The following is a 56,991-nucleotide window of genomic DNA, read 5'->3' as shown; positions in this document are numbered from 1 at the left end:
AGCTCCCGTGGTGACCGGAGTGCCCTTCCTCGCTCCCCCCACCGCCACTGTTCCCCGAGTGGTGCGGCGAGGCGGTCTCCACCGTCCCCCCGAGCCGGCCGCGCAGCGCCGCGACCACCTCCGGGTCACCGACCGCGACCCATCTCCGGCCGACGAGGTAGGAGCCGCCGTAGTCGTTGGCCTCGTTGATCCACTCCCGCTGTCCGCGGTCGGTGGCGAAGGTGGCGAGCACGTAACGCCCGTCACCGGTGGTGCAGTTGGCCTGCCGGAGCTCTTCGGCGTCGGTCTGCAGCCTCGGGTCGCAGTCCGCCTTCGACGCGAGCTGTTCCAGGGTCCCGCTCGCGGTGGGCGGTACGGCGGGCCGGTCGGTCCCGTCCGCTCCCCCGCCGCACGCGGTGAGCGCCCCGCACGCCGTGAGCAGGGCGAGCCCCGCGCGTACGGCCGCCGGTGTCCGGCGGACCCGTCCTCGTCGCCATCCCGACTGCTGCGCCATACGGCCATCGTGCCCCGGTGCTCCCGGCGCGCGCGGGGAAACCGCGCAACCCGCCCCGGAGCGTTCAGGCCGGAGTGACCATCGCACCATTCGCTCGTTCAGCTGAACATGCCCCCTCTGCGAGCAGTACCGCCGTCCGCCGGCCGCCCGTACGCGGAGCAGGCCGCCGGGGAGCGGGCCGAGGCCGTGCCCGCCGAGCACTACGCCAGGCTGGCGCGGATCGCGTATCTCGTGCTGGCGCCCTCGCTCGGCCGCAACCGCCGGGTGGTGTCGGCGCACTGGCTGGCCCAGCGGGCCCTGGCCGCCGGACAGGGCCCGGACCCGGGGCAGGCCTACGCTCACGCGCGTGTTCGGGTGCTGCGACTCGCGCTGGAGGCGGGGCTGCCGTTGTTCCGGTTCGCCCGGCCGCGCCGGGCGCAGTTCCCTCCGCTGGTACCGCAGGTGTGGGGGCTCCGGCTCTTTCCGCATTCCTGCGGAGCGGACGAACTGGCGCTGGAGCAGGCCCTCGCCGAGGTGTCCGCCCCCTGCCGGGCCGCGCATGTGCTGCGGGGGCTCGAAGGGCTCGACGACGCAGAGGTGTGCCGGGTGCTCGACGCGGTGGGCGTCGGGGATCCACGGGCGTCGCTGCTGGAGGCCGACGGGTTCACGGCGCCCCACGCGCTGCTGGCCTCGCCGGAGTTCGATCCGTGTTCCTTGCAGGTCAGGCCGGCCGATCCGGCCCGTCGCCGGCGCCGGGGGCGCACGTTCCTGGCCGGCGCCGGCGCGCTCCTGGTCTGCGGGACTCTGCTGCTGATGCCGGGGGACGGTCTGGGCGGCCCGAGCGCCGCCTCCGCACCGCTCTACGCGCGCCACCGCACCGCTCAGCAGGCCCTGGATCCCGCCGCGTTGCACCGGGTTCCCGACGGCCTCTGGCGGAGCTCCGCACGGCGGGACTTCAGCGTGTGGCCGACCCGCGGCGACCGGACCGGGGACACCGGCCTGCTGCGGCGCGCTCTCGCCGCCTGGGCCCGGCCCGGCCCGGCGGTGGTCTCCTCGGCGACGCCCGGGACCCCCGACGGTCCGCCGATGGGACCGCCCCAGCTGCTGTACGCGGGCGAGGTCGGCCCGGCCGCCGTGGTGCTGTTCCACGACGGCCTGCGGGTCGTGCGTTACGCGGAGCCGCGCAATGCCGATCCGTCCAGGGGGGCCGCACTGGACTTCGCGCGGGTGGACGGCGCCGACGCGGTGGCGGCGGGCGCGCTGGTGGCTCAGCGCCGCGCCGGCCGTATCCGCTATCTGACCGCTCCCTGGGTGCGGGAGGTCGGCGTACGGGATCTGCTCGCGCCCCACGGGGCGGCCCGTCCGCTGCCCCGAGACCGTCACGGGGTGACGGATCCGCTGACGGGGCCGGGTACGGAGTCGGAGGGACGGGCGGACTGCCGTTCCTGGCAGGCCCTGGAGCTGCGGGACGGCTCGGCGGCTCGGCTGATGACGGATCTCGGTGAGCTCACGCCCGCACGTCTGACGTCCGGCGCGCCGTCCGCGCCGCACGACGTGTCGGGGCGGGCCGAGCGGGAGAGCTGGGCGCGTACCGCCTGCCTGCTGCCGGCGGTGCGGTCGAACGGCGTCCGGTCGGTGAACTCCTGGCCGTACGCGAAGCAGCGGCTGCCGGAGGGCGAGGGGGACGCGCTGTGGTTCTGCACCCGGGCGGACACCTGGCGGGGCACGGGCAGCAGGGTCCTGGCGCAGTTCCAGGCGCCGCCCGAGCTGTCGGGCGGCGCCCGGGCCCCGGGGGCGGTGGCGGCACGTTCGGAGGACTCGCCGGACTGCGGGACACGCAGACCGCGGGTGCTGGCGGGCGTGCTGTGGAGGTCGGAGGGCGGGCGGTGGTACGTGCTGGCGGCGGGCTCGGGGCAGTTCGCGTCCCTGACCGCGTCCGGGGGTGTGCGGGGCCGGACGGACGGGCGGCTGCTGACGCTGCCCGCGGCGGAGGGTGACCGTCCCCGGCTCGCGGGGCTGTTGGCGGACGGCAGCCGGGTGGGCTCGCTGCACTGACTCCGGACGGCCGGTGAGCACGCCGTCCGGAGTCGGGGAACCGGCCGGTGGGAGTGCGGATGGGGGCCACCTCCCCTGCCCCGATAGGCTGTTCGGCATGACGACCCGGGTACGGCGCAGGATGGGTGTCGAGGAGCGCAGGGCCCAGTTGATCGGTGTCGCCCTGGAGTTGTTCAGCCACCGCTCGCCCGACGACGTGTCGATCGACGAGATCGCGTCGGCCGCCGGTATCTCGCGTCCGCTCGTCTACCACTACTTCCCGGGGAAGCGCAGTCTGTACGAGGCGGCGCTGAAGCGGGCGGCCGACGAGCTGTCCGGCCGCTTCCTGGAGGCGCACGAAGGGCCCCTGGGTGCAAGGCTGATCCGGGTGATGCACCGGTTCTTCGACTTCGTCGAGGAGCACGGCCCGGGGTTCGCCGCGCTGATGCGGGGCGGTCCGGCCGGCGGTTCGTCGACGGCCGACGCCCTGGTCGACGGGGTGCGCCAGGCGGCGTACGAGCAGATCATCGCGCATCTCGGTGTGGTGTCCCCGCCCGCGCGGCTGGAGTTCGTCGTGCGGTCGTGGGTGTCGCTGGCCGAGTCGACGGCGCTGCTCTGGCTCGACGGGAAGCGCGTTCCGCGTGCCGAGCTGGAGTTGCAGCTGGTGCACGACTTCGCGGCGCTGGGGGCGGTGAGCGCGGCGTACGACCAGGAGATGGCCGGCGTGATGCTGCGGGTCTTCTCGCAGGAGCCTGCGGACGGCCCGTTCGGCGAACTGCTCACCAGACTCTCGGTCCTGGCGCCCGCCGCACCGGCCGTCCCGCCGCAGCGGCTGCCTCAGTCCTTGCGGTAGGACGCGTCCAGGTCCCGGATCTCGGCCGAGGCGTGGACGGTGAGCCCGTCCACGGGCTTCAGGTGTCCGGCCAGCAGCTCCAGCACGGCTTCCGTCAGCTGCGCCTTGATCTCGGGGGTCCTGCCGGGCAGCATCGCGATCGAGACGTTCACGATGGAGTCGCCCGTGGCGGCGTCACCGACGACGGAGTCCTCGGCCCGGCGGAAGCGGGTCTTGCAGGCGGGGATCTTGGTGGACACGGTCTCGGCGACGAGCGGGTGCAGGGCCAGCGCGAAGCCGCGGCGGTCGAAGCTGTCGTCGAGCTCGGCGGAGTAGTCGACGGTGATCTGCGGCATCAGGCGCTCCTGGGTGCGTTTCGGGTGCGTATACGTGTACGGCGTGCATGCACGTGTACGGCTTCAGCTTCGCGTGATCGTGCCGCCCGCACAAGGGAGACCCCCCGCGACACGGGGCCGGCCGGTCTCCGGCTCCGGGCCGGGGGGCTCGGAGCCGGAGACCGGCCGGTGGGATCGGTGTCGTCAGCGCTGGGAGAACACGGCGACCGTGCGTCCCGGCACGGTGAAGCTGCCCGACTTCCTTTCGTACGAGGACTTCCTGACGGTGGTGTCCGCGCCCGACGCCTGGACGGGGTGCAGCGCGTACGTCTTCCCGGCCAGGCCGGTGAGGGCCTGGACCTGGGTGTCCGGGGTGGCGTTCATGACGACGACCAGGTCGCCCAGGCGCATCGTGATCACCCCCGGGGTCTCCTTCGTGCCGGAGAGCGGGAAGGAGAGGGCGTCCTGGACCTGCCCGGTGGTGGCGAGGCCGAAGTCCTTCTCGGTGGTGCGGATCGTGAGCAGGTCCTGGTAGGCGGCGGAGGCTCCGGTGATCTGCGCGCATCCGGGGCTGAGCGCGCCGGAGGTCAGCAGCGGCTTGCCGTAGGACCACTTGTCCTGGTTGTCGGCGGCCGGCGGCAGTCCCCGTCCGAAGCCGTTGCCCTTGCGGCAGTCCCAGTGCAGCGCGTTGAACCAGTCACCGCTGTCGTAGGAGTTGCGGTCCAGGGACTTGGAGCGCAGCAGGTCGGTGCCGGCCTGGGAGAGCGCGGGGCCCTGGGAGAGCGCGGCGGTCGCCATCGCCAGGACCTGCATGCGGGCCCGGTCGGCTGCCGTGGTGTCGGCGGGGAGCTTGAAGGCGAGGGCGTCGTAGAGGGTCTCGTTGTCGTGGGCGTCGGCGTAGGCGAGGGCGTCGCCGGGGGCCGCGGCGTATCCGGCGGGAGCCCCGTTGTAGTCGACGGCCGAGCCCTTGACCGTGCGGCCCTGGGTGTCGGTGAAGGTGTAGTCGGCGAGGTTGCCGGTGAGGCCGACCTTGATCAGGTCCTGGTAGTGGAGCAGCCGGGCCCTCTGTTCGGCCTCGGTGCCGTTGGCGGTGGAGGTGTTGGGGTCGGTGTAGAGGCCGGAGGCGAAGCCCTGGACGCCGGGGTCCTCGTCGAAGGGGCCGCCGCCGCGCACGGCGTCACGGGCCCGGTCGGAGAAGGTGGCGATGCCGGTGCCGGCCATGTTCTTCTGGGTGGCCTGGACGAAGCGGGCGTCGTCGGCGATCTCTCCGAAGTTCCAGCCCTCGCCGTACAGGATGATCTTCTTGCCGTCGACGCCGTCCCTGGCGACGGTGAGCTCGTCGAGGGCCTTGCGGACTGCCAGGATGTTGGCCTTGGGGTGGTGGCCCATGAGGTCGAAGCGGAAGCCGTCGACCTTGTACTCCTTGGCCCAGGTGACGACGGAGTCCACGACGAGCTTGCCCATCATGGTGTTCTCGGTCGCGGTGTTGGCGCAGCAGGTCGAGGTGGCGACGGTGCCGTCCTCCAGGAGCCGCTGGTAGTAGCCGGGCACGATCCTGTCGAGGACGGACTTGTCGTCCTGGCCGGAGGCGACGGTGTGGTTGTAGACGACGTCCATGACGGTCCGCAGCCCGGCGCCGTTGAGTCCCTGGACCATCTGCCGGAACTCGGTGGTGCGCTTCGTGCCGTCGGGGTCGGAGGCGTAGGAGCCTTCGGGGACCGTGTAGTGCAGCGGGTCGTAACCCCAGTTGAAGGCGTCCTTGGCGGCGGCCTTCGTGACACAGGCCTGCTGTTCCTCGGAGTCGGGTGCGAGGACGGACAGGTCGCAGGCCGGCTTCTGCTGGTCGGACTTCTTCTCCGGGATGGTCCCGATGTCGAAGACGGGCAGCAGGTGCACGTAGCTGGTGCCGGAGTCCGCGAGCTCCTCGAGGTGCTTCATGCCGTCGGAGCGGGTGTCGGTGAAGGCGAGGTACTCGCCGGGGTGCTTCGACGTGGAGTCCGTGATCGAGAAGTCACGGACGTGCAGCTCCTGGATCTGGGCGTCGCGGAGCGGGACGGCGGCGGGCTTCTTCAGCGCGGACCAGCCGCGCGGCGCGAGCTTCGGGTCGTCGAGGTCGACGACGAGGCTGCGGGCGGAGTCGGCGGTCAGGGCGGTGGAGTAGGGGTCGGTGACCTTGTTCGTGACCAGTTTCTGGACGGTGGGGGCCCAGACCTGGACGGCGTAGCGGTAGGGCTTGCCAGTCCAGGACTTCTTGCCGGTGACCGACCAGACGCCGGTGCGGTCGTCGCGGCGCATCGGGACGGTCTTCCCGTCGAGTTCGAGCGAGACCGTGCGGGCGGTGGGTGCCCAGACGGAGAGGGTCGGGCTGTCCTTGCGGAAGACGGGACCGAGCGCGACGCCGCTCGCCGCCTTGCCGTACAGCTCGTCCAGCACACCGGCGGTCTGTACGCCGGTGGCGGCGAGCAGGGCCCCGTTGGCGGCGCGCTGAGTGGCGATCAGCTGGCCGCGCAGGGACTCACGGACGCGGTCCCGGTCCCGGGTGTCGACGGTGAACGCCGGATAGTCCTTGAGGTGCGGGTACTTCGCCTTCTGCGCGGCGGTGAGTTCGGTGGCGCCGAGCCGCAGCCACTGTCCCTCGTCGGACAGGGCGCCGTCGACGACGGAGATGCCGCCGTTCTTCGCGTACACGAGCTGCTGGCTGGTGGCGTCGGTGGCCTTCACCTTCCAGACGACGGTGTCCGCGTCGATCCACTGGGCCTCGGCCTTGGTGAGGTCGGGCGTGGGCACCCCGCCGGCCTGGGGCAGCAGGTAGCCGGGCTTGCCGCCGAGCATCCAGACCTCGTGCCCGTACGAGGCGATGTCGAGGGACTGGTCGCTCGGGAGGTCCTTCTCGTCGCCCTTGTGGAGGATGTAGCTGAGGGAGGTGGCGCCGTCGGTGAGCGGGACCTCGAAGGTGACTCCGTAGGCGTCGCTCCTCACGGGCTGGAGCGGCTTGGCCCAGTCCGTGGGGGCAGCGGCACCGGTCCAGGTGTGCAGGCCCCAGCCGTCGTAGTCGCCGTCGGCTCGGTGGTAGTGCAGGACGGCCTTGCCGGTGTCCTGCGGCGGGGCCTCCGGCGCCTCGGTGCTCTGGCCCTCCTTGCCCTGCTCGATCCAGACCTGGCCGGTCCTGGCGAGGTCGACGGTCCGCTCGGGGCCGTCGGCCGTGCCGCCCTTCTCGACGGTGTACGGCACCGAGGAGGCACCCTCGTCGAGATCGATCCAGGCGAAGGCGCCGTAGGCGTCCCGGCCGATGAAGTCGGCGGTCCGGTCACCGGACTTGAGCTGCCAGCCCTCGTAGTCGCCGTCCGCGCGCTTGTAGTGGACGACCGCCTGGTCACGGTCGACGGCGACGGGCTTCGGGGCGGGCGGTGCCTGGCCGGCGGTCGTGGAGGCGAGGGCGCTCGTGGTGCGCCCGGCGCGGTCGACGACCACGGCCTTGTAGCGCAGCGCGGTCCCGGCCTTCACCGACTCGTCGAGGTGCTGGGTGACCTTGTACGGGGCGTGGTCGGCGGAGCCGAGGGTGGTCCACTTCCCGTCGCCGGTCTGCGCGGCGAACACGACGCGGTTCAGGTCGCCGCCGTCGACGTCGGCGCTGATCTCCACGGTGCCGGTGGCTCCGACGGCCGGGGCCTTCAGGGTGACCGTGGGCTTGGCGGCGGGGGTGCCGAGCTGCTTGTCGGCGCGGAGCACGATGCTGGACAGCGCGGGCACGGTGACCTCGACGGTCTTGTCGGCGGCGCTGCGCACCGCACCGGAACCGCCGTACAGCGTACGGAAGTTCATGCCGGCGGACTCGGTGGGGAGCTTCACCGTCCTCGCCTCGGCGCTGTTGTTGGAGGCGACGAGGTATTCGTACGGGCGCTTGGTGTCCGTACGCGAGAAGGCGTGGACGGAGTCCTTGGCGTAGCGCTCGGTCTGGGTGCCGTCGCGCAGGGCCGGGTGCTCCCGGGTGAGCTTCGACAGGGCCGCGATCGAGCGGTAGAGCGGGTGGCCGGTGTCGTACGCGTCGGAGGCGTGGGTACGGTCGGTGCCCAGCTGGTCGTCGTCGAGGTAGTCGGCGGTCTTCGAGGCGAACATCGTCTGCCGGGCGTCCTTGTCGCCGCCGGCTCCGGTGTAGCCCTGCTCGTCGCCGTAGTAGATCACCGGGTTGCCGCGGCCGAGGAACATCAGCTCGTTGGCGAGGCGGGCGCGGTTCAGGAGTTCGGCGTCGCCGGCCTCCGGGTTGTCCTGCTTCAGGAAGGTCCCGATGCGGCCCATGTCGTGGTTGCCGAGGAAGGTGACCTGCTCGTAGGCGTTGGCCTTGTCCGTGGTGTAGCGGTAGTCGTCCGCGTAGACGGCGGCGAGCTTCGAGGCCGGGGCGCCCTGGGACGCGTACTGCCGGGCGGCTTCCTGGAAGGGGAAGTCGAGCGTCGCGTCGAGCCTGCCCCGTGTCACGTACGGCGAGGTGATCGCGGTGTCGGCGGAGTAGACCTCGCCGAACATGAAGAAGTCGTCCCGGCCGTGCTTGGCCGCGTATCCGTCCAGGGCGGTGGCCCACTGGGTCCAGAAGTCCATGTCGACGTGCTTGACGGTGTCGATGCGGAAGCCGTCGATGTCGAAGTCGCGGACCCACTTCTCGTAGATCTTCTCCATGCCGGAGACGACCTCGGGACGCTCGGTCCACAGGTCGTCGAGGCCGGAGAAGTCGCCGTACTCGGTGGACTCGCCGGCATAGGTCGAGTCGCCCCTGTTGTGGTACATCGTGGCGTCGTCGAGCCAGGCGGGGACCTTCCTGCCCGTGTTCACCGGGGTGTACGGGAAGGAGTCGGCGTCCACGTCCGCCATGCCCTGTGCGTCGTCGAAGGGCCGGCCGTCCTCGTCGAGGTACGGGAAGGCGCCCTTGGGCTTGTAGCCGTACTTCTTCTCTGCGTAGTCGACGGTGTCGGCGGTGTGGTTGGTGATGACGTCGAAGAAGACCTTCATGCCCTTGCCGTGGGCCTTGTCGATCAGCTTCGTGAGGTCGGCGTTCGTCCCGAAGTGCGGGTCGACCTGGGTGAAGTCGGTGATCCAGTAGCCGTGGTAGCCGGCGGACGCGTTGTCTCCGGTGCCCTGCACGGGACGGTTCTTGAAGATCGGCGCGAGCCAGATCGCGGTGGTGCCGAGCCCCTTGATGTAGTCGAGCCGCTGGGTGAGGCCCTTGAGGTCACCGCCCTGGTAGAAGCCCTTGTCCGTCGGGTCGTAGCCGGTCTCCAGACGCGAGCCGGTGAGTCCGCCTCGGTTGTTGGAGGTGTCCCCGTCGGCGAACCGGTCGGGCAGCACGAAGTAGAACTGCTCGCGGGTCAGGTCGTGCCTGGCCGCCTCCTTCGCGAGTTTCGCGTCGGAGGGCGGGGCGGGGGGTCTGGGCGCGGCGGACGCGGTGGCCGCCGGTACGACGGGCAGCAGCGCCGCGCACAGTGCGGCGACGGCTCCCCGACGGAGGGTGGTTCGGGACACGGGCTGGTACTCCTCGGCGTTCGGGGATCGGGCTGTGCGGTGGAGCGCGGCGGGGCCGGGGACGCTCACCCTCGCGTCCCCGGCCCGCGACGAGCGGGGTCAGCTGCGCCAGACGTCGGCGGTCAGCGCGACCTTTCCGGAGGACGGCACGGTGGCGGTGCGGTTGGCGCCGCTCTCCCAGGTGACGTTGCCGCTCGCGTCCTTGCGGAGGTACTTGTACTCGAAGGACGTCCCGGCGGGCAGTGCGACGTCGAGCTTCCAGACGGGGTAGGCGGCCGGGTCGAGCTTCAGGGCGCTGCCGGGCGCCCAGTTGCCGAGGGCGGCCTGGTTGCCGGTGACGTAGATGTTCTGGCCGGTCTGGGTGGTGGCGTTGACGCCGAAGGAGGCCCCGGACTGACCGGTGCCGGGGTCCGGGGTCGTGCCACCGCCCGTGCAGGTCCGGGCGTTCACGTGCAGGGCCACGGCTGTGTTGGAGCCGAGGGTGGCGGTGAACTGTCCGGAGCTGTTGACGGTGACGCCCTTGCCGGACTGGACGTCGCAGTAGTCACCGGCGGGCAGCGACGTCTGGAACGTGCGGCTCAGCGACGAGCCCTCGTGGTTGATGGCGACGTACGCCTTGGAGCCCCGGCCGAACGCGATCTGGTCGGCGCCGTTGTCCCACCAGTTGGAGACGGCCTGACCGCGGGCGGCGTTGCGGAAGCCGACCATGGAGGAGATCTCGCGCCAGGCGTGCTGGCACTTCCAGCCGTCGCTGTAGCAGGCGTTCACCTGGCCGCCGTTGGGCGGACCGGCGTCCTTGTCGGACCACTCGTAGCCGGAGTGGACGTCCGGGGAGCCGTAGGGGTAGGCCAGCATGAAGACGCTCGCCAGCGTGTAGTTGGCGCCGTCCTTGTAGTTCAGGGTGTCGCCGCCGCGCTCGGTGTCGTGGTTGTCGACGAAGACGGCGGACCTGCCCGACTCCATGAAGCCCCAGCCCTCGCCGAAGTTCTTCAGGTAGGCGAGGTTCTCGTTGTTGAAGACCTGCTTGAGACCGCGTCCGTAACGGAACTCCTGGACGTCACCGCTGCCGAGGTACTCGGAGGGCGACACGGCCTCGCCCGCCCCGTAGATCGCCTCGTGCTTCCAGTACACACCCGGGTTGCTCAGCCGGGACTTGATGTTCGCGAGGTCGGCGGCCGGCATGTGCTTGGCCGCGTCGATGCGGAAGCCGTCGACGCCGAGGGAGAGCAGGTCGTTGAGGTACCCGGCTATCTTGCCGCGGACGTACTCCTCACCGGTGTCCAGGTCGGCGAGACCGACCAGTTCGCAGTTCTGGACGTTGGCGCGGTCGCCGTAGTTGCTGATCTGCGACTGGCAGTCGTTCATGTCGTTGGCCGAGTAGAGACCCGGGTAGTTGTACTTGGTGTACGAGGAGCCGCCCGTGCCGGTCCCTGATCCGGCCGACATGTGGTTGATGACCGAGTCGGCGATGACCTTCACACCCGCGGAGTGGCAGGTGTTCACCATGTTCGCGAAGGCGGTGCGGTCGCCGAGGCGTCCGGCGATCCTGTAGCTGACGGGCTGGTACGAGGTCCACCACTGGGCGCCCTGGATGTGCTCCTGAGGTGGCGAGACCTGGACGTATCCGTAGCCGGCGGGGCCGAGGCTGTCCGTGCACGCCTGCGCCACGGAGCTGAACTTCCACTCGAACATCACCGCGGTGACGTCCTTCTCCCCGGGCGGCGCGGCCTGCGCCGTACCGGCGGCGCCGAGACCTGCGGGGACGGCGAGCACGGCGGCGCCCATGGTGAGGGCGAGCGCGCCGGACAAGGGCCTGCGTGCCATGACGTTCCTCCTGCGGTGGGGGAAGTGCGGGGATGGCGGAGCAGCCTCCATGGCAACGCGCCGTGCCCTCAAGGCTCATGAAGGTTCTTGCAGCAAGATGCAGAACCCTGTGTGCCGCAGACCGTACGAGCCTGACCTGCCCTGGTCAACCCCCTGGACACGACCCGATCACACGCCGCTCACATCCGCGAAATCCTGGAGATTTCTTCCTGCAAGGTCTTACGCAAGATATTGCGCGACTGTTAAGTTCGTCCCGACTCCGGCCCGGTCGGCCGGGGGGCCGGTCCGCCGGACCCCACGCGCCCGGCCGACCGGTCCGGTCACGCCACGGAGGGGCCCGGACGTCGCTTCCCCGCCGGCCCACCCTGGGCCGACGTCCGGCCCCCTCCTGCGCGTGACACCCATGACGACGGATACCTCTGCCGTGCGCTGCCCCAACTCGCGGCGTACAGGCGGGATTCCGCCGGTGCCGTACAGCTTCGGGGCCCTGCCCTCAGGAAACGCGCCGCGGGTGCGGGCACGGCCGCGCACTAGACTCACCACCCATGTGGCCAGGACAGCAGTCGCCTTCCGGACAGCCGAACCCGCAGGACGGCTACCCCCGTCCGGATTCCCCGCAGCCTGAACCGGGCCTGCACTACGCGCCCACGATCGGCATGGGCGCGCCCGAGCCGCCCCGTCGCCGCTGGAACCGGACCACCGTCGTCGCCGTGGCCGCCGCCACTGCGGTCGTGGTGGCATGCGGGGTGACCGGCTTCCTGGTGCTCCGCGGCAACGGAACCGACAGGGACGACGCGAAGCCCGGGGCCACGGACTCGGCGAGTACCGGGGGCACGGACCGGAGTTCGACCGAAGGCGGTTCCGGCCCTCTCGTCCCCGGCTGGAACACGGTGGTCAACGCCAAGCGCGGCATCACCTTCGACGTGCCGGCCACCTGGGCGCGGCAGTCCGCGGACTGGGTCAGCTATGTCGCGGAGGACAGCGACCCCGAGGAGAAGCCGCTGGTCGCGATGATGGCCCCGGCGGTCTTCAAGGAGAAGTGGTGCACGTCCGACGACGACAAGGACGGCTCCGAGGACGACAACCCGCTCGCGTCGACGGGCACCACCGGGGAGAAGGGCGCGAGGAGCGCCGCCGAGGCTGCTGAGGACACGGCGAAGAAGTGGGTGTACGGCGGCTACACGCAGCCCGACAGCACGCACCTGGAGATCGGTGAGGCCGAGTCGTACCGGACGAAGTCGGGCGTCGAGGGCAGCCTCGTGACCGTCACGTCCTCGGGGGCACCGTCGAAGGGCAAGTGCGACACCGACGGCAAGGCCGTCACATTCGCCTTCAAGAACGCGGAGGGCAAGTTCGTGTCGTGGACCTACGTCGGCGCACACGGGGTGTCCGACGAGGTGCCCGACGCCACGATCCGCGAGATCCTCAGCACGGTCAGGCTGTTCGAGGAAGGCGACGGGCAGGGCTGAGGGGAGAACCCGCCCGGCCCATCGGTCCTGTCGGGGCAGGTGGCCAGGCCTGCCCCGTCGCCCGCGTCAGCTCAGTAGGTGTGCCCGGGCCAGTGCGGATCCTCCCAGCGGGCGGGCCCGGAGACCCCGAGCAGCCGTACGCAGTGGCGTAGCTCCTCGGAGGCGCCCTGGGAGTCCAGACGTGCGGGGGCGTGGACGGCCAGCCAGGCGCTCAGCTCGCCGATCAGTTTCTCGTCGTGGACCCAGGCGTGCCAGGGGAGTTCGCCTCCCAGCAGGTCGCACTCCCAATGGTCCACGGCTTCCACCAGCCTCCGGTCGGCAGTGGGGTCGACCGCCCTCTCCCATTCGGCGAGCCAGGGAGCCACCGCGCCCGAGGCCTCGACGCAGAGTGCGAAGACTTCGTACGCCGGGACCGTGGGGTCGGGCGTCATGAGACTGTCGGCCCACCAGGCGTGCAGGAACTCCCGCACGGAAGCGGCCTGCGGGGCGGGCCACTGCTGCCATCCGCCACGTGCGAAGGACTGGCCCACGTCCCCCATGTCGAAGAGCGGCTCCACCCGGCCGTCGACGAGAGCCGCGGCGAACTGCGGCAGTATGCGGCGCAGTACGGCCCCGTGATCGCGCCAGTCGACCGCCTGCCAGGTGCGCCGCAGCAGGTCGGGGTCGAGCCCGGCGTCCGGTGTCTTGAGCTGGGCGAGTTCCTCCGCGCTGCCCCAGTGACACTCGCAGTTGTTCTCGTCCGGGACGGCCGTCATCCCACCGAAGGTGGTGGCGAGGTCGGCGAGCGCGGCGTCGAGACGGAGGCGGGATGGTGTCCGGCCGGTCTGGGTCATGGGCTGTCGCCTTTGTGACTCCGGACGGTCGCGCCGGCCGAAGAGCGCCACGTTACAGGCTTCCGAGCCGGCTCACTGCTCGGACGGCGCGTCCTCACCGAAGATCTCTTCGGCGGTGGCGATCACGGCGGAACGGAGCAGCCACCGGCGCAGGAGTTCCGGGTCGCGGCAGGCGGTGATCTTCTCCCGGGTGGCATGGGCGACGTCGACGCGACGCGCACCGAGAACGATCAGGATGCTCTTGGCACGGCCCTCAGCCCGGCCCTCTTCCCGGATCTCCTCGGAGAGGGGTGAGACGTAGAAGGAGAGATCAGCCATGCGTTTTCTCCGCTCCTGTGTGGGCGAGAGACCTGTGCCGGTGTACAGGGCCACCGGCACCGGCACCGAGGTCGGCACTACCGGTCGACGGGGGCTTCCTCGTCGAAGATCTCGTCGGAGGTGGTGACGAACGCCGCACGAACCAGCCACCGGCGGAGCACGTCCGAGTCACCGCAGGCGGTCACCTTCACGCGAGTGGCGTGGGTGATGTCGACACCACGCGCATCAAGGACGAGCAGCACATCCTCGGCGCCCCTCTCGACGTGGCCCTCAGCACGGCCTTCGACGCGACCTTCGACACGGCCCTCGTCCCGGATCTCTTCGGACAGCGGCGAGGTGTAGAAGGAAAGATCCACGGCCACCAGATTCCTCCACTGTTGTGCGGCCGGGCGGTTGCCCAGGCCTTGTGCGATGAATTCGACGAAGGGTCCCGCGATCACATCCGGTGCGTCGCGCAGAGCGGCGGACATCGTCTTCAGTATCGCATCGACGTCCGGATTGTCAGCGTGTGTGATCGCCGAGAGCGTGGCGAGCGCGAGGTCTTTTCGCGCCTCTGCCACGTTCGTGATGACGGGCATGTTGTGGGGTCCCGCCACGAGGGGGCGGGTCGTGACTGTCGGCCATTGGGGCAGGCCGATGGTGAGGGGACGGGCCGCCCATGCTGCGGTGGCGTGATCCTGGCAGATCACGAGGAGCAGCACCGGGATCCGGTACTTGTTGTTGAGGTACGTGACGTAGTAGGGCCAACTGGCCGTCTTGCCGGGGTCCTTCTTGCCCTGGGCTTCGACGATGAGGAGGAAGGGCCCGCCGTTCTGCGTCTCGATGCGCAGGAGGGTGTCGACGCGCCGTTCGAGCGGTTCGGTCTCGGTGAGGTCGACGGTCAGAGGCTTACCCGCCCCGAGGGGCGGCAGGTCGAGCCCAAGGACGTCGGAGAGCCGGGAGAAGAGGCCCGGGTCTTCCTGGAAGATGCGGTGCATCGCTTCGTGGGGTGCGCTGACCATGGAGTTCCGTTCGGGATCAGGCGGTGTGGACAGGTCGGTCTGCTGGGTACCCATCGAGAAGCCTCTGCTTCCTCGTCGGTCCAGGCCCTCGATCGGGGCACCGATGGGGGCGAGCATATGCCCGGTAATACGTACTAAATCCAGCTCAGTTGCGTCATGTCACCCGCCTGAGTGACGGGCGGGTCGAGCCGGGCACCTCGGGGCTCCGCGCCCCAGTGGCGGTGATCACCGGACGAGGTCGAGTTCGGCCCAGACCGTCTTGCGCAGGGCAGGTTGGGCGTCAATGCCCCAGCGGTCCGCGAGCGCCCCGACGATCAGCAGACCGCGACCCGACTCCGCTTCCCGGTCGGCCTCCACAACAGCTCCGGGCGCGGGAGGCAGCCGTTCGCCCCGGGCGTCGGTCACCTCGATGCGGAGGACCGCGTCGCGGTGAACGGTGAGGCGCAGCCGGAAGTCCCGGCCCTCCACGCGGCCGTGCAGCACGGCGTTCGTGGCCAGCTCCGCCACGATGTGCGCGGCCGGCCCGGTTGGCAGCCCCCAGTCCCCCAGGTGTGCCGTGGAGAGCAGACGGGCGAGCCTGGCGCCCCGACGAGTGGGAGAGAGCAGCACGGTGAACTGCCGGGCGGGAGCGGAATGTTCGGTTCGGGTGATTTCTTGGGTCACACCACTCAGCGTGGCGGCCCCTGCCTACCGTGAGAACCGGAAAGGCGGTTACGTACGGTGATTGTCCCGTCGCTGTCCAGTCTTGTCCCGGCTGTCCGGGGTGACTCGCGGGGGACGACCGAGGTTGGTGCAGGAACGGCAGGCGCATCGGAAGTGGGGTACGGATGAGCGTGGACGAGACCGTAACGGAGCGCGGCAACGACGGGGCGGACGAGCCCGGCTGGGACGTGGATCCCGACGACGAGTCGGGAGCTGCCATGGCGGCGACGGTGGGTCGTCAGATCAAGGCCTGGCGGGAAGCGGCAGGCATGCGGGCCGGCGAGTTCGGAGCCGCGATCGGATACGGGGAGGACCTGGTCTACAAGGTCGAGGGCGGCCGTCGCATCCCCCGCCCCGAGTTCCTGGACCGGGCCGACAAGGTGCTGGGGGCGGGAGGAAAACTCGCGCTGATGAAACGGGAGCTGGCGGAGGTCCGGTACCCGAAGAAGGTGCGGGACCTGGCGAGGCTGGAAGCCCGTGCTGTCGAACTCATGGCGTACGGGGACCACAACCTGCACGGCCTGTTGCAGACCGCCGAGTACGCGCGGGCACTCTTCGAGATGCGGCTTCCCGCGTACGAGCCGGATGCGGTCGAGCAGGCAGTCGCCGGGCGCGTGGCCAGGCAGGCGATCTTCGAACGGACCCCGGCTCCAGCTCTCAGTTTCGTACAGGAGGAAGTAACCCTGAGGCGCCCACTCGGGGGCACAATGGTTCTACGCCGCCAGCTCGAACACCTGCTTTCCATCGGCCAGTTGCGTCAGGTCTCCATCCAGGTCATGCCGATCGCCCGCGAGGAACACGCAGGAATGCAGGGAGAGACACAGGTGCTGAAGTTCAAGGACGGAACGGCTCTGGCACGCTCCGAGGGGGCGTTCAACGGCCGGGCGGTATCCGATCCGAAACAGCTTCGAATCCTTGAGCTGCGGTATGGCATGATCCGGGCCCAAGCTCTCCCCCCTCGGGAGTCGCTGGCCTTCATCGAGCAACTTCTGGGAGAGACATGATCAGCCTGCTGCCCGCCGAGGGCGTTGACGAACTGCACTGGTCCAAGAGCAGCTACAGCAGCAACAGCAGCGAGGCCGACTGCGTCGAGGTGGCGACCGCACCCGGCACGGTGCACGTCCGTGACTCGAAGGACGTTCGCGGCCCCCGCCTCGGCTTCGCCCCGACCACCTGGGAAGCCTTCGTCACGTACGCCTCAGAAGAACTGACGCCAGGGGTGCCCGACAACGGGAGCGCGGCGGTCGCGTACGTACGGTTCCAGTCGCCGCACCGCAACCCGCGAGGGCACTTCACCGGTGTTTTCGGGCTCGTCAACAACCTGGCGCGTGAGGGACGGCTCTCGGACGAGCAGGAGTCCTTCCGCCGAAGGAACAACAGTTGGTACGACGCGGCGTACACCGATCCCTCGACCGTTGACCCCGCGGTCTACGACGACGGGATCAACCCCGGCGCGGCGGCGTGGTTCAAGCCGTCGGCCGCGCATCTCCTCACGCGGGTCCCCGGCTATCTGGAGATCCTGGCCGCTCACGGCGTCGACTGCCTGACGCTGCGTTCCGGGGACCCGGGACGGGTCGTCTATGAGGACGACGTACAGGTCGTGGTCGTGCCGTACGCCTGAGCAGGGCTCCACCGGGAGCTACTTCCACGTGACGGCCACGACTGCCGCGGCCGCTGTGAACGACCCCACGGCGTAGAAGGCCCATGGGCGCTTGTTGCGCATGCCGACCAGGGCGGTCACCGCCACCAGGACGTCGAGGGCCAGTTTCACCCCCATCTTGGTGTCGTCCACCGGCAGGTCCTGGGATATCCGGGTCCAGACGAGTCCCGCACCGGTGACCAGCTGGACGACCGCGCTGCTCACCATGTAGCCGCCGGTCACCGGGTCCTTCCCCCTCAGCTGGTAGAAGACGCCGCCCAGGAGCGCGGCGAAACCGAACAGGTGGAAGACGAGGAACACATACCGAAGGATCTCCATGCCAAGGCACTCTCTCTGAAGTCGGACGAGCCGGTGATTCATTGCGCGGGGACCAGGCCGACTGCTGCGGCCGATACTCAAGTCACCCATGGGACACAGGCGGTTCATCGCAAGGCGAGCGGTGTCTCGGACGCGATGCGGGACAGCTTCTCGGGATTGCGGACGACGTAGAGACCGGTGATCCGGCCGGCTTCCACGTGGACGGCGACGATGCTGTCCAGCTCACCGTCCAGGTGGAGCGCGAGCGCCGGGCTGCCGTTGACCATGGTGGGGCCGAAGGTGATCGGGATCGTGTTCCTGCCGAGGCCGCCGGCCAGCAGGCGGGCCACCTTGCCGGCGCCGGCGATCGGCCGTAGCGCGGCGTGCTTCACGCCGCCGCCGTCACCCATGTAGACGACGTCAGGCGCGAGCACGTCGAGCAGCTCCTGAAGGTCCCCGCCCTTCAGTGCCCGCACGAACGAGTCCACGGCCTCCCGTGTCTGCCGCTGGGACACCACGGTGCGTGGACGCCGGGCGTCCACGTGACGGCGTGCGCGGTGCGCGATCTGGCGGACCGCTGCCGGGGTCCTGTCGACCGCCGCCGCGATCTCGTCGTAGCCGACGTCGAAGACCTCGCGCAGCACGAAGACGGCCCGTTCGGTCGGCGACAACGTCTCCAGGACCAGCATCACAGCCATCGACACGCTCTCGGCGAGTTCGACGTCCTGGGCCACGTCCGGCGTGGTCAGCAGCGGCTCCGGCAGCCACGGGCCCACGTACGACTCCTTGCGCCGGGACATCGTGCGCAGCCGGTTGAGTGCCTGCCGGGTCGTGATCCGGACCAGGTAGGCGCGCTGGTCGCGCACCTGGTCGAGGTCGACCTCGACCCACCGCAGCCAGGTCTCCTGGAGGACGTCCTCGGCGTCTACCGCCGAGCCGAGCATCTCGTACGCGACGGTGAAGAGCAGGTTGCGCTGGGCGACGAAGGCCTCGGTCGCCCGGTCGACGACGTGTTCCTCGCTCATGCGGTTCTCCACCATGCTGATGTCTCCCTCGTTCCGAACGGTTCGAGCGTTCGGGCTCAAGACACCACCTGCACGCCCCCTGTGACAGCCTGTGACCCAGATCACCTCACGTGCGCGGGCGGCCGGCCGCCGCGACCGGGGGTCACGCCGAACCACTGCTCGGCGCCGTACTCCACGAACCGTTCGACCTCGGTGAACCCCAGCTTCACCGCGAGACGCATCGAGCGTTCGTTGGCCACCTGGGTGCAGAGCACCACCGGTTCGCCGGGGCGTGCGCCGGCGAACCAGGCGAGTGCCGCCGTGCACGCCTCGGCGGCGTACCCGTGCCCCCATGCCTCGGGCAGGAAGGTGTAACCGAGTTCGGCCTCCCCGGCGTCCGGGCTGACGTGCCCCGGGCGTTCCGCGTCGCGCCGGTCGAGCGCGACCATGCCGATCATCGCTCCGTCGAGCTCGGTCACGAAGAGGCCGGGACGCCGCCCGGGCACCTCGGGCACCGCGCGTTCGAGCTCGTCACGCGGGCGGGGGCCACCGAGGTAGGTACGCACCTCCGGCGAGGCGAACATCTCGATGAACGCCTCACGGTCCCGGGCCTCGGACTCGCGGAGCACGAGCCGTTCGGTCCGTATCGGGGCGGGTGGCCAGGCGACGGCTCCGAGTCCGGTCATGGCGGGGAACCTATCGCACGCCCGCCGCGGCGATGCCGGCTCGGCCATGAGACCGCCCTGAAGGTCAGACAGTCGGCGTGCGGCCGCCGGCGCGAAGGGCCGCCACGACACCGCCGTCGACGAGCAGGTCGTTCCCGGTGATGAAGGTCGCTCCGGGGCCGAGCAGGAAGGCGGCGGCGTCTGCGATGTCGTCGGGGGTGCCCAGGCGGCCCGTGCCCGACGCGGAGACCATGGCACGCATCTGCTGACCGCTGACGCCGTCCAGCTCCTGCTGTCCCATCGGAGTCGCGATGACGCCGGGGCTGATGGAGTTGATCCGGGCTCCCCGCTCGCCCCAGGACACGCTTGCGGCCTGTACGCGCAGCCGGTTGCCGTACTTCGCCAGCCCGTACGCACCCTGCCCGAGGACCTCCGGATCGGTGAACGGCAGGTCCAGGAGTTCGTCGGCGGGCGCGTGGGCGAGGGCGGCCTCCTGCTCCGCGCTCAGGGGAGCTCGCAGCATGTGGCCGGCCATGCTGGCGATCACCAGGCCGGCGCCGCCCGGAGCGACGATCTGTCCGAAGGCCTCCACGACCAGGGCCGTGCCGAGCAGGTCCACCCGGAGGACCGCGGCGGCGGGGGCCTGGACCGGGGAGAGCCCCGCCGTGTGGACGACCTGGGTGACGGGGCCGAGTCGTGCCGCCGTGTCGGCGAGGGCGGCGACCGAGGAGCGGGAGGAGACGTCGACCGCCTGCGTGCTGACGTCGTGCCCCTGCCCGCGCAGCAGTTCCGCGACGGTGGTGAGTGTCTTCTCGTCGAAGTCGGCGAGGAGCACCTTGTTTCCCGCGCCCTGACGTCGGGCGATGGCCTGCCCCATCCCGCCGACGCCGATGACTACGACCACGTTCGCGCCCATGACGCCTCCCATTGACGTAACGGTTCTTTGTCGCAATTGAACACGGGACGGGGCCGGGTCCCCCCTCCGGGCCCGGCCCCGCACATTCCCCTGTTCCCGCACCCGTTCAGGCGCCGCGCGCCGCCGCGGTGGACCCCCGGACCACCAGCTCGGGCTGGAACACGTACTCCGTGCGCTGCACGGGGCTTCCGGCGATCTCCTCCAGCAGCGCCCCCACGGCCGCCGCCGCCATCGCCTGCACCGGCTGGCGCACGGTGGTCAGGGGCGGGTCGGTGAAGGCGATGAGCTGGGAGTCGTCGAAGCCGACGACGGAGACGTCCCGGGGGACGTCGAGTCCCCTCTCCCGCGCCGCCCTGACCACGCCGAGCGCCATCAGGTCGCTGCCGCAGACGATGCCGGTGCAGCCACGGTCGAGCAGCGCGCCCGCCGCGACCTGGCCGCCCTCGACGCTGAACAGCGTCGAGCACACCAGGAGTTCCGCCTCCTCGCGGTCCATGCCGAGCACGGACACGGCGGCGTCGACGAACCCGTCCCGCTTGCGCCGGGACGGCACGTAGCGCTGCGGCCCGATCGCCAGGCCGACCCGCCGGTGACCGAGCTCGGCGAGATGGCTGACGGCCATCCGTACGGCGGCCTGGTCGTCCGGCGAGACGAACGGGGCGCTGATGCGCTCGTTGTAGCCGTTGATGAGGACGAACGGCACACCTCGCTCGGTGAGCGCGGCGTAACGCGCCGGGTCGGCCGAGGTGTCGGCGTGCAGCCCGGACAGGAACACGATGCCGCCCACACCGCGCTCGACGAGCTGTTCGACCAGCTCGTCCTCGGTGGCGCCTCCTGGCAGCTGGGTGCAGAGCACGGGCGTGTAGCCGTGCCCCGCGAGTACCTGCTCCACGGACTGGGCGAACGCCGGGAAGATCGGGTTGACGAGCTCGGGCGTCACCAGCCCGATCAGCCCCGCGCTGCGCTGCCGCAGCCTCACGGGGCGTTCGTAGCCGAGGATGTCGAGCGCCGCGAGCACCCGCTGACGCGTGGTGTCCGCGACGCCCGGCTTCCCGTTCAGGACACGGCTGACGGTGGCCTCGCTGACCGCGGCCTGACCGGCGATGTCGGAGAGCCGCAACGCCGGCCCGGTCCTGGGTGCGGGGACGGTCACACCGTCCACCACACCGTGGTGTCGGCGGGCAGCTCGACGGTGGTGCCGTCCACGGCGACAGGGCCGCTGGCGAGCAGCAGCGTGCCGGGGGCGGCGATGCTCACCGGCGCTCCGGTGGTGTTGACGGTGGCGACGAAGCCGGGGCGGCCCAGGGCGAGCACGCCCTCGGGGGCGTCCAGCCACTCGACGTCCGTACCGGCGCCGAGACCCGGGTGCTCACGCCGTGCGGCGATCGCGGCGCGGTACAGCTCCAGCGTGGAGCCCTCCGTGCCGGACTGCGCCTCGACGGAGAGCTCGCCCCAGCTGTCGGGCTGCGGCAGCCAGCTGCCGCCGCTGCCGAAGCCGTACGAGCTGCCCTCGCGGGTCCACGGGATCGGGACGCGGCAGCCGTCGCGGTAGCCGTCCTGGCCCTCGGCCCGGAAGAAGGACGGGTCCTGGCGGGCCTCGTCGGGCAGGTCGGTGACGTCGGGGAGGCCCAGCTCCTCGCCCTGGTAGATGTACGCGGAGCCGGGCAGCGCCAGCATCAGCAGCGTCGCCGCGCGAGCCCGTCGCAGACCGAGCTCGCGGTCGCCGGGGGTACGGATCTGGGTGCCCAGGCCCGGCGGGTTGCCGAAGCGGGTGGCGTGCCGGGTGACGTCGTGGTTGGAGAGCACCCAGGTGGTGGGCGCGCCCACCGGGCGCATCGCGTCGAGCGAGGAGTCGATGACGGTGCGCAGCTCGGCGGCGTCCCAGGCGGTCGACAGGTACTGGAAGTTGAAGGCCTGGTGCATCTCGTCGGGACGCACGTAGTTGGCGGTCCGCTCGACGGTCGGGGTCCACGCCTCGGCTACGAGGACGCGGTCGCCGGAGTACTCGTCGAGGACGGTGCGCCAGCTGCGGTAGATCTCGTGCACACCGTCCTGGTCGAAGAACGGCATGACGTCGTTGCCCAGCAGTTTCAGCTGGTCGTGCGATCCGAGGTCCGGCAGGCCCTCCGCCTTGACGAGGCCGTGGGCGACGTCGACGCGGAAGCCGTCGGCGCCCATGTCGAGCCAGAAGCGCAGGATGGAGCGGAACTCGTCCGCGACGGCCGGGTGTTCCCAGTTGAAGTCGGGCTGCTCCGGCGCGAAGAGGTGCAGATACCAGTCGCCGGGAGTGCCGTCCGGGTCGGTGGTCCGGGTCCAGGCCGGGCCGCCGAAGATGGACTCCCAGTCGTTGGGCGGGAGTTCGCCGTCGGTGCCCTTGCCGGGGCGGAAGTGGTAGCGCTCGCGCAGGGCCGATCCGGGTCCCTCGGCGAGGGCGCGCTTGAACCACTCGTGCTGGTCGGAGGAGTGGTTGGGAACCAGGTCGACGATGACGCGCAGGCTCAGACCGTGGGCCTCGCGGATCAGGGCGTCGGCGTCCAGCAGGGTGCCGAACATCGGGTCGATGGCCCGGTAGTCGGCGACGTCGTAACCGGCGTCGGCCTGCGGGGAGGCGTAGAAGGGGCTGAGCCAGACGGCGTCGACACCGAGGTCCCGGAGGTACGGGAGCCGCGCGGTGACACCCGCGAGGTCCCCCATGCCGTCGCCGTTTCCGTCGGCGAAGCTGCGTGGGTACACCTGGTAGATCACCGCGTCCTGCCACCAGCCGGTGCGGTGGCCCGGGGCGTCGTCGGACGTGCCGGTGGAGGGGGCAGCGAGGTGCTGGGTCATGTCGTCCCTGGGGTGTCTGGGTGGGGAGCGGCGCCGGTGCCTGGTCGGGGATCCGGCGCCGCCGTGACGTTGCGTGCGGTCGTGCGGGGACTGGGTGCGTCAGCCCTTGACGGCTCCGGCGGACATGCCGGTGACCAGGTGCTTCTGCGCGAACAGGAAGACCAGCGCGGCCGGGATCGCGATGAGCACGGACGCCGCGGTCATCGGGCCCCACTGGGCTCCGTACTGGTTGACGAACTTCTGCAGTCCGCCGGCGAGCGTGAGGTTCTCGTCACCGACCATGAAGGCGGAGGCGTAGGCCACTTCGCCCCAGGCGGTGATGAAGGAGTAGAAGGCGGTGACGGCGAGGCCGGGCTTGGCGAGCGGCAGGATGAGCCGCCAGAACGTCCCGAACGGGGTGAGCCCGTCGACCTGCCCCGACTCGTCGATCTCGCGCGGGATCGTGTCGAAGAAGCCCTTCATCATCCAGGCGCAGAAGGGCACCGAGATGGTGAGGTAGGTGATGACGAGCCCGGCCGGCTGGTTGAGCAGGCCCATCGTCGACATGATGTTGTAGATCGGCACGATGAGGACGGCCACCGGGAACATCTGGGTGACGAGCAGCGTCCACATCAGCCCGCGCTTGCCGGGGAAGCGGAAGCGGCTGACGGCGTAGCCGGTGGTGGCGGAGACGAAGACACCGATGACGGTGGAGAGCCCCGCGACGATCACGGAGTTGCCGAACCAGCTCAGGAACTCGGTGTCCTTGATCAGGTTGGTGTAGTTCTCGAACGTCGTCTCTTTGAAGAAGTCCGTGGTCGACGCGAACTTCGCGGGCTTCAGCGACGTCAGCAGGACCCACAGCACCGGGAAGACCGCGATCACCGAGGTGATGATCAGGGTGAGGTGCAGGGCCAGGGACGCGGCCGGCGAGCGGTCGCCGCGGCGGCGGACCTTGCGGGCGCCGTGCCGGGCGGAGGTCTCGGCGGTTGCGGAGGGTGCGGTGGCGGTGGTCACCAGTTGTCTCCCTGCGTGCGGAGCACTCGCCGGTACACCATGGCGAAGAGCATCAGGAGTACGAGGATCAGCACGCCCCAGGTGGAGGACTGCGCGAAGTCGCGCGGGCTGATCTCGAAGGAGAATTTGTACGCCTGGGTGACCAGGATCTGCGTGGCCTCACCGGGTCCGCCGCGGGTCAGCAGGAAGATCACCGGGAACATGTTGAAGGTCCAGATGGTGGAGAGCAGGACCACCGTGGTGGACACCGGGCGCAGTCCGGGGAGCGTGACGTGGCGGAAGCGCTGCCAGGCGGTGGCGCCGTCCATCTCCGCGGCCTCGTACTGCTCGGCGGGGATCGACTGCAGTCCGCCGAGGAGGGCGACCATCATGAACGGCACGCCGAGCCAGACGTTGACGGCGATGACGGAGAACTTCGCCCAGGTGGGGTCGTTCAGCCACGGTATGCCGTCGATGCCGGCGCCGCCGAGGATCTTGTTGAGCAGCCCGTTGTTCTCGTTGTAGAGGAAGCGCCAGGCGAAGACCGACACGAAGCCGGGGATGGCCCAGGGCAGGATCAGGGCCATGCGGTAGGCGGAGCGGCCGACGATCCTGCGGTTGAGGATGTTGGCGAGGGCCATGCCCAGGCAGAAGGTGATGGTCACACAGGAGACCGTCCACACCAGTGTCCAGCCGAGCGTCCCGAGGAACTGATTGCCGGTCAGGGCGTCCGCGTAGTTGTCCAGACCCACGAACTCGTAGGTCGCGGGCATCTCGTTGACACCGATGGACCGGGCGACGTTGCGCTCGTTGGCGTCGGTCATCGACAGCCAGATACCGCGGACCAGCGGATAGCCGATGATCACGCCGATGACGAGCACGACCGGGGCGACCATGGTCCAGGCGTACCAGTGGACCGACAGGGCGCGCCGGAACCTGCTCGGCGGTGGGGGGTTACCAGTACCGCGGCTCCGGCCGCGGGCGACGTCGTCGCCCGCGGCCTTCGCCACCGACTGGCTGGTGTGGACAGCCATCAGCCGGCCTGCCTTCCTGAGTTACTTCCAGCCCTTGAGGAGCTTGCGGTAGGAGTCGCCGGTCGCCTTCGCGGCCTTCTCCGGCGTGGTCTGGCCGGTGAGGACCTTGGTGTACTCGACGTTCAGCGGGGCGAAGAGGCTGCCGGTCTCCGGGATCCAGGGACGCTCGACCGCGGTCTCGACGACGGGCTTGAAGAACTGCACGATCTCGCTGTCCACGGCCTCCTTCTTGGAGTACGCGGAGGTGCGGGTCGGCAGCAGGTTGAGCTCACCCGCGGTCTGGGCCTGGGCCTCGACCGAGGTCATGTACTCGACGAACGCGTAGGAGGCGTCGAGGTTCTTGGAGCCCGCGTAGACACCGAGGTTGTGGCCGCCCTGCGGAGCGCCCTGGCCCGCGGTGCCGGCCGGCACCGTGGAGATGCCCAGGTTCGCCTTGTCGGTGAACTCCTTGCCGGTCAGGGTGTCGGCCACGGCCCAGGGGCCGTTGATCATCATGGCGACGTCGCCGTTCTTGAACGACTGCATCATGTTCTCCCAGCCGTCCGTGGCGTCGGTCTTCGCCGTCCCGGATTCGACGAGGTCCTTCACGACACCGAACGCCTTGACGCCCGCGGCGTTGTCCACGGTGACGGTCTTCGCGTCGGCGTCGACCAGGTCACCGCCCTCGCCGTAGAGGAAGGAGAGGAAGTAGTACGAGTCGTCGCCGCGCAGGTAGAGACCGGTCTTGCCGGTCTTCTTCTTGATCTTCTCGGCGACGGTCTTCAGGTCGGCGATCTTCGCCGGCGGCTCGACGCCCGCGTCGGCGAACATCTTCTTGTTGTAGAAGATGCCCATGGAGTCGATCACCTGCGGGACCGCGTACGTCTTGCCCTTGTACTTGGTCGAGGCGGCGGCCTGCTTGAGGAAGTCGCCCTCGTCCTTGAGCGCCGCGGTGCCGTCCAGCGGGGCCAGGTAGCCGAGGTCGGCGAACTCGGGGGTCCAGGCGACCTCGGAGCGGATGACGTCGGGGGCGCCGGAACCGGCCTGGGCCGCGTTCTTGAACTTGTTCTGCGCCTCGCCGAAGGGAACGTTGACGTACTTGACGTCGACCTTCGGGTGCTTCTTCTCGAAGCCCTCGGCGATCTTCTTGAAGACCTTGTCCTCGCTGCCGACGTTCGAGGTGTCCCACCAGGTCACCGTGCCGGAGAGCTCGCCCGAGCTCTTGCTGCCGCCGGACTCGTCGTCGCCTCCGCAGGCGGTCGCCGCGAGCGCCAGGGTCGCGACCAGGGCGGTGGCCGTTATGCCACGTCGCATCTGAACTCCTTCAACTGCCGTACCGCTCCGTCGCGGCGCCGGGTCGACGTGAACGTAACAAGGATGAAAGACGACCGAAAGACCTTGCGGAATATTTCTGCAAGCACTGCTGATCGTTACATTGGCGTGTCCGCAAGGTTGCCGTCAAGCCTCTTGACGGAAGCCCTTTCACCCTGCCCACGCCAGGCCAGGCCCGGCAGGGCGGCGGTAGGACCATCCGATCGCAAGGGTCCGGATCCGTCCGCAAGGACTTGCAAGATGTTGCTGCGGGAGGTCCGTCCGACGGCGGCGGCCGGGGCGGTCCGGCCGAATCCCGCGCATGGTGGGCAATCCGACACGCGCCCGGTACAGTCCATTGCCATGACCGCACGGCTTGCCGATATCGCAACTCAGGCGGGGGTCAGCGAAGCGACGGTCAGCCGCGTACTGAACGGCAAGCCCGGTGTTGCCGCGACCACCCGTGAATCCGTCCTGGCGGCGCTCGACGTCCTCGGCTACGAACGCCCCGTCCGGCTGCGCAGGCGCAGCGCCGGCCTCGTCGGCCTGATCACGCCCGAGCTGGAGAACCCGATCTTCCCCGCGCTGGCCCAGGTCATCGGCCAGGCGCTCACCAGGCAGGGCTACACACCGGTGCTGGCGACGCAGACGCCGGGCGGCTCCACCGAGGACGAACTCACCGAGATGCTCGTCGACCGCGGGGTCTCGGGCATCATCTTCGTCTCCGGACTGCACGCGGACACCTCTGCCGACATGCAGCGGTACGAGCAACTGCGCGCCCAGGGTGTCCCCTTCGTCCTGGTCAACGGCTTCTCCCCCAAGGTGCAGGCGCCGTTCATCTCCCCGGACGACCGTGCGGCGATGCGGCTCGCGGTGACGCATCTGGTGGCGCTGGGACATCAGCGCATCGGACTGGCGGTCGGACCGAAGCGCTTCGTGCCGGTGCTCCGCAAGATCGAGGGGTTCCACGCCACGATGCGGGAGCAGCTCGGACTCACCGCCGATGCCGTGGAGGAGCTGATCCAGCACTCCCTGTACACGCTGGAGGGCGGGCAGGCGGCGGCCTCGGCCCTGATGGAGCGCGGGTGCACCGCGGTGGTGTGCGCGAGCGACATGATGGCGCTGGGCGCCATCCGCGCGGCCCGCAGGCTGTCGATGGAGGTCCCGCGCGACCTCTCGGTGGTCGGGTACGACGACTCGCCCCTCATAGCCTTCACCGATCCGCCGCTCACCACGATCCGGCAGCCGGTGACGGCGATGGGCCAGGCCGCGGTGCGCACCCTGCTGGAGGAGATCGGTGGCACTCCGGCTCCGCACAGCGAGTTCGTCTTCATGCCCGAGCTGGTCGTACGCGGTTCAACCGCATCGGGTCCGGCCCCTGCCTCCCCGGGGCACACCCGCCGGTGAAGTGCTGGATGTGCGACCGGAACCCGACCGGAGGATCATCGGGCGGAGGGGGATGTATCTGGCAGACTCTGCGCCTATGGGTGAATCGCACGTGACCACACAGGAAGACCGCACGGCGGCCACCCCGTCACCCGTCGCGGACGGAGCGACGGCGTCCGGTTCATCCGGTTCCTCGGGTTCCACGAGAGCGGTCGTTCCGCCCCGCATGCGCATCCGCGTCTCCCTCAGCTCCCTGCGCTCCCCGCGCCGCCCGCGTCTCTGGTTCGAGATCCTGCTGATCGCGGTCAGTTACTGGCTCTACTCGCTGGTGCGCAACGCCGTTCCCGAGCAGAAGGCCGCGGCCCTGCGGAACGCCGACTGGATCTGGTCCCTGGAACACAGCATGGGGCTCGCCTTCGAGCAGACGGTCAACCACGCCGTCAACTCGGTGACATGGCTGATCGTGTCGATGAACTACTACTACGCGACGCTCCATTTCGTCGTGACCATCGGTGTGCTGGTCTGGTTGTTCCGCCGGCATCCGGGCCGCTACGCGGCAGCCCGTCTGGCCCTCTTCGCCACCACCGCGGTGGCCCTGCTCGGCTACTACGTCTTCCCGCTGGCGCCGCCCAGGCTGATGAGCGGCGGCGGCTTCTTCGACACGGTGATGCTGCACCAGACCTGGGGCTCGATGGCCTCGGGCAACTTCAAGCACATGTCGAACCAGTACGCGGCGATGCCGTCCATGCACATCGGCTGGTCCCTGTGGTGCGGTCTGACCATCTGCGCCCTGGCCTCCGCCCCGTGGGCCCGGATCCTGGGCGCCCTGTACCCCGTGGCCACGCTCGTGGTGATCGTGGCGACCGCGAACCACTTCTGGCTGGACGCGGTGGGCGGTATGGCCTGCCTGACGTTCGGCGTGGCGATGTCCTACGCCTGGTACGGGGCTCTGCCGCACCGACTGCCGAAGCGGGTCCAGCGGCCGGGCCGGAGCCGCCTGCGCGCCCTGCGCCGGCCACCCCTGCGCGCGCCCGAGCTGACTCCCAGGGCCGATTCGGGTTCCACCGGCGACTGAGCCCGGAGGCCGGGACCGGCTACCGAGGGGGCGACGCCGCCCGGTCACCGGCAGCGGACGCTCCCGGGACTCAGGGCGTGCTCCGCCTCAGCCCGAGGCTCCGTAGAACCGTTCGTCCACCACCGCCCGTGCACGCCGGGTGATCCGCCGGTAGTCGTCCAGCATGTCCCCCACGTGCCCCGGCTCGTAGCCGAGGTAGCGGCCCACCGCCGTCAGCTCACGCGGGTTGGAGGGGAACGTGTCGCCCGGCCGCCCCCGCACCAGCATCACCGCGTTGCGCACGCGGGACGCCAGCACCCAGGCCTCGTCCAGGGTCCGGGCCTCCTCCGCCGGGATCAGGTCCGCCGCGCACGCGGCCGCCAGCGCCTCGCGCGTACGCGTGGTCCGCAGGCCGGGTTCCGCCCAGCCGTGCTGCATCTGGATGAGCTGCACCGTCCACTCGACGTCGCTCAGCCCGCCGCGCCCGAGCTTGGTGTGGAGCGTCGGATCGGCGCCGCGCGGCATGCGCTCGGACTCCATCCGCGCCTTGAGCCGCCGGATCTCCCGGACGGCCTCGTCACCCAGTCCCTCGACCGGGTAGCGCAGCGGGTCGACGAGCTCGACGAACGCGCGCCCCAGCTCCCCGTCGCCGGCCATGGGCTCGGCGCGCAGGAGCGCCTGGCTCTCCCACACCAGCGACCAGCGCCGGTAGTAGGCCCCGTACGACTTCAGGGTGCGGGCGAGGGGACCGGTCTTGCCCTCCGGCCTCAGGTCGGCGTCGATGAGCAGAGGCGGATCGGCGGTCGGCAGCTCCAGCAGTCTGCGCATCTCCGCGACGACGGCGTTCGCCGCCCGGGCGGCCTCCTCGTCGCTGACCCCCTCCCGGGGCTGGTGGACGAACAGGACGTCCGCGTCCGAGCCGTAGCTCAGCTCGTGCCCGCCGAAGCGGCCCATGCCGATGACGGCGAACCGGGTCGGCAGGGTGGAGCCCCACCGCTCGCGGACGGCGGCGCGCAGCGCCCCGGAGAGCGTGGCGGCGTTCAGGTCGGTGACGGCGGATCCGACCCGGTCGACCAGGGCCCCCGGGTCGGTCTCGGCCGGGTTGTCCTCGGTGCCGTACGAGCCGATGATGTCGGCCGCCGTCGTACGGAACAGCTCACGCCGGCGAACGCCGCGGGCCACCGCGACGGCCGCCTCCGCACCGGGGGCACGGCCGACCGCGGCCAGCACCTCCTGCTCCAGGTGGTCCCGGCTGCGCGGCCTCAGTCCCTCGGGGTCGCCGAGGATGGCGACGGCCTCCGGGGCGCGCATCAGCAGGTCCGGGGCGAGCCGGCCGGCGGACAGGACCCGGGCGAGGTTCTCGGCGGCGGCGCCCTCGTCGCGCAGGAGGCGTAGGTACCACGGGGTCTTGCCGAGCGCGTCGGACACCTGCCGGAAGCCGAGGAGCCCGGCGTCCGGATCGGCGGAGTCCGCGAACCAGCCGAGCAGCACCGGCAGCAGCGTCCGCTGGATCGCGGCCTTGCGGGAGACCCCCGACGACAGGGCTTCCAGGTGCCGCAGCGCTGCGGCGGGATCGGCGTAGCCGAGGGCCTCCAGCCGGACACCGGCGGCCTTGGCGCTGAGCCGGCTCTCGCCGGGGGCGAGCTGGGCCACGGCGTCCAGGAGCGGCCGGTAGAAGAGCTTCTCGTGCAGCCGCCGCACGACGGAGGCGTGCCGCCGCCACGCCCGGTTCAGTTCGGCGACCGGGTCCGTACGCAGCCCGAGGGACCGCCCGAGCCGACGCAGGTCGGCCTCGTCCTCGGGGACCATGTGGGTGCGGCGGAGCCGGTAGAGCTGGATGCGGTGCTCCATGGCCCTCAGGAAGCGGTAGGCCTCGTCCATCTGCGCGGCGTCCGCCCGGCCGACGTATCCGCCGTCGGCGAGTGCCCCCAGCGCCTCCAGCGTGGAGCCGACGCGCAGGGTGCTGTCGCTGCGCCCGTGGACCAGCTGGAGCAGCTGGACGGCGAACTCGACGTCCCGGAGCCCGCCGGGGCCCAGCTTGAGCTCGCGGTCGACACGGTCGACGGGGATGTTGTCGACGACGCGCCGGCGCATCTTCTGTACGTCGCCGACGAAGTTCTCCCGGTCGGCGGCCTGCCACACCAGCGGGGACACGGCTTCGAGGTACTCCGCCCCGAGCTCCGGGTCGCCCGCGACGGGCCGGGCCTTCAGGAGCGCCTGGAACTCCCAGGTCTTGGCCCAGCGCTGGTAGTAGGCGAGGTGCGAGGAGACGGTCCGCACCAGCGGTCCGTTGCGGCCCTCGGGGCGGAGGTTGGCGTCGACGGGCCAGATGGTGCCCTCGACGGTGGTGTCGGAGCAGATCCGCATCATGTGGGCGACGAGCCGGGTGGCGGCCTGAAGGGCGCCGCTCTCCTCCGCGCCGTCGATCGGTTCGCCTACGAAGATCACGTCGACGTCGGAGACGTAGTTCAGCTCGTGTCCGCCGCACTTGCCCATCGCGATGACGGCGATACGGCACTGCGCGGCGTCCGAGGGCGCGTCGGCGCGGGCGATGGCGAGCGCCGCACGCAGGGTGGCCGTCGCGAGATCGGCGAGCTCCGCGGCGACCTCGGCGACGTCCGTCGTCCCGCAGACGTCACGGGCCGCTATCGAGAGCAGGGACCTGCGGTAGGCGACCCTCAGCGAGTCCGGGTCGACGACGTCGCTGAGCATGTGCTCGAACTCGGGGACCCCGGGGTGCAGATCGGTGGCCTCGTAGGTGACCAGCGCCTGCCAGTCGCGCGGATGCCGTGCCAGATGGTCCCCGAGCGCCTCGGAGGCACCGAGGGCGCCGAGGAGCCGGTCCCGCAGCGGCTTGGCCGTGACGAGGGTGTCCAGCAGGATCTGCCGCTCGTCGGCCTCCTCGGCCTCGACGAGCCGCACGAGGCCGTGCAGGGCCAGATCGGGGTCGGCCGTCGCACCGAGCGCGTCGAAGAGGACTGGATCGGCGCGTACGGAGGAGAGCTCGGGCAGGTCGAGCAGGCGTTCGGCGGCCGACGGATCGGTGAAGCCGTGCCGCAGCAGGCGGGTGAACGTACTGCTCCTGCGTCCCGGCACCGTCGTCATCCCGTGTCTCCTGCCCGCCGATCGCACATATCCGCCCTACGAGCCTAGCCCCGTGCAGATGAATCCGGAGCGGCGGCGTGGCCCGTTCACCGGGGCCACGACCGGTGCAAAGGCCACGCACACCGCCGTACCGCCCAGGGGGTTCCCCGGGCCCGTTCCCCGGTCTACCGGGGCCTGGTGCCGATGACGACGGTGGCGTACAGCTCCTCGGAGACGACGACACGCGCGGCCAGTCCGCCGCTCCGCACCGTCTCCTCGGCCACCGGCGCCTGCCGCTCGCTCGTCTCGACCAGCAGGCTGCCGCCGGGGGCCAGCCAGTCCGCCGCCTCGCCGACGACGTGCCGCATCACGTCGAGGCCGTCGCCCCCTCCGTCGAGCGCGACGAGCGGCTCGTGGATGCGGGCCTCGGCGGGCAGCAGCCCGACGTCCTCGGTGGGCACGTACGGCACGTTGGCGAGCAGGACGTCGACCCGTCCGCGCAGGGCGCGGGGCAGCGGAGCGAAGAGGTCGCCCTCGTGGACGGTCCCGAGCGTGCCCACGTTGCGCCGGGCGCAGCGCACGGCTGCGGGTTCCACGTCGGCGGCGTGCAGTTCGATGTCCCGCAACGTCGACGCGAGCGCACGGCCGAGCGCCCCGGTGCCGCAGCAGAGGTCGACCACGACCGCCCGGTCGGGCGCGAGTGCGGCGGCCTGCCGCACGAGGAACTCCGTACGCCGCCGGGGCACGAAGACCCCCGGGTCCACGGCGATGCGCAGCCCGCAGAACTCGGCCCAGCCGAGGACGTGTTCGAGCGGGTGTCCGGCCACTCGGCGCTCCAGCATGGCCGCGAGTGCGGCGGGGTCGGCCGCTGTCGACAGAAGGAGTTCCGCCTCGTCCTCGGCGAAGACACAGCCGGCGGCGCGAAGGGCGGTGACGAGGGTGGCGAAGGTGAGCTGTGGGGCGAATTCCTGCACGGTGCGGAGCCTTTCGGAAGTACCGATGGGCGCTCCGCGATCGCTCAGGCCCGTTCGGACCTGCGACGGCGAGGAGTGAGCACCCAGCCTGCTGAAGCGGTAATGGGTCTCACCTCCTGGGTCGGTCCCGGTCTCGGGAGGGGTCACACTACCCGAGACCGTTCGCCCCGACACCGGCCGGCGACGTCGCGCCCCGGCCGCGCTCCAGCGAGCGTGCGTCCTGCGTCCGTTCTCCGTCTCGCGGTACGCACTTCCACAGCCCGGCCCATGAGTGTACGTTCGTACATGCTGAGCCCGGGGTGACGTCCGCCCCGTCGCATTCTCGTGAAAGACGTGCCTGATGGACCTGTCCACCCGTCGCCGCCGGACGGCGTTGTTCCTCTTCTTCCTCATACCCGGCCTGTCGATCTCCTCGTGGGTGACGCGAACCCCCGACATCAGGGATCAACTGGGCGCTTCCACGGCCGAGATGGGGCTCGTCCTGTTCGGTCTGTCCGTCGGGTCGATGCTCGGCATCCTGATCTCAGGAGCGCTGGTGGCACGGTTCGGCACCCGGCCGGTCATGGCTGTGGGGGTGGCTCTGGTCATCGTCAGCATGGTGGTCGTCGGCTTCGGGGCGCTGCTCGGGTCCGCACCCACCGTCACGGCGGGGCTGTTCCTCTTCGGCGCCGGGATGGGCGGTGGCGAGGTCGCGGTCAACATCGACGGCGCCGAGGTCGAACAGCTCATCGGCGGGACCGTACTGCCCACCCTGCACGGCTTCTTCAGCCTCGGCACGGTGGTGGGGGCCGCCGTCGGCATCCTGCTCACCGCGACCGAGTTCCCGGTGCAGTGGCACCTGACCGCGACAGCCGTGGTCACCGCCGGGATGTTCGCGTACGCCATCCGCTCCATCCCTCCCGCGGTCGGCAGGACCAAGGGGCTCCGGTCGGCCGACGGCGGACCCGCGCCGGCCCGGAGCGCCGTGTGGAAGGACAGGCAGCTGCTGCTGATCGGCGGCATCATCCTCGCCATGGCCCTTGCGGAGGGCGCCGCCAACGACTGGCTCCCCCTGCTCATGGTCGACGGCCACGGCGTGGACCCCGCCCTCGGGTCGGCCGTCTACGCGGGCTTCGCCGCCGCCATGACGATCGGCCGCTTCAGCGGCGCGTTCTTCATCGACCGCTTCGGCCGCGCGCCCGTCGTGCGGGCCAGCGCCCTGTCCGCCGCCCTCGGGCTCACGCTCGTCATCTTCGCCGACTCCCCCGTGTTCGCGGGCGCCGCGGTGCTGTTCTGGGGGCTGGGGGCGTCGCTGGGCTTCCCCGTGGCCCTGTCGGCGGCCGGCGACTCGGGCCCCGACTCGGCCGCGCGCGTCAGCCTGGTGGCGATGATCGGTTACATCGCGTTCCTCGTCGGGCCCCCCGGACTCGGCTTCCTGGGCGACCACTACGGGCTGCGCTCCGCCATGATCGTCGTCCTCGCCTTCGTCGCCGTGGCGGTCTTCCTGGCCCCGGCCATCGGCACCCGCCGCACCGCGCAGCCGGAGGTTCACCCGGCGCCGTCGGCCGCACCCGACGCCGCCCCGGACGTCACCCGGGCGGCCGGGGGCGAGTGACGGGCCGCGGGGCGCCCGGACGGCCGCCCGGTCAGCCGATCAGGTCCAGGATCGCGCGGTCGGACCACCGGCCGGCGGCCCCCGCGCGGAGGCGAGGTAGGCGGCGACGGTGGCCGCGTCCCACGCGCCCGCCGCCGTCAGGCCGGAGGCGACGAGACGCAGGTAGGCGCCCGACGGGGGCACCGGCGTCACGTCGCCGGCGCTCCACGGGGCGGTGAAGGTCAGTACGGGGTGCCCGTCCATGCGCCCCGCGCACACCAGCGTCTCGTAACGTCCGCTCCCCAGCGTGGCGACGCCGGCGGTGAGCACCTCGCTGAGGTCCAGGTCCTCGCCCGGCTCCCGGTACATCTCCTGGGCGGCGATGTCCGCGAACTGCGAGGCCGGGACGAGGTGGGCGCGGGCGTACACCCGCCCCTCGCCGCCCGGGTCGTAGAAGGCCCGTCCGCCGCCCCAGACCGGCGACTCGGTGGCGAAGTAGAGGTCGCCCGGGAGCTCCACGGGCACGGACCTGCAGGGCGGGCGCCGGTCCCGGCACCCCGGGTACACCGTGCCGGCCCCGGGCGGCCGGCCGCCCTCGATGTAGCAGGCGAGCCTGCCCAGGTGCGTGTTGGAGCCGTACGCCGTGTACCAGACGTACCGCGGCTCCAGCTCCCCCGCGACCAGCGGCTCGATCCGGCGTACGTGGACCATCCGGTGCCTCCCCTGCCGAGCTCGGCGATGCGGTGATCATCGCCCGCGGGACGGAGCGTGACCGCGAGGCCGCGCCCAACCGTCCGGCCGACGGCCCGGAGGCGGCCCGGAGACGACCCGGAGTCGGCCCGGAGTCGGCCCGGACGGCAGGTGGGCCCGCAGCCGGTGGCTGCGGGCCCACTCGCGGGACGTGCGCCTACAGCACCGGCAACAGGTTCTTCAGCTCGAAGGCGGAGACCTCGCTGCGGTACTCCTCCCACTCCTGCTTCTTGTTGCGCAGGAAGAAGTCGAAGACGTGCTCGCCCAGCGTCTCGGCGACCAGTTCGCTCTTCTCCATCAGCGAGATCGCCTCGCCCAGGTTCTGCGGCAGCGGCTCGATGCCCATCGCGCGGCGCTCCGAGTCGGAGAGGGCCCAGACGTCGTCGTCGGCTCCGGCCGGGAGTTCGTAGCCCTCCTCGATGCCCTTGAGGCCCGCGGCCAGCAGCACCGCGTACGTCAGGTAGGGGTTGGCGCCGGAGTCGATGGAGCGGACCTCGACGCGGGCCGAGCCGGTCTTGCCGGGCTTGTACATCGGGACGCGGATCAGGGCCGAGCGGTTGTTGTGGCCCCAGCAGATGTACGAGGGGGCCTCGCCGCCGGCGCCCGCGGAGCGGCTGGAGCCGCCCCAGATTCGCTTGTAGGAGTTGACCCACTGGTTGGTCACGGCGGAGATCTCCGCGGCGTGCTTGAGCAGGCCCGCGATGAAGGACCGGCCGACCTTGGAGAGCTGGTACTCGGCGCCCGACTCGTAGAAGGCGTTGCGGTCGCCCTCGAACAGGGAGAGGTGGGTGTGCATGCCCGAGCCCGGGTACTCCGAGAACGGCTTCGGCATGAAGGTGGCCTGCACACCCTGCTCCAGCGCGACCTGCTTCATGACGAGTCGGAACGTCATGATGTTGTCGGCGGTGGAGAGCGCGTCCGCGTAGCGCAGGTCGATCTCCTGCTGGCCGGGGGCGCCCTCGTGGTGGCTGAACTCGACCGAGATGCCCATCGATTCGAGCATGGTGATCGCCTGGCGGCGGAAGTCCATGCCGACGTTCTGCGGGGTGTGGTCGAAGTAGCCGGAGCTGTCGGCGGGGGTGGGGCGGCTGCCGTCGACCGGCTTGTTCTTCAGCAGGAAGAACTCGATCTCGGGGTGGGTGTAGAAGGTGAAGCCGAGGTCGGAGGTCTTCGCGAGGATGCGCTTGAGGACGAACCGCGGGTCCGCGAAGGAGGGCGAACCGTCCGGCATCAGGATGTCGCAGAACATCCGTGCCGTCCCCGGAGCCTCCGCGCGCCACGGAAGGATCTGGAAGGTGCCGGGGTCCGGCTTCGCGATCATGTCCGATTCGTATACACGGGCGAAGCCCTCGATCGCGGAGCCGTCGAAGCCGATGCCCTCGTCGAACGCCTGCTCCAGCTCGGCCGGGGCCACGGCGACGGACTTGAGGTAACCGAGAACGTCGGTGAACCACAGCCGTACGAAGCGGATGTCGCGCTCCTCAAGCGTCCTGAGGACGAATTCCTGCTGCTTGTCCATAGCCACATCCTTGCAGTTCAGACGGTCCGTGCACCACCGCCCGGGGTAGGGGGGACACCTCAGTATCACGACCCGGGATTTCACCCAGATTACGCACACGGTGTGAGAGAGAGCACGCGGCCACCCACTACGATCGGCGCCCGTGGTGTGCACGGGCCGCAGCCGCTGTGCCACGGCCCGCCGCGACCGTGTTCTCCACGCTCCGCTCCCGTCCCTCCCGACCCCCTGGCAGAAGGACCCGACGTCATGAGCTTCGACCGCAGGACCCGCATGGAGCAGATGCGCAGCGCCGACCGTGCGCGCGACCGCCGCAACAAGGTCCTCGCCATAGGCGTGAGCGCCGTCGTGGTCGCCGGCCTGCTCGGTTTCGGCTCGTACATGCTCCTGGAGAAGTCCGAGGCGAAGGAGAGGACCGAGGGGAGCCAGGCGCAGGACGCCAAGCAGACCGAGCAGACCGAGCAGCAGAAGAAGAAGCTCGCCGCGGAGCCGATCGCGGACGAGAAGTCGTGGGACGCGGAGAAGCTGACCCGTGACCACGTCACCACGGAGGTGACGTACCCCATGGAGCCGCCGGTCGGCGGGAACCACAATCCGGCCTGGCTGAACTGTGACGGCGTCGTATACGAGAAGGCCGTCCCGAACGTCAACGCCGTGCACGCCCTGGAACACGGTGCGGTCTGGGTGACGCACAACGGGAAGGCATCCCCGGAGGACGTCGACGCGCTCGCGTCGCGCGTCAGCAGCACCCCGTACTCCCTGATGTCCCCGTACGAGGGACAGGCCGGGGCGATCATGCTCAGCGCCTGGGGCAAGCAGGTCACGGTGGACGGCGCGGACGATCCGCGGGTCGCCCGGTTCTTCGCCAAGTACGTCCAGGGCGCGCAGACGCCCGAGCCCGGCGCGCCCTGCACCGGCGGGGTCGACGGGTGAGCGCCGCGCTCACCCGTCGCACGCGGTGGGCCGTGGGGTCCGCCGTGGCCGTGGCCCTGCTGTTCGCCGGGGCGGCGACGGTCGCCTCCGCGCGCGGGGACGGGGCGGCGTCCGCTCCCCTCACGCCCGCCGCGGACTCGGCCGACGCGGGGTTCGCGCGGGACATGGCCGTCCATCACCAGCAGGCCGTGGAGATGTCCTTCCTCGTGCGGGACACGACCGACGACGAGGACGTGCGCCGTCTCGCGTACGACATCGCCAACACGCAGGCCAACCAGCGCGGGATGCTGCTCGGCTGGCTCGACCTGTGGGAGCTCCCGAAGACGGCGCCCGAAGGGCAGGGCCCGATGGCCTGGATGGCGGACGCCCACGGCGGCCACAGCGGCCACAGCGGCCACGACATGCAGGACATGAAGGGGATGGAGGGCATGGACCACGACGGGGCCCTGATGCCCGGCATGGCCACCAGGACCGAGCTGGAACGGCTCCGCAAGGCCCGCGGCAAGCAGGCGGAGATCCTCTTCCTGCAGCTGATGACCGACCACCACAAGGGCGGCGTCGCGATGGCCCGGGGCTGCGCCGAGCAGTGCGCCGTGGCCGTGGAGGGGCGGCTGGCCCGGGGCATGGTCGAGGCCCAGCAGTCCGAGCTCGACCTGATGGCGGACATGCTCACGGCGCGCGGGGCCGCACCCCGTCCCTGAACACGGAACCGGCTCGGCGTACGCCCGAACGAGTGACAGCACTCGCGTGCGCCGGGCCGTCCCGGCACGATGGAAGGACTCGGGGAACGTCGAGCAGTGCCCATCGGCACGCAGGAGGCAACCCCATGACCACGGCCAAGGACATCATGCACACCGGGGCCCACTGGATCCCCGCCCACGAGACGCTCGACCGCGCCGCACAGATGATGCGGGACCACAAGGTGGGAGCCCTTCCCGTCTCCGCCAGCGGTGAGCAGGACCGGATGGTCGGGATCATCACCGACCGGGACATCGTGATCAGGTGCGTGGCGTCGGGGCACGATCCGTCGACGGTGACGGCGGGCGAGCTCTGCGACGGCACTCCGCGCTGGATCGAGTCGACGGCGGACGTCGACGCGGTGCTGGAGACGATGCAGAGCCATCGGATCCGCCGGCTCCCGGTGATCGAGGAGAAGAAACTGATCGGGATGATCAGCGAGGCCGACCTGGCGCTCCACCTCTCGGACGAGCAGGTCGCCGGATGGGCGGAGAGGGTCTACTCCCGCGCCTGACCGCCCTTCCCCCGCTCCGGCGCCCTCCATGGCCGGCCCGGGCCCCGGGCGTGCTCCGGGCACCCCGGACCGTGCCGTCGGGTGTCGGGTGCCGTACCCCTTTACCCGACAGGGGTACGGTGCGCAATATGTCTGAAATGCACACTCGCCGCGCCGTGCTCGGCGCCGGTGCCGCCCTGGCCGGAGCAGCGGGACTCGCCTCACAGGCCGTCGCCTCCCACGCCCACGCCGCTCCCCGCCGCCGCACATCCGCCCCCTCCTCCGTGCGAGCCGCGGACGAGTACGTAGCGCCCGACGGGCCGGAGGTCGTGGACGCCGAGGCCCGACGGGGCGCCGGGCCGGTCCGGAAGGTCTCGCTGACCGCCACCGCCTCCCGTCTGGAGCTGGGCGGCGGTCTCACCGTCCCCACCTGGGCGTACGGCGACCGTCTGCCGGGTGAGGCGATCAGGGTCACGGCGGGCGACACCCTCGAACTCGCCCTGGCCAACCACCTGCCGCAGGCCACGACGATGCACTGGCACGGTCTCGCCCTGCGCAACGACATGGACGGCGTGCCGGCACTGACGCAGCAGGCGGTGAAGGCGGGCGCCGACTTCACCTACCGGTTCACGGTCAGCCGCCCCGGGACCTACTGGATCCACCCGCACTCGGGTGTCCAGCTCGACCGGGGGCTGTACGCGCCGCTGATCGTGGAGGACCCGAAGGAACCGCTGGCGTACGACAAGGAGTGGGTCGTCGTCCTCGACGACTGGCTCGACGGGGTGGACGGTTCCACCCCCGACGCGGTCCTCGACGAACTCACCGGGGGCCGGGGTTCGGCCCATGACGCCGCCGGCCACAAGGCGGCCCGTCGCGCTGCCGACGGCGACGCCCCCTCGCGGCTCCTGGCCGGCGCGAGCAGCGATCTGCTCGGCGGCCACGCCGGCGACGTCGCCTACCCGCACTACCTGGTCAACGGGCGCAGGGCGAGCGACCCTTCGGTCTTCGAGGCCGCTCCCGGCGACCGCATCCGGCTTCGCGTCGTCAACGCCGGCGGCGACACCGCGTTCCGGCTGGCGCTCGGGGGGCACCGGATGACGGTGACGCACACGGACGGCTTCCCCGTGCGGCACACCGGGACCGACACGCTGCTGCTGGCGATGGGTGAGCGGTACGACGTGCTGGTGACCGCGGGGGACGGCGTGTTCCCGCTTACCGCGCTCGCGGAGGGCAAGGAATCATCGGCACTGGCCGTGCTGAAGACCGGGTCGGGCGAGATCCCGCCGGCCACGGTGCGGCCCTCCGAGCTCGACGGCGAGCTGGTCACGGCCGACCGGCTGGCCCCGGACGAGTCGGTGGCCCTCACGGAGCGCGCACCCGACCGGACCGTACGCATGACGCTCACGGGTTCCATGGACGCGTACGACTGGGCCTTCGACGGCAAGCCCTACGACCCGGCGGCACGGCATCCCGTCAAGGCCGGGGAGCGCGTGCGGCTGGTCTTCACCAACCGCACCTCGATGTGGCATCCGATCCATCTGCACGGCCACACGTTCGCCATGGCCGGCACCGCTCCCGGCGCCCGCAAGGACACCGCCGCGGTCCTGCCGGGACGCTCGCTGACGGTCGACTTCGACGCGGACAACCCCGGCCTGTGGATGCTCCACTGCCACAACGTCTACCACGCCGAAGCGGGGATGATGACGGTCCTCGGCTACCTGCGCTGACCCTGCGGCGCACCCCGCCCGGAGGCGGCCCACAGCTTCCGGACGGAGGTGCGCCGGGACATAGCGTCAGTCAGACGATTACACTGGCCACGTGCCTCAACTACGTCTCGCACTCAATCAGATCGACGCGACGGTCGGAGACCTCGCCGGCAACTCCGAGTCGATCCTCCACTGGACCCGGCACGCCGCCGAGCAGGGCGCCCACCTGGTGGCGTTCCCCGAGATGGTGCTGACCGGGTATCCCGTCGAGGACCTGGCCCTGCGGTCGTCCTTCGTCGAGGCCTCGCGGAAGGCGCTGCGCGCGCTCGCCGTCCGTCTCGCCGACGAGGGCTTCGGGGAACTGCCGGTCGTCGTCGGCTATCTCGACCGCTCGGAGCACACCGCGGTCCGCTACGGCCAGCCCGCCGGGTCCCCACGCAACGCCGCCGCCGTGCTGCACCGCGGGCGGATCGCGCTGAACTTCGCCAAGCACCACCTGCCGAACTACGGCGTCTTCGACGAGTTCCGTTACTTCGTGCCGGGCGACTCCATGCCGGTCGTGCGGGTGCACGGCATCGACGTGGCACTCGCGATCTGCGAGGACCTGTGGCAGGACGGCGGCCGTGTCCCGGCCGCGCGCGCCGCCGGAGCGGGGCTGCTGCTGTCGATCAACGCCTCTCCGTACGAGCGCGACAAGGACGACACCCGGCTGGAGCTGGTCCGCAGGAGGGCCCAGGAGGCCGGCTGCACCACGGCCTACCTGGCGATGATCGGCGGCCAGGACGAGCTGGTCTTCGACGGGGACTCCATCGTCGTCGGCAAGGACGGCGAGGTCATCGCCCGCGCGCCGCAGTTCTCCGAGGGCACCGTGATCCTCGACCTCGACCTGCCCGCCGCCGCGGCCGGGGCACCGTCCGGTGTCGTCGCCGACGGGCTGCGGATCGACCACGTGGTCCTGAGCGAGGAACCGCTGCCGGCCTACGAGCCCGAGCTGGCCGGCGGATACGCCGAGCGGCTGGACGACGACGAGGAGCTGTACTCGGCACTGGTCGTGGGTCTGCGCGCGTACGCCGCGAAGAACGGTTTCAGCAGCGTGCTGATCGGCCTCTCGGGCGGTATCGACTCGGCGCTGGTCGCGGCGATCGCCTGCGACGCGCTGGGCGCCGGGAACGTGTACGGCATCTCGATGCCGTCGAAGTACTCCTCGGACCACTCCAAGGGCGACGCGGCGGAACTGGCCCGGCGTACGGGACTGAACTTCCGCACCGTCCCGATCGAGCCGATGTTCGACGCGTACATGGGTTCGCTGGGGCTCACCGGGCTGGCGGAGGAGAACCTCCAGTCGCGGCTGCGCGGCACGATGCTGATGGCCGTCTCCAACCAGGAGGGCCAGATCGTGCTCGCGCCGGGCAACAAGTCCGAGCTGGCGGTGGGCTATTCCACGCTGTACGGGGACTCCGTCGGGGCGTACGGGCCGATCAAGGACGTGTACAAGACGTCGGTCTTCCGCCTCGCGAAGTGGCGCAACCGCGCCGCCGAGGAGCGCGGGCAGACACCGCCCGTCCCGGAGGCGTCGATCACCAAGCCGCCGAGCGCCGAACTGCGCCCGGACCAGGTGGACACGGACTCGCTGCCGGACTACGACGTGCTGGACCGCATCCTGGAGATGTACGTCGACCGGGACCAGGGCAGGGACGCGATCGTGGCGGCCGGCTTCGACGACGCGCTGGTGACGAGGACGCTCCGGATGGTGGACACGGCGGAGTACAAGCGCCGGCAGTACCCGCCGGGCACGAAGATCTCGCCGAAGGGCTTCGGCAAGGACCGCCGTCTGCCGATCACGAACCGCTGGCGGGAGTCGAGCGAGGACTGACCGCGCGGAGAGGACTGCGCCCGGGACGCCTCGGTGTCCCGGGCGCAGTCGCGTGCGGTCCCGCCGTGTGGCGCAGGTCACCGGAACCCCTCGGGCCGGCCGGAGAGGTAAGCGGTGTGAGCTGTGATGAACGGGAAGACCGGGAGCGGATGCGTGCAGGGATCAGGGCGGGCGACCGCGAGGCGTTCGCCGCGCTCTACGAGGAGTACGCGCGGGCGGTCTACAACCACGCCTACCGTCTGACGGGCGACTGGTCGACGGCCGAGGAAGTCATGTCCGACACCTTCCTGGCGGCCTGGCGCACCCGCCGTTCCGTCGAGCCGGAGGGTGACTCGCTGCGGCCGTGGCTGCTGGGGATCGCCACGAACAAGGCGCGCAACGCCAGGCGCGGCACCGGGCGGCGCCTGGCCTTCCTGGCCCGCCGACCCGCCCCCGAACCGGTGGCGGACATCGCGGACGCCACGGCAGGGCGTGTCGACGACGAACGGCGGCTCGCCGCGGTCCGGCGGGCGCTGGACGGGCTCCGCCGCCAGGAACGTGAGGTGCTGGTCCTCTGCGTCTGGTCCGGGCTGGACTACGCCGAGGCGGCCGAGGCCCTGGACGTCCCGGTGGGCACCGTACGGTCGCGGCTGTCCCGTGCCCGTACCCGGCTCCGGCGGCTGACCGACGAGGAGCTCGGCCGGGAGCCTGACAGCTCCGTGCGCGAAGTAAGCCCCGGAGAAGCGGTCCGCACCGGGAGGGAACCCCGCCCCGGCCGCGGAGAGGTAGGGAGCAGGGCCGCGTTCGTGGCCCTGCCCATCCAGGAGGAAGCCCGATGAACGACCGCCCCTCCGGCCCCGAGCGGGCCGAACACGAGGAGATGGCCCGGCTGTTGCCGGCCCCGGCCGAACGGGACCTGCCCCCGGGCCGTCATCTCCACCACAAGGACACCCTGATGCGTCTGATCGACCAGGACGGCGACCGTGCCACCGAACGCACCCGCTCCCGCCTCCTGCGGCCCGCCGTCCTGCTGCCCGCCGCCGGACTGGCCCTGGGCGGGGTGCTGCTGACCACGCTCGCCGTGACCGGCCAGGACAGCGCTCCGGCACCGTCCGCCGCGGGCACCGGTTCCCGGACCACGGCCGCGCACGGCGCGGCGGTCCTGCTCGACCGGATCGCCCTGGCCGCCGGGAGGAGCGGCGGACGGACGGTCACCGGCGACCAGTTCGTGTACGTCAGGACGCTGGGGACCGGCAACGAAGGTGAGTTCGGTGGCCCGGTGAAGCTGACCGAGCCCGGCGAGCGCGAGGTCTGGATGTCGCAGAAGGCGGGACCGGTGGTCGATGTCGGCCTGATCCACGAGGACGACGCGTACGTCCCGATCGTCGTCGGCGTCCCGGACGGCGAGACCCCCGTCGGCTACCCGGCGGGCCTCAACCGCCCGACGTACGCCTGGCTGGCCTCGCTGCCCACCGACCCCGACGTCCTGCTCCGGCGCCTCACCACCGAGATCACCCGGGACCAGGACTCGCGTGACACCCCGGCCGAGGACCGGGACGAGGCGCAGGACGCCTTCGACGCCATCGGCGAGCTTCTGCGGGAGACGGTGATGCCGCCGAAGACCGCTGCCGCCCTCTACAGGGCCGCGTCGAGGATCCCCGGCGTGACCGTGGACCCCGACGCGGTGGACGCGGCCGGCCGGCACGGGATCGGCGTGGCCCGCGACGACGTCCGGGCAGGCTGGCGCACCGCCTGGATCTTCGACTCGGCCACCCTGGAGTACCTGGGTGAACGGACCTGTCTCAGCAGGGACACCTCCATGGGCAGGAAGGGCACCCTGATCGGTGCGTCGGCCGTCCTGGAGCGTGCGGTGGTCGACGCCCTGCGCGAGAGGCCGTCGACGACGACCTGATCCTGCGGGCCGGCCCCGTCCGCGCCGCGCCACCGGCACCGGTGGCGGCCCGACCCCTGCGGGTCGGCGGGCCCAGGGCATCCGCCCGATGCCGCCGGCCCGCCTCAGTCATCAGCATGGCCACGTGGACGTCCCCGGCCGGGGACGCCGGCGGGGAGGCCGGGATGACGGTGGGAGCGTTGGTGCGGGACCGCACGGCCCGGCTGTGCCTCACGGGATTGCTCGTGTCCGGCTTCGGTACGTCGGCGATGTGGCTGACCTCCGGGATCTGGGTCAAGACGGTCACCGGGTCGGACGGTCTGGCCGCCCTGACCGTCTGCGCGATGTGGGCACCGGTGCTCGCGGGCCCCTCCCTCGGTGCGGTGGCCGACCTGGTCCCCCGCCGGCTCCTGCTGGTCACGGTGAACCTGGTGATGGCGGGCCTGATGGCCTCGCTGCTCCTCGTCGGCCCCGAGCACCGGATCGGTGCGCTCTTCGCCGTCCTCGTCGTCCACGGAGCGAGCGGTGTGCTCCTGGACGCGGCCGAGGCGGCACTGATCGCCGCGGCCGTCGAGGCACGGCTGGTGGGTGACTTCAACGGACTGCGCACGACGGCGAACGAGGGCATGAAGCTGCTCGCACCGCTCGTCGGCGCGGGGCTGTTCGCCCGCTACGGGGCGGGCCCGGTGGTGGTGCTGGACGCGGTGACGTTCGCGCTGGCCGCCCTGGTCCTCGGGCGGCTGCGGGTCGAGGAACCCGCCGGGGCGCGGGCACAGGCCCGGGAGGCGCGGCGGGGCGGTACGGCCGCCGGACTGCGGCTGCTGCGCGGGTCCGCGGAGCTGCGGCCCCTGGTGTACGCGGGTGCGCTGACGATGCTGCTCGCGGGGCTCAACGGCGCGGCGGTGTACGCCGTCGTGGACGACGCCCTGGGGCGTTCACCGGCGTACGCCGGGGTGCTGTACGCCTTCCAGGGTGCGGGTTCCGTGGCCGTCGGGCTGCTGGCCGGCCCCCTGCTGCGGCGGTTCCCTGAGCGGTCGTTCGCCGCGGCGGGGATCGCGGTGTTCGCGGTGGCCGTGGGAGCCCGGGCGCTGGGTGGTGGGGCGGTGGCCCTGGCGGCGAGCCTGGCGATCGGCGCGGGGCTGCCCTGCGTGCTGATCGCCGCGATGACGGCGGTGCAGCGGGAGACGCCGGACGTGGTGCTGGGGCGGACCGCCGCGGCGGCCGGATCGCTGATGACGGCGCCGAACGCGGTGGCCCTGGCGGGTGGGGCGGGGCTGGTCGCGGTGGTCGACGTCCGGCTGTTGCTGCCGGCGGTGGCCGTGGCGGGCCTGCTGACGGCCGCCCGGCTGAGGACGGGCCGGTGGGGGCGCGCGTCGCGCGCCCCCACCGGCCCGTCGTCGTGATCCGCGGCCCGTCGGGCCTTACGGCTCAGGCGTCCGAGGAGGAGCGGGCCTCCGCGTACTCCCGTGTCTCCGCCCGGGCACCGGACGCCACGACACGCGAGGCGGCCGGGGTCCGGTCCAGGACGCCCGCCGTGACCGCCACGGCGAGTCCGGCCACGGCCAGCACCGCGCCGACCAGGGCCGGGGACGTCCAGCCCCAGCCTGCCGCGATGGCGACCCCGCCGAGCCAGGCGCCGCCCGCGTTGGCGAGGTTGAAGGCGGAGTGGTTGGAGGCGGACGCCAGCGTGGGGGCGTCCTTGGCCGCGTTCATCACGAGCATCTGGAGCGGTGTGGTCGTCATGAAGCCGATGCCGCCGAGCAGCACCACCATGACCAGGGCCGCCCAGTGGACGTGGACCGTGAAGGGGAAGACCACCAGGACGACGGCCAGGGCCCCCAGCGACCCGTAGAGGGTGGGGCGCAGCGCCCGGTCGGTCAGCGGTCCCGCCGCCAGCGCGCCGAGTGTCATCCCGATGCCGAAGAGCGCCAGGACGAGCGTCACCGAGGACTCGCCGAAGCCCATCGCCTCGGTCGTCATGGAGGAGAGGTAGGAGTAGACGGCGAAGACACCCGCGAAGCCGAGAACGGCGGTGAGCAGGCCGAGGATGACCTGCCGGTTGCCGAGCGCGCTCAGTTCACGGCGTACGTTCTGGTGCGCCTCGACGGGGATCTGCGGTACGAGCCGGGCCAGGGCTGCCATCGCGCCCAGCCCGATCACCGCGACGACCATGAACGTGGCGCGCCAGCCGAGGTGCTGTCCCAGCAGGGTGGCCGCCGGTACGCCGACGATGTTGGCCACGGTCAGGCCGAGGAACATCGTGGCGACGGCGCGGGCCTGGCGGCCGTCCGGCACGAGGCGTGCGGCGACGACGGCGCCGACACCGAAGAACGCACCGTGCGGAAGTCCGGCCAGGAAGCGGCCGGCCAGCAGCCAGCCGAAGTCGGGGGCGAAGGCGGAGGCGAGGTTGCCGACGGTGAAGACGGCCATCAGCAGCAGGAGCATCCGCTTGCGCGGGATCCTGGAGCCGAGGCCGGTGAGCAGCGGGGCACCGACGACGACGCCGATCGCGTACGCCGAGACGAGGTAACCGGCGGTGGGCACGGACGTTCCCAGATCGTCCGCGACGTTGGGCAGCAGGCCCATCATCACGAACTCGGTGGTGCCGATGCCGAAGGCGCTCACAGCGAGGGCGAGCAGGGCCAGGGGCATGGAAAGAACCTTTCGGGCAGGGGCCGCCCGGACCGTACGGGGGCCGGGTGGCGGTGGTGTGAGTGCGGGAGCGTCGGCTTCATTGCCGGAACGGGTTATGTATCCCGTCGGAACAAAGTCTCTCAGACGTTTTATGCCCGGACGTGAACATGCCGTTGCGCTCGGGTGTGATCTGGGCGTCACTCGATGGGTACACCCGCCCCGGAGCGGGCCGTCACGACGCGCGACGACAGCGCCGGCACTCCGGCGCCCACGAGCGCCGCGCACATGAGCAGGGCGCTCACCCAGACCGGGGCGCGGAAGCCGAGGCCGGCGCCGAGGGCCAGTCCGCCCAGCCAAGGTCCGGTCGCGGCGCCCACGTTGAAGGCGGCCGTCGCGAAGGGCCCTGCCATGGTCGGCGCGTCCGGGGCCAGTTGGAAGACCCGGGTGATCAACGTGGTTCCCGTACCGAAGGCGAGCGCCCCCTGGAGCAGGACGAGGACGAGCGCCGCCACCGGGTCGGCGGCGGTCAGTGCCAGTGCCGCCCAGCCGGCGGCCAGCGCGGTCATGCCGATACCGATGACCGCTGCCGGGCGCGCGTCGGCCAGGCGTCCGGCCAGCGTGACGCCCACGAACGAGCCGACGCCGAACAGCGCCAGCACCACGGGCACCCAGCCGGCGCCGAAGCCGGTGACCCGGGTGAACAGCGGTTCCAAATACGAGAACGTGCAGAAGGTCGCGCCCTGCACGAGCGCCATGACCAGCAGCGTCAGCAGCAGCCGCGGCCGGGCGAGGGCGCGCAGTTCACTCCTGGCACTCACCGTCGGCGCGTCGCCGGGCCGGCCGCCCGGCACGGCCACCAGCAAGGCGACCGCGGCCGGTACGGACACGAGCGCCACCGCCCAGAACGCCGAGCGCCAGCCCCACAGTTCGCCGAGCGCGGCCCCCGCCGGAACGCCCACGACGCACGCGAGGGTGACCCCGCCGACGACCACGGCGGTGGCCCGCGCCCGCTGGTGCGGGCCCACCATCGCCAGAGCGGTGACCAACGCCACGGCCCAGAAGCCCGCGTTGGCCAGCGCCCCGACGACCCGGGTGGCGAGCAGCACGCCGTAGCTGGACGTCAGCGCGCCGACGACGTGGACGGCGACGAAGACGCCGAGGAAGGACAGCAGGGCCCCGCGCCGGGGCCAGGTGCGGCCGGCCAGAGCGGTGAGCGGCGCGCCGATCACCATCCCGACCGCGAAGGCCGAGGTCAGCAGCCCGGCGGCGCCGAGTGAGACGTGCAGGTCACCGGCGATGCCCGAGAGCAGGCCGGCCAGCATGAACTCCGAAGTGCCCTGGGCGAAGACGGCCAGCCCGAGCACGTGGACAGCGAATGGCATGAGAAGGGAACCCCTTGTACGGAACCGTCGGAGGAACGAGCGGTGTGCAGGGGATGCGGGCCGCGCCCGTCCTCACGCGTGGGAGCGCGAGGACGGCGACGCGGTGGAATGCCCGGTGTTCGTCACGGACATGGAAGTCGGCCCGCACCGCCGTGAGGATCCGGCGGTGGCCGACGGCGCGACGGGGAGAGCCCGGTGACCGCCGGGGTCAGAGGCTTTCGGCGTCGATGACCGGCCACCGGCGAACCGGCGGCCCGATTCTGTCGGACTCGGGGCTGGACATGGCTGCGAGCGTACCGCCTGCCGGAGGGGCAGCGCTCACCTTCGCGAGGCACTCACCACTGCACGCGGGCCGCGATCGGGAGGTGGTCGCTGTCCGTGGCGGGGAGGGTCCAGGATGCGCGGGGTTCGACGCCCCGCACCATGATCTGGTCGATCCGCGCCATCGGGAAGGACGCGGGCCAGCTGAAGCCGAAGCCGTCGCCCGCGGCGCCCTGGGTGGAGCGCATCTGGGCGGTGACCGCGTTCAGCGAGCGGTCGTTCATCGTGCCGTTCAGGTCGCCGAGCAGGACGACCCGCTCAACGGGGTCGTCGGCGATCGCCTCGCCCAGGGCGTCGGCGCTGTCGTCCCGCTGGTTGGCGGTGAAGCCGGCGTTCAGCTTGACCCGCACCGAGGGGAGGTGGGCGACGTACACCTTGATCGGGCCCTCGGGGGTGGTGACGGTGGCGCTCATCGCGCGGGTCCAGCCCAGCTTGATGTCCACAGGGCTGGAGTCCGTGACGGGGTACTTGCTCCACAGGCCCACGGTGCCCTGCACGGAGTGGTGCGGATAACGGTCGGCGAGGGCGTCCTCGTACGCCTCCACCTTGCCGCTCGGCAGTTCCTGCAGGGCCAGGATGTCCGCGCCGGAGCCGGCGACCTGCTGGGCGGTGCCCGCGGGGTCGGGGTTGCCCGCGTTGACGTTGTGCGTGGCGACGGTGAGGTTGCCGCCGGCCCCCGACTTGTCGGCGAACAGCAGGCCGCCGAAGAGGTTCAGCCAGACGGCGGCCGGCAGCACGAGGGCGATCACCGCCGTCGCCGAGCGCCTTACCAGTCCGAGGATCAGCAGCACCGGCACGAAGAGGCCGAACCAGGGCAGGAACGTCTCGATGAGGCTGCCCGTGTTGCCGATGGTGTTCGGGATGTCCGAGTGGAGGACCAGCACGACGGTCAGGAGGACCGAGCAGAGCGCCAGGAGAATGCCCCGCCGCCAGATACCCGGGTCCGAGACCAGTTTCCGGCGCATGGCCCGGAAACGGGAGACCGGCTGCGGACCCGCACCGGCGTTCTCGGTGTCCGCCCTGTACGCCTGCACCATTGCGCTCGTCCTCACTGCCTTGCCGTACACATCACCGCGCCTCCCGACCCTAGGCGATGGGTGACGCCGTTCTCGCCGTCGACGACGGCCGTTCTGCCATCAGGACGACCGGCGCGGCGTCGCAGGTTCCGGCCCGGAAGGCCCTTGTGGGGCTTGTGACAGAACAGTCACGCGGAGGCGGTCGTCGGTTCCACGGCTGTGACCTGCTGTTTCTGCGCGCGCGGCGCGAGGCCCTGGAGGAGGGTCGCGATGATGCGGTCGGCGAGGTCCTCCGGCAGGGGCGCCTCGGGACGGTGGACCGTGCGGACGAGCATGGGTCCCAGGAAAAGGTCGTCCATGAGCTCCACGTCGAGGTCGTCGCGCAACTCCCCCGCGTCCACCGCCCGCTGCACGGCGGCCACCATCGCGACGCGGCGGGGCGCGATGACGGTGTTCTGGTACTCCGTCCAGAGCCGGGGGTGCTTCTTCATCTGCACGAACACGTTGTGCAGGAGGGCGGAGGACCGCTGTGCGAGACCGCGCGTGCGCATCGACTCCAGCAGTACCCGCAGGTCGTCCAGGCCGGCGGTTCCGGAGAGTGCGGGATCGGGGGGCTCGATGTCGCGCAGGACGTCGACGAAGAGCTCCTCCTTGCCGCTCCAGCGGCGGTAGATGGTGGCCTTGCCGACGCCCGCCGTCCGGGCGATCCGCTCGATGGACAGCCCGTCCAGGGTCTCCCCCGCCTCCAGCAGCTGGACGACGGCGTCGAGGATCGCCCGCTCCACGGCCGCGCTGCGGGGACGGCCACGACGCGGCTCCTGGCCCTGGCAGGGCGGGCCCGCAGGGCCTGCGGCCGGGTCCTGCGCCGGGTTCTGTGCCGCCTGCCGCACCTGGTCCGCCTCTCGCCGCGCCGTCCGCCGCTCGCTGTGTCGCCGTACCTCTCGATTCTCGCCGACCGGCCGGGGGCGGAGCGACTTCCTCCCCGGCCGCAGGGGCGGATCAGGACTGGCGCACCGGTTCCCCGGTGTCCAGCGGGTCCGGGACCCGTTCGCCCCGCACCACCGGCCTGCCCGGCAGGAACAGGGCCACCACGGCAGCGCCGATCAGCGCGACCGCGGCGGAGCCGAGCGCGGTCACGTGCATCGCACCGATGAACGCGTCGTTCGCCGCGGCGACCAGCGGCTTCCCCGCCGGGCCCAGCTTCTCGGCGACACCGAGGGTCGCCTCGATGGACTCGCCCGCGACGTCCCGCGCGGCGGCCGGGACGCCGTCGAGGTGGCCCTCGATGTCACCCCGGTAGACGGTGGAGAGCACCGAGCCGAGCACGGCTATGCCGAGCGCACCGCCGACCTGGCGGAACGTGTTGTTGATCGCGGAGCCCGAGCCCGCCCGCTCGCGGGGCAGCGCCTGCATGACGGCGACGGTGACCGGCGGCATGATGTGCGCCATGCCGGTGCCCTGGACGAAGAAGACCAGGCACAGCACCCACAGCGGGGTGTCCGCGTCGAACAGGGCGAAGGCGGCGAGGCCCGCGGCGACGAGCAGCATGCCGACGGTGCAGACCGCCCGGGCCCCGAACCGGTCGACGACCAGCCGGGCGCGCGGCGCGAAGATCATCTGTGCGGCGGCGAGCGGCAGGATCAGCAGCCCGGACTCCAGCGCGGTGTAGCCGCGCACGCTCTGGAGGTAGAAGGCGGAGAAGAAGGTGACGCCCATCAGCGCGAAGAAGACCAGCGCGATGGCCGCGACGGCGGCGGAGAAGGCGGGCTCGCGGAAGTAGGCGATGTCGATGGACGGGTGGCTGCTGCGCTTCTCGTGCCACACGAAACCCGTCAGGACCAGCAGGCCGCCGATCAGCGGTGCGAGGACGGTGACGTCGGTGAAGGAGGCCAGCTCACCGCCCCGGATGATGCCGTAGACCAGCAGGACCAGGCCGATGACTGAAAGGACGACCCCGAGCGGGTCGACACGGCCGGGGGCAGGGTCCTTGGAGTCCGGCACGAGTACGGCCATGGCGATGAGCGCGAGGACCACCACGGGCACGTTGACCAGGAAGATCGAGCCCCACCAGAAGTGCTCCAGGAGCAGACCGCCGGTGATCGGGCCGATCGCGATGCCGAGGCCGACGCTGCCGGCCCAGATACCGATGGCCTTGGGCTGTTCGTCGCGCTCGAAGACGTTCATCAGGACGGCGAGTGTGGCGGGCATCACGAACGCCGCGCCGAAGCCCATCAGAGCGCGCCAGGTGATGAGTTCACCGGGGGACGAGGAGAGCGCGGCCAGGGCCGAGCCGATGCCGAAGACGAGGATTCCGGCCAGCAGGACCTTCTTGCGGCCGATGCGGTCGCCCAGCAGGCCGGCCGTGAACAGCAGGCCGGCGAAGACGAGCGTGTAGGAGTTGATCGCCCACTCCAGCTCGCTCTGGGTGGCGCCGATACCGGTCGGCGCGGGGCTGGCGATCGTCTTGACCGCGACGTTCAGGATCGAGTTGTCCAGAACGACGATGAGCAGGCTGAACATGAGGACGCCGAGGATGGCCCAGCGGCGGCGGTGGACCGCCTCCGGGACACGGGGCGCGGCGACGGGAGCGCCGGACGGTATGGACATGGCGACGACACTAGGCGAATTCCAATACGAGACCGTCTCGTATTGGAAAGACTTTACCCGGTTGCCGCGCAGGGTTCACCGGGCGCGGCGGGCCCACTTCCCGGGAACCGTTCCGGGATGCCACCATGGAAGGGATCCGGGGACGCCGTCAGGGCGCCTCGAGATGACGAAGGAGCCGTTGGCCATGTCGCTTCAGGCTGCGCAGAACCAGTCCGCCACACCCCCCGCGGGTCCGACCCCCGGCGCCGGCAAGGCGCTGTACGGGGGCAGCAGCACCCGCCGCATCAGCGTCCACGACATCGCCGCCGCCACTGAGCGCGGCGAGAAGTGGCCCATGCTCACCGCCTACGACGCGATGACCGCGTCCGTCTTCGACGAGGCCGGCATCCCGGTCATGCTCGTCGGTGACTCCATGGGCAACTGCCACCTCGGCTACGAGACCACCGTGCCCGTCACGATGGACGAGATGGCCATCCTCGCGGCCGCCGTCGTACGCGGCACCAAGCGCGCCCTCATCGTGGCCGACCTGCCGTTCGGGGCGTACCAGGAAGGCCCGGTCCAGGCTCTCCGCAACGCCACCAGGCTGATCAAGGACGCCGGTGTCGGCGCGGTCAAGCTGGAGGGCGGCGAGCGCTCCCACGAGCAGATCCGGCTCCTGGTCGAGGCGGGGATCCCGGTCATGGGGCACATCGGCCTGACCCCGCAGTCCGTCAACGCGATGGGCTACCGGGTCCAGGGCCGCGGCGAGGAGGCAGCCCAGCAGCTGCTGCGCGACGCGAAGGCGGTACAGGACGCGGGCGCGTTCGCCGTCGTCCTGGAGCTCGTGCCGGCCGAGCTCGCGGCCGAGGTCACCCGCACCCTGCACATCCCGACCGTCGGCATCGGCGCCGGGCCCGACACGGACGCGCAGGTGCTGGTCTACACCGACATGGTCGGACTGACCGGCGGCAAGGTCCCGCGCTTCACCAAGCAGTACGCGAATCTGCGTCAGGTGATGACCGACGCCGCCAGGGAGTTCGCCGAAGAGGTCGTCGGCGGCACCTTCCCGGCGGCGGAGCACACCTTCCACTGACGCCCACACGACCACTGCCGCACCACCGACAGCCCGCCGACTTCCCCCATCGGCGGGCTGTCGCCTTCTGTCGGTCCCCTGCCGATCCGCTGTCGGCGACATGTCGGTGAGTTGTCGGTGACGGCTGGTCTGATGATGTCCATGACGCGAAACGACAAGAACCTCAAGGGCGGCACGAACGCCGTCGAGGTACGGGGGCTGGTCAAGCACTACGGCGAGACCAAGGCGCTGGACGGGGTGGACCTCGACGTGCGCGAGGGCACCGTCCTCGGCGTGCTGGGACCCAACGGAGCCGGAAAGACCACCCTCGTACGCTGCCTGTCCACCCTGATCGTGCCCGACGCCGGTCACGCGGTCGTGGCCGGCTACGACGTGGTGAAGCAGCCCCGGCAGCTGCGCCGCACCATAGGCCTCACCGGGCAGTACGCCTCGGTCGACGAGAAGCTCTCCGGCTGGGAGAACCTCTACATGATCGGGCGGCTGCTCGACCTGCCGCGCAAGAAGGCCCGGTCCCGCGCCGACGAGCTGCTGGAGCGCTTCTCGCTCACCCCCGCGGCGAAGAAGGCCGCCATGGACTACTCCGGCGGTATGCGCAGGCGCCTGGACCTGGCCGCCTCCATGATCGGCAGCCCGGCCGTCCTCTATCTGGACGAGCCGACGACGGGGCTCGACCCGCGGACCCGCAACGAGGTCTGGGACGAGGTGCAGCGGATGGTCGCGGAGGGGGCGACCGTGCTGCTCACCACCCAGTACATGGAGGAGGCCGAGCAGCTGGCCAGCGAGCTCACCGTCATCGACCAGGGCAGGATCATCGCCCGGGGCGGGGTCGACGAGCTCAAGGCGAAGGTCGGCGGCCGCACCCTGCAGATCCGGCCCTCCGACCCGGCCGAACTGGCCGCGATGGCGCAGGCGCTGCGGGAGGCCGGTCTCGACGGCGTCGCCGGCGCCCAGGCGGTCCCGGACGAGGGACTGCTCCTGGTCCCGATCCTCAGCGACCAGCAGCTGACCGCCGTGATCGGGCTGCTCGGCACCCGGGGCTTCTCCCTGGCCCATGTGGCCACCGCGCTGCCCAGCCTGGACGAGGTCTTCCTGGCCATCACGGGCGACAAGGCCACCCACACCGACACGATCCCCCAGGAGGTCGCGGCATGAGCACGACGACTCTGACGCCCACCCCCACCGGCGCGGGCACGTCCGCACCGGCCGCGAAGCTCCACGACGAGGGCCGGATCGGTGTGCGCGGCAACCTGCGCCACATCGGGGCACTCGTGCGGCGCAACCTGCTCCAGATCAAGAAGGATCCGGAGTCGATGTTCGACGCGCTCCTGATGCCGATCATCTTCACGCTGCTGTTCGTGTACGTCTTCGGCGGCTCGGTCGGCGGCAGCATGGGCGGGGACCGGCAGGACTACCTCAACTACCTGATCCCCGGCCTGATGGCGATGATGGGCATGAACATCGCCATGGCGGTCGGTTCCGGTGTCAACGACGACTTCCGCAAGGGGGTCATGGACCGGTTCCGCACGATGCCGATCGCCCGCTCGTCGGTGCTCATCGCGAAGATCGTGGTCGAGCTCGGCCGGATGATGGTCGCCACGCTGATCCTGCTGGGCATGGGCTTCGCGCTCGGCATGGAACTCCAGGAGTCGGTGCTGGGGCTCATCGGGGCCGTCGCCCTGTCGGCCGCGTTCGGCGCCGCCGTCATGTGGATCTTCATCCTGCTCGGACTGACCATGAAGACGGCTCAGGCCGTCCAGGGGATGGGGATGCTCGTACTGATGCCGCTCCAGTTCGGGTCGTCCATCTTCGCCCCGACGCAGACCATGCCCGGCTGGCTCCAGACGTTCACCGACTACAACCCGCTGTCCAACCTGGCGGACGCGGCCCGCGCCCTGATGATGGGCGGCCCGCTCGCCCACTCGGTCTGGGTGACGCTCGGCTGGACCGTGGTCATCACCGCGGTGATGGCCCCGCTCGCGGTGTCGAGGTTCCGCAAGAAGTCCTGACGCTCACTCCCGGTGCGCTTCGACGAGGGCGGTGACCTCCTCCTGGGAGAGGCCGGCGCCCTCGGCGTACGCCGTCCTGTAGGCGGCGTCACCGAGGATGCCGCGGGCGAGTTCCTCGGCCGCGGCGTAGTCGTCCCGCTCCATCGGCGTCGGCACGTGCCCGTCCGGCAGCAGCGCCTGTCCGGCGGCCAGCAGCCGCGCCGCCAGGGTGGCCCGGTGCTCCCCGCCGAGTCCGCCGAGCGCCCGTGCCACGGTCACCAGGTGGAGCAGGTGCATCTGCGGCGCCACCATCTGCGACAACCGGTCGTCGGCCTGCGCCAGCGCCTCGCGGCCCCGGGCCAGGGCGTCCGCGTACAGCCCCTCCTGGTTGTCCAGCCATGCCATCCCGCCCAGCACGAACGCTTCGAAGACACCGATGGAGGCGGCCCTGAAGTCGTCGTACAGCACGGCGAGCTGCTCGCGCGCCTCGACGGTACGGCCGGACCTGCCCAGCCACATGGCCAGGAAGAACCGGGCGAACGCCGTGCCCTCGTGCCCGACGTGCCGTCCCTCGACGAGCACCTCCCGAAGGATCACCTCGCCCTCCGCGCCACGGCCGATCTCGATCAGTGCCGAGGCGTACCGGGTGCGCAGGACCAGCACCTGTGCCCGGGCGCCGAGCCTCTCCGCGTGCCCGATCGCCGCCAGGTAGTCCTCGGCCGCCCGGCTGTGGTCGCCCCTCTTCTCGTGGGCCTCGCCGCGTGAGGAGAGTGCCTCCGCCGCACCCCAGTCGTCGCCGAGACGCCGGACGATCTCCAGGCTCTCGTCGGAGTCCGCGAGAGCCGCGACCGCCCAGTCGGGCCGGTTGGCCAGCACGTTGGCGCGTGTCTGGAGCGCGGCGGCCAGATCCCAGTCGTGTCCGAGCTCCCGTGCGGCGCGGACCGACTCGTCCAGCAGTCCCCGCAGGTCCGAGGTCTCCCCGGTGAGCACGACGGCGAAGAGCCAGAGCGAGCCCGGGCTGCGGCAGGTCTGCGGCTGACCCGGCCGGTAGGTGGCGGCGATGGTCCGCAGCCGCGCCATGCCGGTCTCGTTCGCCCAGATGTCCATCGCGTGGTCCAGGCTGGCCATCCGGACCAGCGCCACCTGGCGCCTCGCCTCCTGGAGCATTTCCGGGCCAAGCGGCGGCGGCACGTCGGTGCAGCGTTCGGTGAGGGAGGGCGCCGGAGTCACGGGCACGGTGAAGGGGTCGGGGCCGAGCGCGGCGGCGGCTTCGGACCACTGCAGGGCGTCGCTGCGCAGATCGCGCATCTGCCAGTACCAGGCGAGCGAGAGCACCATGCTGAGTGACTCCTGCTCGTCGCGGGCGGCGACGGCGTGCCGGAGGGCGGTGCGCAGGTTCTCGTACTCCCGCTGGAACAGGTCGAGCGCGACGAGCTGTCCGGCGCCCCGGAGTTCGGGGTCGGTGGTGCGGGCCAGCTCCCGGTAGAACGTGAGGTGCCGCCGCTCGACGACCGCCCGCTCCCCCGCCTCGTCGAGCCGTTCGGCGGCGTACTCGCCGACCGTCTCCAGGAGGCGGTAGCGCATCGCCGAGTCGGCCGCGGGGGCAGCGACGACGAGGGACTTGTCGACGAGCGAACCGAGGGCGGCGGCGACGCCGTACGCGCCGCTCGGCAGGTCCGCGCAGATCGCCTCGGCGGCGGCGAGGGTGCAGCCGCCGGAGAAGACCGACAGCCTGCGCAGAGCGGTGCGTTCGTCCTCGTCCAGGAGGTCCCAGGACCAGTCGACGACCGCCCGCAGGGTCTGCTGGCGCGGCAGTACGGTGCGGCTGCCACTGGTCAGGAGGCGGAAGCGGTCGTCGAGACGGTCGGCGATCTGACGGGGGGTGAGCATGCGCAGCCGGGCCGCGGCGAGCTCGATCGCGAGCGGGAGCCCGTCGAGACGGTGGCAGATCTCGGCGCAGGCCGCGGCCGTCCCCTCGTCCGCGTCGACCCGGAAGCCGGGCAGCGCCGCGGCCCCCCGGTCGGCG

General features: G+C 71.3%; 46 protein-coding genes and 1 pseudogene (2 of these 47 only partly in view). 20 read left to right on the top strand and 27 right to left on the bottom strand.

The window, feature by feature from the left end:
* Window positions 1-493, bottom strand: the 5' portion of a protein-coding gene (locus tag P8A20_RS26705; protein WP_147963104.1) for a hypothetical protein. Its footprint begins 2 nt before the window's first position; 493 of the gene's 495 nt are visible here — the first part of the coding sequence; the start codon lies at window positions 491-493; the stop codon is cut by the window's left edge — 1 of its three bases falls inside, at window position 1.
* A gap of 108 nt (window positions 494-601) precedes the next feature.
* Here P8A20_RS26705 and P8A20_RS26700 point away from each other — a divergent pair, with 108 nt between their 5' ends.
* Both P8A20_RS26700 and P8A20_RS26695 read left to right on the top strand, forming a co-directional pair.
* The gene (locus P8A20_RS26700; protein WP_147963105.1) at window positions 602-2,527 is read left to right on the top strand and encodes a hypothetical protein; all 1,926 of its coding nucleotides are present in this window, start codon (window positions 602-604) and stop codon (window positions 2,525-2,527) included.
* A 97-nt stretch (window positions 2,528-2,624) separates the two neighbouring features.
* Window positions 2,625-3,359: a TetR/AcrR family transcriptional regulator gene (locus P8A20_RS26695; RefSeq protein ID WP_147963106.1), complete on the top strand. Its 735-nt coding sequence runs from the start codon at window positions 2,625-2,627 to the stop codon at window positions 3,357-3,359.
* Here the strand turns inward: P8A20_RS26695 and P8A20_RS26690 are convergent.
* From P8A20_RS26690 to P8A20_RS26680, 3 genes are all read right to left on the bottom strand, one after another.
* The gene (locus tag P8A20_RS26690; RefSeq protein ID WP_147963107.1) at window positions 3,344-3,694 is read right to left on the bottom strand and encodes a 5-carboxymethyl-2-hydroxymuconate Delta-isomerase; all 351 of its coding nucleotides are present in this window, start codon (window positions 3,692-3,694) and stop codon (window positions 3,344-3,346) included. The genes P8A20_RS26695 and P8A20_RS26690 overlap by 16 nt on opposite strands.
* A 183-nt stretch (window positions 3,695-3,877) precedes the next feature.
* Entirely contained in the window at window positions 3,878-9,184 is a 5,307-nt protein-coding gene (pulA, locus tag P8A20_RS26685; RefSeq protein WP_306104375.1) for a pullulanase-type alpha-1,6-glucosidase, read from the bottom strand.
* A 99-nt stretch (window positions 9,185-9,283) separates the two neighbouring features.
* Window positions 9,284-11,008, bottom strand: coding sequence for a carbohydrate-binding module family 20 domain-containing protein (locus tag P8A20_RS26680; protein ID WP_147963109.1), 1,725 nt, complete (start codon window positions 11,006-11,008; stop codon window positions 9,284-9,286).
* Between the two features lie 656 nt (window positions 11,009-11,664).
* Between P8A20_RS26680 and P8A20_RS26675 the strand changes: the two genes are divergently transcribed.
* Window positions 11,665-12,477, top strand: coding sequence for a DUF8017 domain-containing protein (locus P8A20_RS26675; RefSeq protein ID WP_147964076.1), 813 nt, complete (start codon window positions 11,665-11,667; stop codon window positions 12,475-12,477).
* 71 nt (window positions 12,478-12,548) lie between these two features.
* Here the strand turns inward: P8A20_RS26675 and P8A20_RS26670 are convergent, their stop codons facing one another.
* From P8A20_RS26670 to P8A20_RS26655, 4 genes are all read right to left on the bottom strand, one after another.
* Window positions 12,549-13,310, bottom strand: a complete 762-nt coding sequence (locus P8A20_RS26670) for a hypothetical protein (RefSeq protein ID WP_147963110.1) — start codon at window positions 13,308-13,310, stop codon at window positions 12,549-12,551.
* A gap of 72 nt (window positions 13,311-13,382) precedes the next feature.
* Complete coding sequence (locus P8A20_RS26665; RefSeq protein WP_306104374.1) at window positions 13,383-13,628, bottom strand: hypothetical protein; 246 nt, start codon at window positions 13,626-13,628, stop codon at window positions 13,383-13,385.
* 77 nt (window positions 13,629-13,705) lie between these two features.
* A complete protein-coding gene (locus tag P8A20_RS26660) occupies window positions 13,706-14,629 on the bottom strand; it encodes a hypothetical protein (protein ID WP_306105205.1) in 924 nt (307 codons plus the stop codon).
* A gap of 225 nt (window positions 14,630-14,854) precedes the next feature.
* The gene (locus tag P8A20_RS26655) at window positions 14,855-15,292 is read right to left on the bottom strand and encodes an ATP-binding protein (protein WP_306104373.1); all 438 of its coding nucleotides are present in this window, start codon (window positions 15,290-15,292) and stop codon (window positions 14,855-14,857) included.
* 164 nt (window positions 15,293-15,456) lie between these two features.
* On the opposite strand from P8A20_RS26655, the gene P8A20_RS26650 reads away from it, so the two are divergent.
* The 3 genes and pseudogenes from P8A20_RS26650 (at window position 15,457) to P8A20_RS26640 (ending at window position 16,952) form a co-directional block, all read left to right on the top strand.
* The gene (locus tag P8A20_RS26650) at window positions 15,457-16,335 is read left to right on the top strand and encodes a helix-turn-helix domain-containing protein (protein ID WP_147963112.1); all 879 of its coding nucleotides are present in this window, start codon (window positions 15,457-15,459) and stop codon (window positions 16,333-16,335) included.
* Window positions 16,332-16,532, top strand: a pseudogene (locus tag P8A20_RS26645) (DUF397 domain-containing protein); the annotation flags it as partial. The gene P8A20_RS26650 and the pseudogene P8A20_RS26645, both read left to right, overlap by 4 nt.
* A gap of 18 nt (window positions 16,533-16,550) precedes the next feature.
* Window positions 16,551-16,952: a hypothetical protein gene (locus tag P8A20_RS26640; protein ID WP_306105204.1), complete on the top strand. Its 402-nt coding sequence runs from the start codon at window positions 16,551-16,553 to the stop codon at window positions 16,950-16,952.
* Window positions 16,953-16,970: 18 nt separating this feature from the next.
* On the opposite strand, the gene P8A20_RS26635 is transcribed toward P8A20_RS26640, so the two are convergent.
* From P8A20_RS26635 to P8A20_RS26595, 9 genes are all read right to left on the bottom strand, one after another.
* Window positions 16,971-17,309: a hypothetical protein gene (locus P8A20_RS26635; protein ID WP_147963113.1), complete on the bottom strand. Its 339-nt coding sequence runs from the start codon at window positions 17,307-17,309 to the stop codon at window positions 16,971-16,973.
* A 104-nt stretch (window positions 17,310-17,413) separates the two neighbouring features.
* Window positions 17,414-18,328, bottom strand: a complete 915-nt coding sequence (locus tag P8A20_RS26630) for an RNA polymerase sigma-70 factor (protein WP_187282384.1) — start codon at window positions 18,326-18,328, stop codon at window positions 17,414-17,416.
* An 86-nt stretch (window positions 18,329-18,414) separates the two neighbouring features.
* Window positions 18,415-18,978, bottom strand: coding sequence for a GNAT family N-acetyltransferase (locus P8A20_RS26625; RefSeq protein ID WP_147963114.1), 564 nt, complete (start codon window positions 18,976-18,978; stop codon window positions 18,415-18,417).
* 64 nt (window positions 18,979-19,042) lie between these two features.
* Window positions 19,043-19,873, bottom strand: a complete 831-nt coding sequence (locus P8A20_RS26620) for an SDR family oxidoreductase (RefSeq protein ID WP_147963115.1) — start codon at window positions 19,871-19,873, stop codon at window positions 19,043-19,045.
* Between the two features lie 106 nt (window positions 19,874-19,979).
* The gene (locus P8A20_RS26615; RefSeq protein WP_306104372.1) at window positions 19,980-21,038 is read right to left on the bottom strand and encodes a LacI family DNA-binding transcriptional regulator; all 1,059 of its coding nucleotides are present in this window, start codon (window positions 21,036-21,038) and stop codon (window positions 19,980-19,982) included.
* Window positions 21,023-22,699, bottom strand: coding sequence for a glycoside hydrolase family 13 protein (locus tag P8A20_RS26610; protein ID WP_147963117.1), 1,677 nt, complete (start codon window positions 22,697-22,699; stop codon window positions 21,023-21,025). Before P8A20_RS26610 ends, P8A20_RS26615 begins: the two co-directional genes overlap by 16 nt.
* Before the next feature lie 99 nt (window positions 22,700-22,798).
* On the bottom strand, window positions 22,799-23,695 hold the full coding sequence (locus P8A20_RS26605) for a sugar ABC transporter permease (RefSeq protein ID WP_147963118.1): 897 nt from the start codon (window positions 23,693-23,695) through the stop codon (window positions 22,799-22,801).
* Window positions 23,692-24,708 carry a carbohydrate ABC transporter permease gene (locus tag P8A20_RS26600; RefSeq protein ID WP_014156612.1) on the bottom strand — a complete coding sequence of 339 codons (1,017 nt, stop codon included), beginning with the start codon at window positions 24,706-24,708 and terminating at the stop codon, window positions 23,692-23,694. Before P8A20_RS26600 ends, P8A20_RS26605 begins: the two co-directional genes overlap by 4 nt.
* 21 nt (window positions 24,709-24,729) lie before the next feature.
* On the bottom strand, window positions 24,730-26,001 hold the full coding sequence (locus P8A20_RS26595; protein WP_147963119.1) for an extracellular solute-binding protein: 1,272 nt from the start codon (window positions 25,999-26,001) through the stop codon (window positions 24,730-24,732).
* Window positions 26,002-26,361: 360 nt separating this feature from the next.
* Between P8A20_RS26595 and P8A20_RS26590 the strand changes: the two genes are divergently transcribed.
* Window positions 26,362-27,405, top strand: a complete 1,044-nt coding sequence (locus P8A20_RS26590) for a LacI family DNA-binding transcriptional regulator (protein WP_147963120.1) — start codon at window positions 26,362-26,364, stop codon at window positions 27,403-27,405.
* A gap of 205 nt (window positions 27,406-27,610) precedes the next feature.
* Window positions 27,611-28,459, top strand: coding sequence for a phosphatase PAP2 family protein (locus P8A20_RS26585; RefSeq protein ID WP_371934444.1), 849 nt, complete (start codon window positions 27,611-27,613; stop codon window positions 28,457-28,459).
* Between the two features lie 87 nt (window positions 28,460-28,546).
* Here the strand turns inward: P8A20_RS26585 and P8A20_RS26580 are convergent, their stop codons facing one another.
* Together P8A20_RS26580 and P8A20_RS26575 are read right to left on the bottom strand one after the other, a co-directional pair.
* The gene (locus P8A20_RS26580) at window positions 28,547-31,543 is read right to left on the bottom strand and encodes a bifunctional [glutamine synthetase] adenylyltransferase/[glutamine synthetase]-adenylyl-L-tyrosine phosphorylase (protein WP_147963122.1); all 2,997 of its coding nucleotides are present in this window, start codon (window positions 31,541-31,543) and stop codon (window positions 28,547-28,549) included.
* 164 nt (window positions 31,544-31,707) lie between these two features.
* A complete protein-coding gene (locus P8A20_RS26575; RefSeq protein ID WP_147963123.1) occupies window positions 31,708-32,496 on the bottom strand; it encodes a putative protein N(5)-glutamine methyltransferase in 789 nt (262 codons plus the stop codon).
* A gap of 340 nt (window positions 32,497-32,836) precedes the next feature.
* Between P8A20_RS26575 and P8A20_RS26570 the strand changes: the two genes are divergently transcribed.
* A complete protein-coding gene (locus tag P8A20_RS26570; RefSeq protein ID WP_147963124.1) occupies window positions 32,837-34,090 on the top strand; it encodes an MFS transporter in 1,254 nt (417 codons plus the stop codon).
* A gap of 39 nt (window positions 34,091-34,129) precedes the next feature.
* On the opposite strand, the gene P8A20_RS26565 is transcribed toward P8A20_RS26570, so the two are convergent.
* Both P8A20_RS26565 and glnA2 read right to left on the bottom strand, forming a co-directional pair.
* Window positions 34,130-34,780 carry a histone deacetylase gene (locus P8A20_RS26565; RefSeq protein ID WP_147963125.1) on the bottom strand — a complete coding sequence of 217 codons (651 nt, stop codon included), beginning with the start codon at window positions 34,778-34,780 and terminating at the stop codon, window positions 34,130-34,132.
* A gap of 196 nt (window positions 34,781-34,976) precedes the next feature.
* Window positions 34,977-36,338, bottom strand: coding sequence for a gamma-glutamylpolyamine synthetase GlnA2 (gene glnA2, locus P8A20_RS26560; RefSeq protein WP_147963126.1), 1,362 nt, complete (start codon window positions 36,336-36,338; stop codon window positions 34,977-34,979).
* Window positions 36,339-36,584: 246 nt separating this feature from the next.
* Here glnA2 and P8A20_RS26555 point away from each other — a divergent pair, with 246 nt between their 5' ends.
* From P8A20_RS26555 to P8A20_RS26520, 8 genes are all read left to right on the top strand, one after another.
* Window positions 36,585-37,268, top strand: a complete 684-nt coding sequence (locus P8A20_RS26555; RefSeq protein ID WP_147963127.1) for a thioredoxin-like domain-containing protein — start codon at window positions 36,585-36,587, stop codon at window positions 37,266-37,268.
* On the top strand, window positions 37,265-37,969 hold the full coding sequence (locus P8A20_RS26550; protein ID WP_306104370.1) for a DUF305 domain-containing protein: 705 nt from the start codon (window positions 37,265-37,267) through the stop codon (window positions 37,967-37,969). The genes P8A20_RS26555 and P8A20_RS26550 overlap by 4 nt, the downstream gene beginning before the upstream one ends.
* A 125-nt stretch (window positions 37,970-38,094) precedes the next feature.
* The gene (locus P8A20_RS26545) at window positions 38,095-38,520 is read left to right on the top strand and encodes a CBS domain-containing protein (RefSeq protein ID WP_147963129.1); all 426 of its coding nucleotides are present in this window, start codon (window positions 38,095-38,097) and stop codon (window positions 38,518-38,520) included.
* A 128-nt stretch (window positions 38,521-38,648) separates the two neighbouring features.
* Window positions 38,649-40,226, top strand: coding sequence for a multicopper oxidase family protein (locus tag P8A20_RS26540; protein ID WP_306104369.1), 1,578 nt, complete (start codon window positions 38,649-38,651; stop codon window positions 40,224-40,226).
* A gap of 91 nt (window positions 40,227-40,317) precedes the next feature.
* Window positions 40,318-42,078 carry an NAD+ synthase gene (locus tag P8A20_RS26535; RefSeq protein WP_306104368.1) on the top strand — a complete coding sequence of 587 codons (1,761 nt, stop codon included), beginning with the start codon at window positions 40,318-40,320 and terminating at the stop codon, window positions 42,076-42,078.
* 149 nt (window positions 42,079-42,227) lie between these two features.
* Window positions 42,228-42,896, top strand: a complete 669-nt coding sequence (locus tag P8A20_RS26530) for an RNA polymerase sigma factor (RefSeq protein WP_147963132.1) — start codon at window positions 42,228-42,230, stop codon at window positions 42,894-42,896.
* Window positions 42,893-43,969, top strand: coding sequence for a CU044_5270 family protein (locus P8A20_RS26525; RefSeq protein ID WP_306104367.1), 1,077 nt, complete (start codon window positions 42,893-42,895; stop codon window positions 43,967-43,969). The genes P8A20_RS26530 and P8A20_RS26525 overlap by 4 nt, the downstream gene beginning before the upstream one ends.
* Window positions 43,970-44,133: 164 nt before the next feature.
* On the top strand, window positions 44,134-45,351 hold the full coding sequence (locus P8A20_RS26520) for an MFS transporter (protein ID WP_147964080.1): 1,218 nt from the start codon (window positions 44,134-44,136) through the stop codon (window positions 45,349-45,351).
* A 25-nt stretch (window positions 45,352-45,376) separates the two neighbouring features.
* On the opposite strand, the gene P8A20_RS26515 is transcribed toward P8A20_RS26520, so the two are convergent.
* From P8A20_RS26515 to P8A20_RS26495, 5 genes are all read right to left on the bottom strand, one after another.
* Complete coding sequence (locus P8A20_RS26515) at window positions 45,377-46,600, bottom strand: MFS transporter (RefSeq protein WP_147963134.1); 1,224 nt, start codon at window positions 46,598-46,600, stop codon at window positions 45,377-45,379.
* 179 nt (window positions 46,601-46,779) lie between these two features.
* Entirely contained in the window at window positions 46,780-47,964 is a 1,185-nt protein-coding gene (locus P8A20_RS26510; RefSeq protein ID WP_306104366.1) for a Cmx/CmrA family chloramphenicol efflux MFS transporter, read from the bottom strand.
* A gap of 335 nt (window positions 47,965-48,299) precedes the next feature.
* Complete coding sequence (locus P8A20_RS26505; RefSeq protein ID WP_371606795.1) at window positions 48,300-49,250, bottom strand: endonuclease/exonuclease/phosphatase family protein; 951 nt, start codon at window positions 49,248-49,250, stop codon at window positions 48,300-48,302.
* 239 nt (window positions 49,251-49,489) lie between these two features.
* Complete coding sequence (locus P8A20_RS26500) at window positions 49,490-50,191, bottom strand: TetR/AcrR family transcriptional regulator (RefSeq protein WP_306104364.1); 702 nt, start codon at window positions 50,189-50,191, stop codon at window positions 49,490-49,492.
* 109 nt (window positions 50,192-50,300) lie between these two features.
* Window positions 50,301-51,908 (bottom strand): DHA2 family efflux MFS transporter permease subunit, encoded by a 1,608-nt coding sequence (locus tag P8A20_RS26495; protein WP_306104363.1) that lies wholly within the window; start codon window positions 51,906-51,908, stop codon window positions 50,301-50,303.
* 184 nt (window positions 51,909-52,092) lie between these two features.
* Between P8A20_RS26495 and panB the strand changes: the two genes are divergently transcribed.
* From panB to P8A20_RS26480, 3 genes are all read left to right on the top strand, one after another.
* A complete protein-coding gene (gene panB, locus P8A20_RS26490; RefSeq protein WP_147963139.1) occupies window positions 52,093-52,980 on the top strand; it encodes a 3-methyl-2-oxobutanoate hydroxymethyltransferase in 888 nt (295 codons plus the stop codon).
* A 132-nt stretch (window positions 52,981-53,112) separates the two neighbouring features.
* Entirely contained in the window at window positions 53,113-54,132 is a 1,020-nt protein-coding gene (locus P8A20_RS26485; RefSeq protein WP_147964081.1) for an ATP-binding cassette domain-containing protein, read from the top strand.
* Entirely contained in the window at window positions 54,129-54,986 is an 858-nt protein-coding gene (locus P8A20_RS26480; protein WP_147963140.1) for an ABC transporter permease, read from the top strand. The genes P8A20_RS26485 and P8A20_RS26480 overlap by 4 nt, the downstream gene beginning before the upstream one ends.
* 3 nt (window positions 54,987-54,989) lie before the next feature.
* Here P8A20_RS26480 and P8A20_RS26475 read toward each other — a convergent pair whose 3' ends face one another.
* Window positions 54,990-56,991 carry the 3' portion of an ATP-binding protein gene (locus tag P8A20_RS26475; protein ID WP_306104362.1) on the bottom strand. 1,301 nt of this gene lie beyond the right edge of the window, so the window shows 2,002 of its 3,303 coding nt (coding positions 1,302-3,303); its start codon lies off the right edge, out of view; the stop codon is at window positions 54,990-54,992.

The organism is Streptomyces sp. Alt3 (assembly GCF_030719215.1).
Lineage (GTDB): Bacteria > Actinomycetota > Actinomycetes > Streptomycetales > Streptomycetaceae > Streptomyces > Streptomyces glycanivorans.
This window is presented reverse-complemented; position numbering and strand designations above follow the sequence as displayed.

What these genes read in the sequence shown, in the direction of transcription:
- P8A20_RS26495 (WP_306104363.1), bottom strand. Translation starts at nt 51,908, where the DNA reads ATGTCCATACCGTCCGGCGCTCCCGTCGCCGCGCCCCGTGTCCCGGAG.
- P8A20_RS26555 (WP_147963127.1), top strand. Translation starts at nt 36,585, where the DNA reads ATGAGCTTCGACCGCAGGACCCGCATGGAGCAGATGCGCAGCGCCGAC.
- P8A20_RS26525 (WP_306104367.1), top strand. Translation starts at nt 42,893, where the DNA reads ATGAACGACCGCCCCTCCGGCCCCGAGCGGGCCGAACACGAGGAGATG.
- P8A20_RS26660 (WP_306105205.1), bottom strand. Translation starts at nt 14,629, where the DNA reads ATGGTCAGCGCACCCCACGAAGCGATGCACCGCATCTTCCAGGAAGAC.
- P8A20_RS26530 (WP_147963132.1), top strand. Translation starts at nt 42,228, where the DNA reads ATGCGTGCAGGGATCAGGGCGGGCGACCGCGAGGCGTTCGCCGCGCTC.
- P8A20_RS26540 (WP_306104369.1), top strand. Translation starts at nt 38,649, where the DNA reads ATGTCTGAAATGCACACTCGCCGCGCCGTGCTCGGCGCCGGTGCCGCC.
- P8A20_RS26700 (WP_147963105.1), top strand. Translation starts at nt 602, where the DNA reads ATGCCCCCTCTGCGAGCAGTACCGCCGTCCGCCGGCCGCCCGTACGCG.
- P8A20_RS26510 (WP_306104366.1), bottom strand. Translation starts at nt 47,964, where the DNA reads ATGCCATTCGCTGTCCACGTGCTCGGGCTGGCCGTCTTCGCCCAGGGC.
- P8A20_RS26565 (WP_147963125.1), bottom strand. Translation starts at nt 34,780, where the DNA reads ATGGTCCACGTACGCCGGATCGAGCCGCTGGTCGCGGGGGAGCTGGAG.
- P8A20_RS26590 (WP_147963120.1), top strand. Translation starts at nt 26,362, where the DNA reads ATGACCGCACGGCTTGCCGATATCGCAACTCAGGCGGGGGTCAGCGAA.
- P8A20_RS26520 (WP_147964080.1), top strand. Translation starts at nt 44,134, where the DNA reads ATGACGGTGGGAGCGTTGGTGCGGGACCGCACGGCCCGGCTGTGCCTC.
- P8A20_RS26675 (WP_147964076.1), top strand. Translation starts at nt 11,665, where the DNA reads ATGGGCGCGCCCGAGCCGCCCCGTCGCCGCTGGAACCGGACCACCGTC.
- P8A20_RS26620 (WP_147963115.1), bottom strand. Translation starts at nt 19,873, where the DNA reads ATGGGCGCGAACGTGGTCGTAGTCATCGGCGTCGGCGGGATGGGGCAG.
- P8A20_RS26625 (WP_147963114.1), bottom strand. Translation starts at nt 18,978, where the DNA reads ATGACCGGACTCGGAGCCGTCGCCTGGCCACCCGCCCCGATACGGACC.
- P8A20_RS26515 (WP_147963134.1), bottom strand. Translation starts at nt 46,600, where the DNA reads ATGCCCCTGGCCCTGCTCGCCCTCGCTGTGAGCGCCTTCGGCATCGGC.
- P8A20_RS26650 (WP_147963112.1), top strand. Translation starts at nt 15,457, where the DNA reads ATGAGCGTGGACGAGACCGTAACGGAGCGCGGCAACGACGGGGCGGAC.
- P8A20_RS26585 (WP_371934444.1), top strand. Translation starts at nt 27,611, where the DNA reads ATGCGCATCCGCGTCTCCCTCAGCTCCCTGCGCTCCCCGCGCCGCCCG.
- P8A20_RS26665 (WP_306104374.1), bottom strand. Translation starts at nt 13,628, where the DNA reads ATGGCTGATCTCTCCTTCTACGTCTCACCCCTCTCCGAGGAGATCCGG.
- P8A20_RS26635 (WP_147963113.1), bottom strand. Translation starts at nt 17,309, where the DNA reads ATGGAGATCCTTCGGTATGTGTTCCTCGTCTTCCACCTGTTCGGTTTC.
- P8A20_RS26545 (WP_147963129.1), top strand. Translation starts at nt 38,095, where the DNA reads ATGACCACGGCCAAGGACATCATGCACACCGGGGCCCACTGGATCCCC.
- P8A20_RS26690 (WP_147963107.1), bottom strand. Translation starts at nt 3,694, where the DNA reads ATGCCGCAGATCACCGTCGACTACTCCGCCGAGCTCGACGACAGCTTC.
- P8A20_RS26505 (WP_371606795.1), bottom strand. Translation starts at nt 49,250, where the DNA reads ATGCGCCGGAAACTGGTCTCGGACCCGGGTATCTGGCGGCGGGGCATT.
- P8A20_RS26680 (WP_147963109.1), bottom strand. Translation starts at nt 11,008, where the DNA reads ATGGCACGCAGGCCCTTGTCCGGCGCGCTCGCCCTCACCATGGGCGCC.
- P8A20_RS26595 (WP_147963119.1), bottom strand. Translation starts at nt 26,001, where the DNA reads ATGCGACGTGGCATAACGGCCACCGCCCTGGTCGCGACCCTGGCGCTC.
- P8A20_RS26485 (WP_147964081.1), top strand. Translation starts at nt 53,113, where the DNA reads ATGATGTCCATGACGCGAAACGACAAGAACCTCAAGGGCGGCACGAAC.
- P8A20_RS26580 (WP_147963122.1), bottom strand. Translation starts at nt 31,543, where the DNA reads ATGACGACGGTGCCGGGACGCAGGAGCAGTACGTTCACCCGCCTGCTG.
- P8A20_RS26630 (WP_187282384.1), bottom strand. Translation starts at nt 18,328, where the DNA reads ATGGTGGAGAACCGCATGAGCGAGGAACACGTCGTCGACCGGGCGACC.
- P8A20_RS26695 (WP_147963106.1), top strand. Translation starts at nt 2,625, where the DNA reads ATGACGACCCGGGTACGGCGCAGGATGGGTGTCGAGGAGCGCAGGGCC.
- panB (WP_147963139.1), top strand. Translation starts at nt 52,093, where the DNA reads ATGTCGCTTCAGGCTGCGCAGAACCAGTCCGCCACACCCCCCGCGGGT.
- glnA2 (WP_147963126.1), bottom strand. Translation starts at nt 36,338, where the DNA reads ATGGACAAGCAGCAGGAATTCGTCCTCAGGACGCTTGAGGAGCGCGAC.
- P8A20_RS26610 (WP_147963117.1), bottom strand. Translation starts at nt 22,699, where the DNA reads ATGACCCAGCACCTCGCTGCCCCCTCCACCGGCACGTCCGACGACGCC.
- P8A20_RS26600 (WP_014156612.1), bottom strand. Translation starts at nt 24,708, where the DNA reads ATGGCTGTCCACACCAGCCAGTCGGTGGCGAAGGCCGCGGGCGACGAC.
- P8A20_RS26570 (WP_147963124.1), top strand. Translation starts at nt 32,837, where the DNA reads ATGGACCTGTCCACCCGTCGCCGCCGGACGGCGTTGTTCCTCTTCTTC.
- P8A20_RS26480 (WP_147963140.1), top strand. Translation starts at nt 54,129, where the DNA reads ATGAGCACGACGACTCTGACGCCCACCCCCACCGGCGCGGGCACGTCC.
- P8A20_RS26670 (WP_147963110.1), bottom strand. Translation starts at nt 13,310, where the DNA reads ATGACCCAGACCGGCCGGACACCATCCCGCCTCCGTCTCGACGCCGCG.